The organism is Centipeda artemidis DSM 19719, assembly GCF_000426665.1.
Classification (GTDB): domain Bacteria; phylum Bacillota; class Negativicutes; order Selenomonadales; family Selenomonadaceae; genus Centipeda; species Centipeda artemidis.
Genome location: NZ_AUFU01000012.1, coordinates 1 through 57,671 on the forward strand (window position 1 = coordinate 1; position 57,671 = coordinate 57,671).

The 57,671-nt window shown below is 57.8% G+C and carries 51 protein-coding genes and 1 pseudogene; 18 read left to right on the forward strand and 34 right to left on the reverse strand.

The window, feature by feature from the left end; all coding sequences use genetic code 11:
* Positions 1 to 678: 678 nt before the first annotated feature.
* Genes K341_RS0107730 through K341_RS0107740 form a run of 3 tightly spaced genes read right to left on the reverse strand, consistent with a single transcriptional unit; the run spans position 679 to position 2,820 of the window.
* Positions 679 to 1,662, reverse strand: a complete 984-nt coding sequence (locus K341_RS0107730) for a YeiH family protein (protein WP_026762398.1) — start codon at positions 1,660 to 1,662, stop codon at positions 679 to 681.
* 28 nt (positions 1,663 to 1,690) lie between these two features.
* Positions 1,691 to 2,053, reverse strand: a complete 363-nt coding sequence (locus tag K341_RS0107735; RefSeq protein ID WP_026762399.1) for an arsenate reductase family protein — start codon at positions 2,051 to 2,053, stop codon at positions 1,691 to 1,693.
* 20 nt (positions 2,054 to 2,073) lie between these two features.
* Positions 2,074 to 2,820: a DUF6630 family protein gene (locus K341_RS0107740; protein ID WP_248676888.1), complete on the reverse strand. Its 747-nt coding sequence runs from the start codon at positions 2,818 to 2,820 to the stop codon at positions 2,074 to 2,076.
* Between the two features lie 312 nt (positions 2,821 to 3,132).
* Between K341_RS0107740 and K341_RS0107745 the strand changes: the two genes are divergently transcribed.
* The gene (locus K341_RS0107745; protein WP_026762401.1) at positions 3,133 to 3,591 is read left to right on the forward strand and encodes an Hsp20/alpha crystallin family protein; all 459 of its coding nucleotides are present in this window, start codon (positions 3,133 to 3,135) and stop codon (positions 3,589 to 3,591) included.
* Between the two features lie 171 nt (positions 3,592 to 3,762).
* Here K341_RS0107745 and K341_RS0107750 read toward each other — a convergent pair whose 3' ends face one another.
* Positions 3,763 to 4,410: a class II aldolase/adducin family protein gene (locus tag K341_RS0107750; protein WP_026762402.1), complete on the reverse strand. Its 648-nt coding sequence runs from the start codon at positions 4,408 to 4,410 to the stop codon at positions 3,763 to 3,765.
* 174 nt (positions 4,411 to 4,584) lie between these two features.
* Positions 4,585 to 5,475 carry a LysR family transcriptional regulator gene (locus K341_RS0107755; protein ID WP_026762403.1) on the reverse strand — a complete coding sequence of 297 codons (891 nt, stop codon included), beginning with the start codon at positions 5,473 to 5,475 and terminating at the stop codon, positions 4,585 to 4,587.
* A gap of 150 nt (positions 5,476 to 5,625) precedes the next feature.
* Here K341_RS0107755 and K341_RS0107760 point away from each other — a divergent pair, with 150 nt between their 5' ends.
* The 6 genes from K341_RS0107760 to K341_RS0107785 all read left to right on the forward strand — a co-directional run bounded on the left by K341_RS0107760 (position 5,626) and on the right by K341_RS0107785 (position 13,173).
* Complete coding sequence (locus K341_RS0107760) at positions 5,626 to 7,017, forward strand: alanine/glycine:cation symporter family protein (protein WP_026762404.1); 1,392 nt, start codon at positions 5,626 to 5,628, stop codon at positions 7,015 to 7,017.
* Positions 7,018 to 7,038: 21 nt separating this feature from the next.
* Positions 7,039 to 7,965, forward strand: a complete 927-nt coding sequence (locus K341_RS0107765; RefSeq protein WP_026762405.1) for a carbon-nitrogen hydrolase family protein — start codon at positions 7,039 to 7,041, stop codon at positions 7,963 to 7,965.
* A 48-nt stretch (positions 7,966 to 8,013) separates the two neighbouring features.
* Positions 8,014 to 9,402 carry an aspartate ammonia-lyase gene (locus K341_RS0107770; protein WP_026762406.1) on the forward strand — a complete coding sequence of 463 codons (1,389 nt, stop codon included), beginning with the start codon at positions 8,014 to 8,016 and terminating at the stop codon, positions 9,400 to 9,402.
* A gap of 149 nt (positions 9,403 to 9,551) precedes the next feature.
* The gene (gene dcuC, locus K341_RS0107775; RefSeq protein ID WP_026762407.1) at positions 9,552 to 10,826 is read left to right on the forward strand and encodes a C4-dicarboxylate transporter DcuC; all 1,275 of its coding nucleotides are present in this window, start codon (positions 9,552 to 9,554) and stop codon (positions 10,824 to 10,826) included.
* A gap of 16 nt (positions 10,827 to 10,842) precedes the next feature.
* Entirely contained in the window at positions 10,843 to 11,970 is a 1,128-nt protein-coding gene (locus K341_RS0107780; protein ID WP_026762408.1) for a M20/M25/M40 family metallo-hydrolase, read from the forward strand.
* A 144-nt stretch (positions 11,971 to 12,114) separates the two neighbouring features.
* Positions 12,115 to 13,173 (forward strand): tyrosine-type recombinase/integrase, encoded by a 1,059-nt coding sequence (locus K341_RS0107785; RefSeq protein WP_026762409.1) that lies wholly within the window; start codon positions 12,115 to 12,117, stop codon positions 13,171 to 13,173.
* 183 nt (positions 13,174 to 13,356) lie between these two features.
* On the opposite strand, the gene K341_RS0107790 is transcribed toward K341_RS0107785, so the two are convergent.
* The 16 genes from K341_RS0107790 to K341_RS0107860 all read right to left on the reverse strand — a co-directional run bounded on the left by K341_RS0107790 (position 13,357) and on the right by K341_RS0107860 (position 29,416).
* Positions 13,357 to 14,544: a glycosyltransferase gene (locus tag K341_RS0107790; protein ID WP_026762410.1), complete on the reverse strand. Its 1,188-nt coding sequence runs from the start codon at positions 14,542 to 14,544 to the stop codon at positions 13,357 to 13,359.
* A 9-nt stretch (positions 14,545 to 14,553) separates the two neighbouring features.
* Positions 14,554 to 15,453: a VirK/YbjX family protein gene (locus K341_RS0107795; RefSeq protein WP_026762411.1), complete on the reverse strand. Its 900-nt coding sequence runs from the start codon at positions 15,451 to 15,453 to the stop codon at positions 14,554 to 14,556.
* A gap of 12 nt (positions 15,454 to 15,465) precedes the next feature.
* Positions 15,466 to 16,632, reverse strand: coding sequence for a glycosyltransferase (locus K341_RS0107800; protein WP_026762412.1), 1,167 nt, complete (start codon positions 16,630 to 16,632; stop codon positions 15,466 to 15,468).
* A gap of 63 nt (positions 16,633 to 16,695) precedes the next feature.
* Entirely contained in the window at positions 16,696 to 17,907 is a 1,212-nt protein-coding gene (locus K341_RS0107805) for an O-antigen ligase family protein (protein WP_026762413.1), read from the reverse strand.
* 17 nt (positions 17,908 to 17,924) lie between these two features.
* Complete coding sequence (locus tag K341_RS0107810) at positions 17,925 to 18,431, reverse strand: D-glycero-alpha-D-manno-heptose-1,7-bisphosphate 7-phosphatase (RefSeq protein ID WP_026762414.1); 507 nt, start codon at positions 18,429 to 18,431, stop codon at positions 17,925 to 17,927.
* Positions 18,418 to 19,392, reverse strand: coding sequence for an ADP-glyceromanno-heptose 6-epimerase (gene rfaD, locus K341_RS0107815; RefSeq protein ID WP_026762415.1), 975 nt, complete (start codon positions 19,390 to 19,392; stop codon positions 18,418 to 18,420). The genes K341_RS0107810 and rfaD overlap by 14 nt, the downstream gene beginning before the upstream one ends.
* On the reverse strand, positions 19,389 to 20,387 hold the full coding sequence (gene rfaE1, locus K341_RS0107820) for a D-glycero-beta-D-manno-heptose-7-phosphate kinase (protein WP_009752665.1): 999 nt from the start codon (positions 20,385 to 20,387) through the stop codon (positions 19,389 to 19,391). The genes rfaD and rfaE1 overlap by 4 nt, the downstream gene beginning before the upstream one ends.
* Before the next feature lie 81 nt (positions 20,388 to 20,468).
* The gene (locus tag K341_RS12830) at positions 20,469 to 20,627 is read right to left on the reverse strand and encodes a hypothetical protein (protein ID WP_156024923.1); all 159 of its coding nucleotides are present in this window, start codon (positions 20,625 to 20,627) and stop codon (positions 20,469 to 20,471) included.
* Positions 20,628 to 20,646: 19 nt separating this feature from the next.
* Complete coding sequence (locus K341_RS0107825) at positions 20,647 to 22,380, reverse strand: RNA-binding domain-containing protein (protein ID WP_026762416.1); 1,734 nt, start codon at positions 22,378 to 22,380, stop codon at positions 20,647 to 20,649.
* Positions 22,381 to 22,435: 55 nt separating this feature from the next.
* Positions 22,436 to 22,888 carry a GNAT family N-acetyltransferase gene (locus K341_RS0107830; protein ID WP_026762417.1) on the reverse strand — a complete coding sequence of 151 codons (453 nt, stop codon included), beginning with the start codon at positions 22,886 to 22,888 and terminating at the stop codon, positions 22,436 to 22,438.
* A 125-nt stretch (positions 22,889 to 23,013) separates the two neighbouring features.
* The gene (locus K341_RS0107835; RefSeq protein ID WP_026762418.1) at positions 23,014 to 24,309 is read right to left on the reverse strand and encodes an aspartate aminotransferase family protein; all 1,296 of its coding nucleotides are present in this window, start codon (positions 24,307 to 24,309) and stop codon (positions 23,014 to 23,016) included.
* Positions 24,310 to 24,384: 75 nt separating this feature from the next.
* Positions 24,385 to 25,566 (reverse strand): glycosyltransferase family 9 protein, encoded by a 1,182-nt coding sequence (locus K341_RS0107840; protein WP_026762419.1) that lies wholly within the window; start codon positions 25,564 to 25,566, stop codon positions 24,385 to 24,387.
* A gap of 6 nt (positions 25,567 to 25,572) precedes the next feature.
* Complete coding sequence (locus K341_RS0107845; protein ID WP_026762420.1) at positions 25,573 to 26,316, reverse strand: glycosyltransferase family 2 protein; 744 nt, start codon at positions 26,314 to 26,316, stop codon at positions 25,573 to 25,575.
* Between the two features lie 22 nt (positions 26,317 to 26,338).
* Positions 26,339 to 27,364, reverse strand: a complete 1,026-nt coding sequence (waaC, locus tag K341_RS0107850; protein ID WP_026762421.1) for a lipopolysaccharide heptosyltransferase I — start codon at positions 27,362 to 27,364, stop codon at positions 26,339 to 26,341.
* Positions 27,361 to 27,825 carry a D-glycero-beta-D-manno-heptose 1-phosphate adenylyltransferase gene (gene rfaE2 / locus K341_RS0107855; protein WP_081657290.1) on the reverse strand — a complete coding sequence of 155 codons (465 nt, stop codon included), beginning with the start codon at positions 27,823 to 27,825 and terminating at the stop codon, positions 27,361 to 27,363. Before rfaE2 ends, waaC begins: the two co-directional genes overlap by 4 nt.
* Positions 27,826 to 27,889: 64 nt before the next feature.
* Positions 27,890 to 29,416, reverse strand: coding sequence for an LPS-assembly protein LptD (locus K341_RS0107860; RefSeq protein WP_026762423.1), 1,527 nt, complete (start codon positions 29,414 to 29,416; stop codon positions 27,890 to 27,892).
* Between the two features lie 198 nt (positions 29,417 to 29,614).
* On the opposite strand from K341_RS0107860, the gene K341_RS0107865 reads away from it, so the two are divergent.
* Both K341_RS0107865 and K341_RS0107870 read left to right on the forward strand, forming a co-directional pair.
* Entirely contained in the window at positions 29,615 to 30,031 is a 417-nt protein-coding gene (locus K341_RS0107865) for a hypothetical protein (RefSeq protein ID WP_081657291.1), read from the forward strand.
* 15 nt (positions 30,032 to 30,046) lie between these two features.
* Positions 30,047 to 31,066: a hypothetical protein gene (locus tag K341_RS0107870; protein ID WP_026762425.1), complete on the forward strand. Its 1,020-nt coding sequence runs from the start codon at positions 30,047 to 30,049 to the stop codon at positions 31,064 to 31,066.
* Between the two features lie 261 nt (positions 31,067 to 31,327).
* Here the strand turns inward: K341_RS0107870 and K341_RS0107875 are convergent, their stop codons facing one another.
* Positions 31,328 to 31,804, reverse strand: a complete 477-nt coding sequence (locus tag K341_RS0107875) for a DUF3887 domain-containing protein (RefSeq protein ID WP_037349521.1) — start codon at positions 31,802 to 31,804, stop codon at positions 31,328 to 31,330.
* 25 nt (positions 31,805 to 31,829) lie between these two features.
* Positions 31,830 to 32,525 (reverse strand): class I SAM-dependent methyltransferase, encoded by a 696-nt coding sequence (locus K341_RS0107880; RefSeq protein WP_026762427.1) that lies wholly within the window; start codon positions 32,523 to 32,525, stop codon positions 31,830 to 31,832.
* Between the two features lie 183 nt (positions 32,526 to 32,708).
* Here K341_RS0107880 and K341_RS0107885 point away from each other — a divergent pair, with 183 nt between their 5' ends.
* Together K341_RS0107885 and K341_RS0107890 are read left to right on the forward strand one after the other, a co-directional pair.
* Complete coding sequence (locus tag K341_RS0107885) at positions 32,709 to 33,761, forward strand: efflux RND transporter periplasmic adaptor subunit (RefSeq protein WP_026762428.1); 1,053 nt, start codon at positions 32,709 to 32,711, stop codon at positions 33,759 to 33,761.
* Entirely contained in the window at positions 33,758 to 36,784 is a 3,027-nt protein-coding gene (locus K341_RS0107890; RefSeq protein ID WP_026762429.1) for an efflux RND transporter permease subunit, read from the forward strand. Before K341_RS0107885 ends, K341_RS0107890 begins: the two co-directional genes overlap by 4 nt.
* A gap of 551 nt (positions 36,785 to 37,335) precedes the next feature.
* Here K341_RS0107890 and K341_RS0107895 read toward each other — a convergent pair.
* Positions 37,336 to 37,968 carry a DUF421 domain-containing protein gene (locus tag K341_RS0107895; protein ID WP_026762430.1) on the reverse strand — a complete coding sequence of 211 codons (633 nt, stop codon included), beginning with the start codon at positions 37,966 to 37,968 and terminating at the stop codon, positions 37,336 to 37,338.
* 1 nt (position 37,969) lies between these two features.
* Positions 37,970 to 38,421: pseudogene (locus K341_RS11695) on the reverse strand (DUF3290 domain-containing protein).
* Positions 38,422 to 38,672: 251 nt separating this feature from the next.
* On the opposite strand from K341_RS11695, the gene K341_RS0107905 reads away from it, so the two are divergent.
* The 4 genes from K341_RS0107905 to K341_RS0107920 are packed head-to-tail and all read left to right on the forward strand — an operon-like array spanning position 38,673 to position 41,422.
* On the forward strand, positions 38,673 to 38,873 hold the full coding sequence (locus K341_RS0107905) for a 4Fe-4S binding protein (protein WP_009658625.1): 201 nt from the start codon (positions 38,673 to 38,675) through the stop codon (positions 38,871 to 38,873).
* Positions 38,870 to 40,030: a 2-oxoacid:acceptor oxidoreductase subunit alpha gene (locus K341_RS0107910; protein WP_026762431.1), complete on the forward strand. Its 1,161-nt coding sequence runs from the start codon at positions 38,870 to 38,872 to the stop codon at positions 40,028 to 40,030. Before K341_RS0107905 ends, K341_RS0107910 begins: the two co-directional genes overlap by 4 nt.
* Entirely contained in the window at positions 40,027 to 40,881 is an 855-nt protein-coding gene (locus K341_RS0107915; protein ID WP_026762432.1) for a thiamine pyrophosphate-dependent enzyme, read from the forward strand. The genes K341_RS0107910 and K341_RS0107915 overlap by 4 nt, the downstream gene beginning before the upstream one ends.
* A 1-nt stretch (position 40,882) precedes the next feature.
* The gene (locus K341_RS0107920; protein ID WP_026762433.1) at positions 40,883 to 41,422 is read left to right on the forward strand and encodes a 2-oxoacid:acceptor oxidoreductase family protein; all 540 of its coding nucleotides are present in this window, start codon (positions 40,883 to 40,885) and stop codon (positions 41,420 to 41,422) included.
* A 68-nt stretch (positions 41,423 to 41,490) separates the two neighbouring features.
* Here the strand turns inward: K341_RS0107920 and K341_RS0107925 are convergent, their stop codons facing one another.
* From K341_RS0107925 to mqnE (K341_RS0107935), 3 genes are read right to left on the reverse strand one after another with little or no spacing between them, the layout of a single operon-like run.
* On the reverse strand, positions 41,491 to 42,366 hold the full coding sequence (locus K341_RS0107925; RefSeq protein WP_051217782.1) for an MTAP family purine nucleoside phosphorylase: 876 nt from the start codon (positions 42,364 to 42,366) through the stop codon (positions 41,491 to 41,493).
* A 1-nt stretch (position 42,367) separates the two neighbouring features.
* The gene (gene mqnC / locus K341_RS0107930; protein ID WP_026762435.1) at positions 42,368 to 43,393 is read right to left on the reverse strand and encodes a cyclic dehypoxanthinyl futalosine synthase; all 1,026 of its coding nucleotides are present in this window, start codon (positions 43,391 to 43,393) and stop codon (positions 42,368 to 42,370) included.
* The gene (gene mqnE / locus K341_RS0107935) at positions 43,390 to 44,496 is read right to left on the reverse strand and encodes an aminofutalosine synthase MqnE (RefSeq protein ID WP_026762436.1); all 1,107 of its coding nucleotides are present in this window, start codon (positions 44,494 to 44,496) and stop codon (positions 43,390 to 43,392) included. Before mqnE (K341_RS0107935) ends, mqnC begins: the two co-directional genes overlap by 4 nt.
* A gap of 142 nt (positions 44,497 to 44,638) precedes the next feature.
* On the opposite strand from mqnE (K341_RS0107935), the gene K341_RS0107940 reads away from it, so the two are divergent.
* The 3 genes from K341_RS0107940 (at position 44,639) to K341_RS0107950 (ending at position 50,839) form a co-directional block, all read left to right on the forward strand.
* The gene (locus K341_RS0107940; RefSeq protein WP_026762437.1) at positions 44,639 to 45,967 is read left to right on the forward strand and encodes an MATE family efflux transporter; all 1,329 of its coding nucleotides are present in this window, start codon (positions 44,639 to 44,641) and stop codon (positions 45,965 to 45,967) included.
* 375 nt (positions 45,968 to 46,342) lie between these two features.
* On the forward strand, positions 46,343 to 48,310 hold the full coding sequence (locus tag K341_RS0107945; protein WP_026762438.1) for a suppressor of fused domain protein: 1,968 nt from the start codon (positions 46,343 to 46,345) through the stop codon (positions 48,308 to 48,310).
* Between the two features lie 9 nt (positions 48,311 to 48,319).
* Positions 48,320 to 50,839, forward strand: a complete 2,520-nt coding sequence (locus K341_RS0107950) for a tetratricopeptide repeat protein (RefSeq protein ID WP_026762439.1) — start codon at positions 48,320 to 48,322, stop codon at positions 50,837 to 50,839.
* A gap of 51 nt (positions 50,840 to 50,890) precedes the next feature.
* Here the strand turns inward: K341_RS0107950 and K341_RS0107955 are convergent, their stop codons facing one another.
* The 6 genes from K341_RS0107955 to K341_RS0107980 all read right to left on the reverse strand — a co-directional run bounded on the left by K341_RS0107955 (position 50,891) and on the right by K341_RS0107980 (position 56,916).
* Positions 50,891 to 51,526 (reverse strand): LUD domain-containing protein, encoded by a 636-nt coding sequence (locus K341_RS0107955; RefSeq protein ID WP_026762440.1) that lies wholly within the window; start codon positions 51,524 to 51,526, stop codon positions 50,891 to 50,893.
* Between the two features lie 68 nt (positions 51,527 to 51,594).
* Positions 51,595 to 52,689 carry an aminofutalosine synthase MqnE gene (gene mqnE, locus K341_RS0107960; RefSeq protein ID WP_026762441.1) on the reverse strand — a complete coding sequence of 365 codons (1,095 nt, stop codon included), beginning with the start codon at positions 52,687 to 52,689 and terminating at the stop codon, positions 51,595 to 51,597.
* A 67-nt stretch (positions 52,690 to 52,756) separates the two neighbouring features.
* Positions 52,757 to 53,377: a hypothetical protein gene (locus K341_RS0107965; protein ID WP_026762442.1), complete on the reverse strand. Its 621-nt coding sequence runs from the start codon at positions 53,375 to 53,377 to the stop codon at positions 52,757 to 52,759.
* A gap of 34 nt (positions 53,378 to 53,411) precedes the next feature.
* Positions 53,412 to 54,086, reverse strand: a complete 675-nt coding sequence (locus K341_RS0107970; protein WP_156024924.1) for an RloB domain-containing protein — start codon at positions 54,084 to 54,086, stop codon at positions 53,412 to 53,414.
* Positions 54,064 to 55,233, reverse strand: a complete 1,170-nt coding sequence (locus K341_RS0107975) for an AAA family ATPase (RefSeq protein WP_009349448.1) — start codon at positions 55,231 to 55,233, stop codon at positions 54,064 to 54,066. The genes K341_RS0107970 and K341_RS0107975 overlap by 23 nt, the downstream gene beginning before the upstream one ends.
* A 177-nt stretch (positions 55,234 to 55,410) precedes the next feature.
* On the reverse strand, positions 55,411 to 56,916 hold the full coding sequence (locus K341_RS0107980) for an aldehyde dehydrogenase family protein (protein WP_009349446.1): 1,506 nt from the start codon (positions 56,914 to 56,916) through the stop codon (positions 55,411 to 55,413).
* Positions 56,917 to 57,671: the final 755 nt, after the last annotated feature.

Sequence of the window (57,671 nt, forward strand, 5' to 3'; positions counted from 1 at the left end):
GAACCATTATAGCACGGGATGTCACTATGGATTTTGTTTTTGTTTAGCTGTTCAACTTCATTTTACAACGAACCTCCAAAATACAATACAGTATTGCATACAATACAAACGTTCGCTATAATATCATTGGAACGTTCCCCGGACTTTGGCGGTGTCTTTCCCCCGAAAGGGGGTGATGACAATGACCATAGCGGACGCAGTAGTACTACTCGTTGCAGCAACAGGTTACTTGCTCGTCATTCTAAAGAAATAACCGCCCATCCGGACAATGAGCGGTTAAATAAAAATAACCCGTAATTCTGGAAAGATGCCGCCCGAGGGGCGTTCTTTCTATGGCTATTATAACAGCTTGTTCATCATCTCGCAAGTCCAAAATACCGTATTGCATCCAATACAGATGTTCGCTATAATATCATAGGAACGTTCCTCGGACTTGGCGGTATCTTTCCCCCGAAAGGGGGTGGTAGGTATGACCATAGCGGATGCGATTGTATTGCTCATCGCAGCGACCGGTTACCTACTAGTTCTTACAAAGAAATAACCGCCCATCTCCACAATGTGCGGTTAATATAAAATAAACGCTTAATTTTGGAAAGATGCCGCCCGAGGGGCGTTCTTTCTGTTCTCATTATAACAGCTTACACGTCTCCTGACAAGCACAAAAATACGCTGCTCATATTAGAGCAGTCCGAGCGCGCGCTGTACGATGATGGACGTTCCCGCGACGGCGATCCAGCAGACGAGCCCGAGGGCGAGCGGCCGCAGCCCGTTCTTTACGAGCGATGCGAGGTCGGTGTTCAGCCCGATGGCGCTCATCGCCATGACGATGGCGAACTTTCCCAGTGCGCCGAGCCCGTGCGATACCTCCGCCGGCAGAACGCCCGTCGTATTCACGATGCAGGCGAGGACGAAATAGAGCACGAACATCGGGAAGATGCGCCGCAGGGAAAAGCCCGCGCCCGTCTCCTTCGCACGGCGTGAAACGAGTAGCGCAAAGAAGAGACAGACGGGCACGATCATCAGTGTGCGCGTGAGCTTCACGATGGTCGCGTACGCCCCCGCCTCGTGACTGTACGCGTAGCCCGCCGCAACAACGGACGAGGTGTCGTTGATGGCGGTGCCCGCCCACATGCCGAAGCCCGCGTCCGTCATGCCGTAGCTGTGCCCGATGGCGGGGAAAATAAAGACCGCGAGCACATTAAAGAGGAAAATCGTCGCAATCGAAATCACGACGTCCCGATCCTTCGCCCCGATGACGGGCGCAACGGCGGCAATCGCAGAGCCGCCGCAGATGGCGGTGCCCGCCCCGACGAGCGACGTCATATCGCGGTCGAGTCCGAGCGCTTTCCCCATGAGAAACGCCGCGCCGAACGCCGCGATCAATGTGAATATCATGACGTAGAGCGACTGCGCCCCCACCTCGGCGACGTGAAAGAGATTCATCTCAAAGCCAAGCAGGATGATGGCATACTGCAAAATCTTCTTGCCCGTAAAGCGAATGCCGCTCTCCACCGACTTCGGACGGCGGCGCCGCGCAAACAGCATCCCGATGAGGATGCCGAACACAGGACCGCCGACGATGGGGAAATAGCCACCGAGCACATAGGCGGCAATCGCAAAAATGAGCGTGTAGAGGATGCCCTTCAGATCTTCCCGTTTCATCCAAAATCCTTTCTATCGAGGAACACCGTCACGAAAGCAGCTCCGCCCACTCCTTCTCGCGAAATCCCGTGAGAATCCCCTTCGGCGTGATGATCAGGGGACGCTTGACGAGCATCCCGTCCGTGGCGAGCAGTGCGTACTGCTCCTCCTCCGTCATCGCGGGCAGCTTGTCCTTCAGCCCGAGTTCTTTATATTTCAGTCCGCTCGTGTTGAAAAACCGCTTGAGCGGCAGACCGCTGCGCTCATGCCACGCGCGCAGTTCGTCCGCCGTCGGCGGCTGTGCCTTGATGTCGCGCATCGGCGCGCCGCAGCCGTGCGCCCGCAGGAACTTCTCCGCCTTTTGGCAGGTCGAGCACTTCGGGTAGCCGATGAATAAAATTTCCTTTGTCATATGATGTTCCTCCCTCATACTTACATATCTTCAGCACGGGCAATATGATGCGAAATTGTTCTCGCAAGTTCCTTCGCCCTAGCAAAATCTTCTTCCGTGAGCACGATCAATACATAGTTGTCACTGCCGACATCCTGCGCCGCAAGCACATAGCCGCGCCACGCGTCATTCAGGGCTTTGCACCACTGCTCTATATTTTCGGTCTCACCAAGCATATCTTCATGGATTGCGACCGGCAGACCTGCGGTCAATTGCTTTACGGCAGAGAGAAAATCGGCTTTTTCACTTTTGGCGTCAAGCGCAGTCGCCCTTCCTCTTCGCAGCAGCTCTTCAGAAAGCCGCATCCATGCGGTTTCGATCTCCTCCGGGTCTGCCTTCCCAATGAATTGCTTGGCATACCCCGCATCGCCCGTCAGCAGCTCCGCTAAGGCGGCAAAGGACGCCGCGCGTTTTTCCGCATCGTCCTCCGGGACTTCAACGTATGTGCCGGATTCGGGAAGCCGGCGATCCTTCACGAAATTTCGCATCATCCGCACGGCATCTTCATAGTGCAAGTCGGTGATCCGATATTTTTTATTCCGGACGTCCAGATATAAATCCACACACTCTTGACGTGCCCCGACAACCGCTTGCATCAGCGTGCAGCCGCCGATCTCATGCGGCGGGCGTATCTCCGTATACATGATATGTCCGTCCCGCATCGCGCGGAGCGAATTATCGATGCCCGTGATATGGAAGCCGCTGCGATCATATATCGGGCTTTTCATGTGCCAGTCTTCATAGGTGTGAAATACTTTTTCCTGAATCAGGTGATAGAAATTCATCGTAACCACACTGCCCTTTACGCGCGCTCATCGGCAATTGAAATATATCGCCGCTTCCACTTCATTATACAAGCACGGAAAAATTTTTCAACTTTTTTCTTTTTGACCTATTGACTTTTTGACTTTTCGTTGTATAATAACAATCAGAAGGCGGGCGATGAAGAAAGCCCCCCCTTCCAAAACAGACAGTGAACGGCGCGCGGCTCTCCAAACGGTACGCGCACCGGAATAAAGCACAACGAGGAGTTGATCATCATGTTTGGATTGGTACCTTTTGCCGGGCGGCGCGGACTCAGCCGCAACGATAACGCGAATCCCTTCGCTCTCTTTGACGCGATGCGCGATTCCTTCTTCCACGATGGGTTTCCTGCCGCAAACTGGGGCGCGGGCTCGTTCAAGGTGGACGTGAAGGATGCGGACGATCACTATGAGCTGACCGCCGATCTGCCGGGCATGGCAAAGGAGGACATTAACCTCAACTACGAGAACGGCTATCTGACGATCGCCGCCACCCGCAGCGAGTCGAAGGACGAGAAGGACGACGCGGGCAACTACATCCGCCGCGAGCGTCATACGGGTGAGGTGAGCCGTTCGTTCTACATCGACGGCATCGACGACGCGAACATTCACGCGGAGTTCAAGGACGGCGTGCTGCAGGTCAAACTGCCCAAAGCCGCCGGCGACGCGCCGCGCAAGCAGATCGAGATTAACTGACCCGCAGCGTTGTTCCCTGCGAGCGGACGCGTTATCTCCCATAAACTCCCATAGCGAAAGACAGACGATTACCTGCCGTTTGGCAGGTGTCTCGTCTGTCTTTTTTATATGCAGTTTTCTGTCGGACGGCAAGGATACGCGGCGACAGCTTTGCAGGTATTTTCTGTTGCGTCATGCCTTCCTATGCCGGTTCCGTACGCTCCCCGGGTGTTCTTCGCACATGCGCTCCCAATCTGCCGGCGGGATGTCGCTGACTTCTCCCGCGGCACGCGCGAGCGCATAGATTTTCATAACTTCTTCGCCCGCTTCGATCAGCGCGACAGCCTCTTCCAGCGTCGCACCCACGGCAATACAGCCGTGATTTGCAAGGAGCAGCAGATCGCGGTGCGCGATCGCCTCCTCGATGCCGTCCGCAATTGCGGGCGTGCCCGGTTGTCCGTAGGGCAGACAGGGAATATCCTCAAAGAGAAGCCCAAAGGTGGTGGAGCAGCGCAGACGGATTGACCGACTGCAGAAGGCATAGGCTGTGAGATACGGTGCGTGGACGTGCACGGCGGCACTGCAGTCCGGCCGCGCGTCGAGCGCCGCCCGATGGAGCAAATATTCGCTTGACCGCCTGCAGCTGCCGCCGACCTGTTCATCGCCGCGCATGACGGCGATCATATCGGGCGTAACCAGGGATTTTCTCTTGCCGGAGGGCGTAATGTAGAGTTTCCCCTCCGTCCGATCCAGCACGGAAATATTCCCTTCCAGGGAGTTTACCAAGCCCTTCTCATCCAGCAGCTTGGCGTAGAACACAACCTCTTCCGCTTTTGTCATGCGCTGTCACCCCACAATATTTCCATACATCCGGCGTATCCACTTCTTTATTTCGCGATCGCCGCAGAATTTCCTTCTGCGCGCCTGCACCGGAGTCTCGCGTCAGTCGAACTTTATCCCTGCCCGTAGTACGCATTCTTTCCGTGCTTATTCATTGCCAATCGGCACCCGTGGTTAGCCTTTCTCCGCAAAAGCAGCGGCAACCATCTCGGCCAGAAGCATCAGCGGCTGCGGCAGCCACCGGTCTTTCACCGCGAGGATCTGCAGCTCCATGTTCATTTCATAATCCACAACATCAAGGGGGACGACACGATGATCACAAATCGCATTGGCAACCGTGACGGCAGGTAAGATGGATATCCCCAACCCTGCCGCGACAAAGTCGATGATGGTCTTGCTCGTGCCGATTTCGAGACGATCATATAAAAAAAGCCGGCGCGCTGCCAGATCATCTTCCAGCTGCTTGCGGTAGTTTGTCCCCCGCTCAGTCAGGATCCACGCGGTCTTCGTCAACTCCTCCAAACGAACAGGACGGTGCGCAAAGGAATTGTCCGGAGCTGCAATAAATTGTATGGGAGACGGCACATGATACAGGAGGCGTATGTTCGGCATTTCGCTGAACCGATCGAGGAGGATCGCCATATCGATGCCGCCCCGCAGGAGTTCCTGCCGGAGCTGCGGCGCCGTGCTCACATGCACTTGCAGCCGAACATGCGGATACCGCTGCAGGAACGCACCGATGCTGTTCATATAATGCGATGTGGCAATCGTTTCAATAACACCGATGAAAAAGATTCCTTCCGGCTCTGCCGCCCCGCGGAACTGTGCCAGGGTCTCTTGTTCCAAGGCAATCATGCGATTTGCATGCCACAAGAAGGCACGCCCGGCACTCGAAAGCGCCACACGGCGTCCCATACGAATAAACAACTCTGTACCAAGTTCTTCCTCCAACAGGCGAATCTGCTGTGTTACCGTTGACTGCGCATAGTTCTGCCGCTGCGCCGCCTCGGTAAAGCTTCCCGTCTCAGCCGCATAAACGAAGGTCTTAATGTTCCGCAGCTCCATAAATCTCCCCTCCTTTCCATCATTTTTTTCGATAAAGAAATTTACTATTCTCAATTTTACTTAAGTGTTTCTTTTATGATACCATAAATATAGAAAGACGCAACCGTTATTCTGCCGCTATATTTCCTGTTTGGAGAAAGGAGCTTTGCCGTGGAAATCATCAAAGCCGTCAACGGCATCTTTTGGGGCTGGCTGATTGCCGGTCTCCTGCTTTCATGCGGTATTTTCTACACGATCCGCCTCGGCGTGCCGCAGGTAAGGTACTTCACCCAGCTTGTGCCAAACCTCTGGAAGGCCAGCCGCGACGCGACAGGCGTCAGTGCATTCGGTGCGCTCTGCTCGGCCATCGGCAGCGAAGTCGGTGCGGGCAGTCTCGTCGGCGTTGCAACGGCGCTCGCCTCGGGCGGTCCCGGCGCGATCTTTTGGATGTGGGTAACGGCCATCCTCGGTATGCCCATCATGTTCGGCGAGGCGGTACTCGCGCAGATGTTCCGTGTGCGAAACGAAGACGGAACGACGTTTCGCGGAGGTCCCGCATACTACATGAGACGAGGGCTGAACGCCCGCGTACTCCCCATCCTCTTTTCTGTCTCGGTCATTCTCGGCAACGGCGTCGTTTACTGTATGGTACAGAGCAACTCCATCGCGGGGTCGTTCAGCGGTCAAGCCGCGCTCCCGCCGCTCGGTGTCGGGGCAGTGCTCGTGATCCTTACGGCGCTCGTTATCTTCGGCGGCATCAAACGACTGTCCACCGTCGCGTCCTACGTCGTTCCCTTCATGGCATTCGCCTATATCATCCTTGCGCTCATCGTGCTCGTGACGCACGCTGAGTGGATTGCCGATATGCTCCGCCTTATCTTCGACTCCGCATTCGGTATTCAACAGGCGGCGGGCGGGGCGCTCGGCTACACGGTGCAGGAGGCGTTCCGCTATGGTGTCGCACGCGGGCTGTTCAGCAATGATGCAGGCGCCGGAACGACTCCGTCCATGCACGCGGCGGCAAATGTCAAGCATCCTGTGAACCAAGGGCTTTCCGGAATGCTCGGTGTTTTCGTGACAACGATCATCGTCTGCAGCTGCACGGCATTCTGTATCCTGCTCTCGGGCGCTCTGAACGGTGATCTAAAAGGGATCCAGCTGACACAGGCCGCATTCTCCGCTTCGTTCGGCGACCTTGGCTACTGGCTTGTCGCCGCCGCGATGTTCCTGTTCGGCTATACAACGCTGCTTGCCAATATGTATTACGGTGAGGTGAATACGCGCTACCTCTTCCCGGACAAGGAACACGCCGTAACCGCATATCGGATCTTCGCACTTGCGCTGATCCTTTTCGGCTCTATCGTCCCCGTCACTTCTATGTGGGAGTTCTCCGATCTATTCGGTGCTCTCATGGTGCTTTTCAACGTTATCGCATTGTTCCGTCTGTCCAAATACGTAGTCTTTGCGCTCAAAGACTACCGGCAGAAGAAGAAAACGACCGATACGCCGCTATGGGACTATGACGCGGACGTCGTCGAACTCTATCGCAGCCGCAGCAACTGAACGTGTTAAAGGAGCTATATTATGAAGGATTTCAAGGAAACCTGCCGTCTTGGTCTGATTCAGGCAGCCCCCGTCATGTTTGACAAAGCAGCGTCTCTCAAAAAAACACTCGAATGGATTGAAAAGGCTGCTGAGAAAGACGCCGAGCTCATCGTATTCCCCGAGCTGTTCCTCCCCGGATACCCCTTCGGCATGACCTTCGGGTTCACCGTTGGCAGCCGCAGCGAGGACGGACGCAAGGATTGGAAACTCTACTATGACAACTCCGTTGTTTGCCCGGGGGCAGAAACGGCCGCCATCGGCGCCGCGGCAAAGAAGCACCATGCCTATATCAGCATCGGCGTCTCTGAACGTGACGATACGACGGGTACACTCTACAATACAAATCTGATGTTCACACCCGACGGTGCGCTTGCCTCCGTCCACCGCAAGCTCAAGCCGACCGGCGCGGAGCGCTTTGTCTGGGGCGACGCGAACCGCGGCTACTTCCCGACGATCGACAGTCCATGGGGGCCGTTGGGAAGCCTCATCTGCTGGGAGAACTATATGCCGCTCGCGCGCGCGGCACTCTACGACCGCGGCGTGAACATCCTCATCGCGCCGAACACGAACGACGTTCCCTCGTGGATCAACACGGTACAGCACATCGGGCTTGAAGGCCGCTGCTACTTCATCAACGCGGACATGGTCTTCACGCGGGACGACTATCCCCGCGCCCGGCTGCACTGCTCCGAGGAGATTGATCGGCTGCCTGAGATTGTCTGCCGGGGCGGCAGCTGCGTGATCGATCCATTCGGCAATTTCTATACCGAGCCCGTCTGGGACAAAGAGGAGCTCATCGTCACGACGCTCGACCTCGGCAAGGCTGCGTCGGCCAAAATGGAGTTTGATCCCTGTGGTCACTACGCACGCCCCGACGTACTCGAACTCAAAATCAACGACAAATAAACTCTGCAGGCGCCACATTCTGCACAAACGGATGAGGAGAGCAGTATCATGAGAACAGAACACGATTTCTTGGGCAGTCTTGAGGTACCCGACGATGTGTACTACGGCGTTCAAACGATGCGCGCCATCGAGAATTTCCGCATTACAGGGCAAAAACTTGACCCTGATTTCATCGTGGCGCTCGCGCAGGTAAAAAAAGCCGCGGCGCTTGCAAACATGGACACGGGGCGTCTCCCGCATGAGATTGGTGATGTTCTCGTACGCGCCGCCGACGAGGTCATTGCGGGCGAAATGTTCGACCAGTTCCCCATCGATCCGATTCAGGGCGGCGCGGGGACATCCATCAATATGAACATGAACGAGGTGCTCTGCAACCGTGCGCTCGAGCTGCGCGGCGAGGAAAAGGGACGCTATGACATCATTTCGCCGAACAATCACGCGAATATGGCGCAGTCGACGAACGACGCGTTCCCGACGGGCATCAAGGTGTGTCTCTCGGCGAAGGGGACGCGCTTTGTCTTATCGCTCGACCGGCTTGCCGCAGAACTCGAGCGCAAGGCGACGGCATACCGCGGCATCCTCAAGATGGGGCGCACGCATTTGCAGGATGCCGTCCCCATCACGCTCGGGCAGGAGATGGGCTCGTACGCGTCCGCGGTGCGCCGTTCGATTCGGCGTATCCGCTACGTTCTGCGGCATATCCATACGATCAATATGGGCGGCACCGCCGTCGGCACGGGACTCAACGCGGAGCCGGCGTACATCAAGGCGGTCGCAAAGCGTCTCTCGGAGGTCACAGGCGAGCAGTACCGCACGTCGCAGAACATCATCGACGCAACGAACAACACCGATGCGTTCGCCGACGTCTCGTCCGCGCTGAAGAATGCGGCGCTCGTCCTCATCAAGCTTGCCAACGATTTCCGACTTATGGCATCGGGACCGCGCTGCGGGCTGAACGAGCTGCATTTGCCGATGCGTCAGCCGGGCTCGTCCATCATGCCGGGCAAGGTGAACCCCGTCATCGCGGAGGTACTCGATCAGGCATGCTATCAGGTGATCGCCGGCGATCTCGCCGTCACGCTCGCCGTGGAGAACGGACAATTCGAGTTGAACGTGATGGAGCCGGTGATGGCGTTCAACATGTTCAACTCGCTGAATTACCTCACGCGCGCCGTCAACACCTTTGTCGAGAAACTGCTCGTCGACCTTGTGCCAAACGTCGATCAGTGTCAAAAGTGGCTTGACAACAGCGTCGGCATCGTCACGGCGCTCCTGCCGCACATCGGGTATGAGAAATCCGCCGAGCTCGCACGCGAGGCCTATACAACAGGAAAGCCCATCCGCGAGATCGTTCTGGACTGCGGCCTCCTCTCGAAAAAAGAGCTCGATCACATCCTCTCCCCGCGTCAGATGACACGCCCGGGCATCGCCGAATAAGTTTTCTCTGCCGATACACGACATGATTTTGCTGTGTATCGGCTTATTTTATTGAAATTTTTCCGGTGCATTGGAAAGGATTTCGCCCGTATCTGCCGAAAATAATTCGAATAAGGTAATTTTCTGTATTTTTTAAGGAGGTCGTTTCATTGGCTATCACCGGAGGAATTATTGTTATCCTCGCCTTTGTTGCCATCATCAAAAAGTACGAGACACGCATGGTGCTCATTGCCGCAGGTTTTTTAATGTGCTTCATCGGCGGCGTAGGCGGCAATGCCGTCGCAGCATTCAGCAAGACGATGGTGCACGGCTCACTCGTGCCGGTCATCTGTACGGTCATGGGCTTTTCGTATGTCATGAAAATCACGACGTGCGACCGTCACCTCGTCGAATCGATCTCGGGCGTCATTACGCGGAGCAAATTCATCCTCATTCCGCTGGCAACGCTCCTCACATGGTGGATCAACATCGCCATCCCAAGCGCTGCCGGCTGTTCGGCGGCGGTCGGCAGCATCCTCATCCCCACGCTCATGGCTGCGGGCGTCCATCCCGCGATGGCGGCGGCGGCGGTGCTCGCAGGCACATGGGGCAGCGCGATCAGTCCGGGACAGGCGCACAACATCTTCGTCGCCGACCTCGCACAGACCGACCTCATGACCGTCATCATGGCGCAGGTGCCCGCCGCGATCATTGCCTCCATCGTCGCGGTGATTACCCTCACCGTCATCGCAGCCATACGCAAAGAGGGGCCGGATGCCGCGCGCAGTGCGGCATATCTTGCAGAACTCGAGAAGGAGGAGGGCGGCAAGAACTTTAAGGTCAATGCCCTTTACGCGCTCGTTCCCCTCGTCCCGCTCATTCTGCTCGTGCTTGGCAGCAAGCAGATTGCGTTCCTCCCGCTCGTCGATGTGCCGACCGCGATGATCGTCGGCACAGTGCTCGCGATCATTGTCACACGCCAAGATCCCCAGGAGATTACAAAAAAATTCTTCAACGGTATGGGCAGTGCCTACGGTGATGTCATCGGACTCATCATCGCCGCAGCAGTCTTTACCACGGGTATGGCGGCAATGGGGCTCACGGACAGCCTGATCGAAGCGATGAAGGGATCAGAATCCGTTGCCAAGCTCGCGGGCGCATTCGGTCCCTTCCTCATCGCTGTCATCTCCGGCTCGGGCGACGCGGCGGCGCTTGCCTTCAACGGGGCGATTACCCCGCAGGCAGCTTCGTTCGGCATGAGCATCATCGACCTCGGCTCGCTCGCACAGATGGCAGGTTCCATCGGACGCTCCATGTCGCCGGTCGCAGGCGCAGCACTCGTCTGCGCAGGGCTTGCAAAGGTCAGCCCCATGGAGCTCACCAAACGCAACGCTCTCCCGATGCTGCTCGCGACCGTCACGTTCATGATTGTGCTCTTCCTCTAATAGAAAGCGTAACGCCATGATCAACAAGAAAAGAGTTTTGGACGAGTTCTTCGCGCTCGTCTCCATCCGCTGCTCCACCCTCGACGAACGGGAAATGGGCAATCTGCTCACCGCTCGGCTGCGGGAACTCGGCGCCGCGGAGATTCATGAGGACAATGCCGGGGAAATCCTCGGCGGCAACTGCGGCAACATCGTCGCGAATTTCAAGGGATCGGTTTCCGGTGTTCCGACCGTCATGCTGACGGCACATATGGACTGTGTAGAGCCGTGCGCGGGTATTCGCCCACAGCTCGTGGACGGCGTGATCCGCTCGGACGGTACAACCATTCTCGGAGCGGATGACAAGGCGGGCGTCGTCGCCATCCTCGAGACGCTGCGCTGCCTGCGCGAGCAGCACATCCCGCACGGCGATCTGCAGATCGTCTTTACCGTCGCCGAGGAGGGCGGCGTGAACGGCTCGCAGAACATCGACCAATCGCTCTTGCACGCCGACGTCGGCTTTACACTCGACACGCACGGTCACCCGGGCATGGCGGCGTTCAAGGCGCCGGGCAAGAATCAGATCGAGGTCGCCGTGCGCGGCAAGGCGTCCCACGCGGGCGTTGACCCCGACACAGGACGCAACGCCATCATCGCCGCAGGCAAAATCCTCGCCGCCATGCCGCAGGGGCGCATCGACGAGGAGACCACCTGCAACGCGGGACGCATCACGGGCGGCACGGCGACCAACGTCGTCGCAGAATTTTGCACGATCAATTTCGAATCGCGCAGCCGCGACAAGGCAAAACTCGACGCCCTCACCGCGCGCATGGTTGAGATCGCCGAGCGCACGGCAAAAGAAGCGTCCTGCACCGCGACCGTCACCGTCAAGAAGGACTACGATCCCTACGAACTCCCGCAGGACGCGCTCGCGATCCGGTATCTGCACCGTGCCGCAGGCGCGCTCGGATTCCCCGTCATCCTCGAGGAGGAGGGCGGCGGCTCCGACGCGAACTTCTTCAACGCCTACGGCATCCCGACCACCGTCCTCGGCGTCGGCATGACCGACTGCCACACGAAGGAAGAATCCCTCCTCGAAGAGGATCTCTACAATGCCGCCGAACTCGCCCTCGAGATCGTACGGCAGGCGGCGCTCAAATCCTAAAAAATCTCCCATGACAGCAAAAGAGCTGTGCACTTGCGCACAGCTCTTTTGCTGTACATAACGCATCTATTTTAACACCTGTTGCTAACCCCTTTCCCACGTGATATAATCACTTCAACGATCAACGAAGGAGGAGGCGGGACAATGAAAAAAGGAAATACAGATCAAGACGCAGATGCGCGCGTCCCCGCGCTCATCCCTCACCCTGCATCCGTCGGAAGCGTGCGCCCCATGGACGCCCCCGCGCTGAGCGTTCGGCAGGATGCCATCACGCCCGAGTATTTCATCACGCATTTCTATGAGTATCTGCCGCGCTATATCGCGGGCGGCGCCCCGACCGAGGACACGCGCGACACCTACGAGCTTGCGATCCGCCTGTTCCTCCGCTGGTGCGTAGAACAGGGACTGCACCCGCTGAATGACGTCCGCGACTATCAGATCCGCGTCTACATGGAGGAGATGCGCCGCAGCAATTACAGCGCTGCGACCCTCATGATCAAGGGCGCCGCCATCCGCGCCTTTTATAAAGTCGCCCAGCGGCTTTCCTTTATCGCGGAAAATCCCTGCGCCGACCTCCAACTGCGCAACCCGCAGCACCTTGACGAGGACTATAAATATCTCACCGTCGACCAGATCGGCGAGATCTGTGCCTATCTCAAAGAGGACAAAGACGCCCTCAAACGCCTCCGCAATCTCCTCATCGTCTACCTCATGGGCGTCGAGGGACTGCGCGTCGTCGAAGTCATGCGTCTCTCCGACGAGGACATCGACTGGCAACGCGGGCGCATCGAGGTTCGCGGCAAAGGACACGCGGGGCTCATCTACCCCTGCGAAGAAACCCTAGAGCTCCTCAAGGCATACCTCGAGGAGCGCGGCGCAGTGCCGCAGGAAAATCGGCTCACGCCGACCATCATCTCCTGCTCCCCCAACAACGCACAGGGGCGTATCTCGCGCGTCGGCATCCGCTACGTCATCAACCGCGCGCTCACCGCAGCGGGACTCAAACAGCCCGGCTACGCCTGCCACCTCTTCCGCCACAGCTGCGGCACGAACCTCTACCAAGAGACCAAGGATCTGCGCGTCGTACAGGAAACCCTCCGCCAGCGCAGCCCCAAAGTCACCGCCAAATACGCCCACGTCCACGACCGCATGGAACGGCGCTATACACGCGGAATCACCCCGGGCGTGAAGGTGGATGAGTAAACATAATGCCGTTAGATAACCGCCGTTTTTCCGACATAAAGGCGTATACATAAAACCGTGTAGGTCCATAGGACACACACGGTTTTTATATTTTATATTCTGATTTCTGTTCTTTTATCCATTGCCCGATATGACCGAAACCGATCTAATCGCCGTAATATTTTCAATTCCTTTTCTAACCGATCACTCCCGTCTTGCTCGACCGGCTACCGCCTCGTTGATCAAATTCTCCCATGCAGACCATATTCGATCAGGCGCATATTGCCGCATAGATTCGCGTGCCGCTCCCCCCATCTGTACGCGCAGAGCACGGTCTGACATCAATTTTTTCATTGCCGCCGCCAGAGGTTCAACCCCATCCTCGCATAGCAGCCCCGTTACACCGTCACGAACCAATTCGTTTACAGCCGCGCAGCTGCGATAGGCAATCACGGGCAGCCCTTTGCTCATTGCTTCTGCCGGCGCAAGACCAAATCCCTCGTATGCGCTCGGAAATACAAAGAGATCACCTGCCGATAAAACCTCTTCCACATGCGTCGTCACGCCTTTCAAAAACACACGCTCTGCTAATCCGTATCGTCGAATGAGTTTCTCAAGCTCCCGCGTATATTCTCTGCGGCTCTCTCCTCCCCAAATCTCAACTTGCCACGCGGGAAACTGTTTTGCAACACGCGCAAAAGCCTCGATCAGAAGATGCGGCTGCTTATGATTTTTTACCAAACGGCCGACAAATATAATCTTATATACGGGCTTCTCCACAGCAAGATTTGCCGATTCCCCATACTGGTCGACAACATTACCGATCACAACCGTTTTCATGTCCGGAAACCGTCGTGTAATCGCCTCGGCAAACGACGGCATCAGAACTTGACAGGCAGCGCTCTTGCCGAGCGCCGGAATCTCCTCTGTCGCATATGTGTGAAAATAATCCTCAGGATCCCCGTGCGACATCGTAATCACAGGAATATGTGTCCCTATATCGGACAGTAATAATTTACTCGAGGCAGGCTGAAACGCAACAATGACATCCGGTTGAAATTTTTGTAAAACTGCGCGCGCCTGATCCTGCAATCGTCCATAGAACGTATCATTTACCCCACGCGCACGCCGAATATCGAATGGGCGAAGCAATTCGCGTTTGAGTCTTAAACACAGCGGATACTTGATATGCTTCCCGCCATAGTGCTGTAAATTATAGCACTGCACAGAACTGCCAAGCGGGAAAAAAGGCGCCCCCTCTTTGTCGTCACAATGAAACATCGCCACCGTATGCCCGCGGCGGCTCATTTCATTAGCAAAGAGACAGTTCACCTTCTCCATTCCTCCGGTCGCCCCCACAAGGCCGGCCGTATTCGCAGTCAGGATGCGCATCAATGCCCCCTATCGCAGGATTTTCTGCATTTGCTTTTCAATTTCTTCGTCAATCTCATCAAGCATCTGAAACCTTCTTCGATAGACAGCGCGTTTTCGTGCGGGGACTTCCTCGATGGCTTTGCAATGGAGTGTGAGAGGAAGTTCATAAAATCGATGATCCTCCGTCAAATGCCCGCCGACTTCCTCCCAAAAAGCGCCGAAGTCCGTTTTCAATTTGCGATCGCGCCGCACATGGTTATTGGCATAGTATCCTGCATTGGACACGGCAAAAATTCGCCGCACGCCAAGCGCACGAGCCACTGCCTGTGTCATAAAGAGGATGAGATTCTTCGTACGGAACCGATGCGCGCGTTTGGTCATCTCACGAACAAAATTCTGTGCATCATCGGTATTTGGTCCCTGCATCGCTCCGATCACCAGTGCCGGGTTTCCCTCCCGATGATCAATCCAAAAGATAATTTGGTACAGATGCACACCGTCCACATCCATGATCACGGAAAGCAAGCCTTCTTTGCGCTGTCCCGGCTCGAATTTAAGATAGGCACGCCATTCTATATCATTTTCGGGCGATCTCCAAATCTCATGGATACCGTCAAGACCGAGACTAATAAACTGCTCTGCGCTCAATTTCTCTTCTAAGAATGCATAATGTGCTTGAATCAGGCGAATACGCCTACTTACCGTAGAGCCCGCATAAAAAAAGGCGCGCGTCGCCTGTTCTATCATATAGGGATTTCTTGCATAGAGTTCCGTGCGAACCCCATTCTCATGAAAAAATTGATATAGTTCACGAAGTTCATTCCAATGCAGCGCTGCACGCAACATAAAAATAGCGGCACGCCGCCCCTCCCGTAAATGATTGAACCGATAGGCACGACGTGCAACATCATAAATCTCTGCAAGCATAAAACAATTCCTCTAAACCGTCACACTCGTCCCACTATACTTAGGATCAGAAATAAGTTCCATAAGCTGCACAGCAAGTTTCTTCGGCGCGTATCGCTCTGCAGCACGAGCAAGCTCCGCATGATATTGGGGCTCGTTAACATCATAATTATTGATGAACTGCTCCATCGTACGCCCGAGAGCCTCCATATCACCGCTTGGGAACGTCTCTCCAATGTGAAAGGATTCAAATACTTCGGGGTTCATCTCATCGCTGACAACAACAGTTTTTCCAAACCCGATCGCCGTAAACAGCATCGCACTGCATTGATAACGATATCGCTCCGCAGCATATGGCATAAGCATCGTATCGACATCAGCGATCATACGCTGCCAATCCGCACCGATCAATCCTTTATGCAAGAACTCGATATTCTTCCGACCTTCATATTTTCGTATGATGCGGTCAAAGTCCGCCGCATCCTCCGGTCGTGTGGTTGCACCTTGCACAATAAGTTTCACAGGGCGCGTATAAGCACGGCTCATGAACACTGCAAGAAAATCTTCCAGTTTTTTCTCGCGCCGATATTGTCCAAAAAACCCCATCGTGAGTGTTTCTTTTTTTGTGTTTTCGGGAGGCGCATCTATATCGCGCGGAATATACGCCGGTGGGACAATGGCGTAGATATTCTTGAGCCGCTTGCCAAAAACATTCTGCGTCAGCGTCAGAGCGACCAGTTTAATATTAGGATATGGTAAAAGCTTCTCAGCTTCACGCAAAATCGTCGGTGCATCGTCCGGTCTAATCCCATGCAAAATAAGAACGATAGGAACGGGTGAGTTTTTCAAGATATTTTTTCGAAGTGCACGTAAATAGCGATAAGAGGCAGTAGGAATAATAATTGCGTCAATATTCCCTTCCGTCGCCTCTTGATAAAGCTGCTTATACCAATTCTGCCGCCGACATTCTCTCCGTACTGCCGCACATATTTTCTTTATCCCATGCAACCCCGTATATGTAACAACTTCACCTTTTAGCCTATGCACAGGCACATGGTAATCCATGCCAAATTGGAATCCTTCCGGAACATAAAACGAGATCTCATGTCCCAGAGCACGCAGTTCCTCAACGAGAATGCGATCAAAATCGACCTCATGCCCGCCGGGGGTCATGATATTCTCAAAGATGGCAATTTTCACGGTGATCCTCCATGTTTTAGTTAGCTGATTCTTACATGAAAAGTCGATGCGTTTTACTCTATTCTATCGTATCCGCTTGATTCCATCCAATCGCCCCCACTGCAGGCACAGCCCGAGCAGCAGCCAGTGCAGTTTCATGACGGCAGAGTTGCCCATGTTGTACTCTGTCAGCCCTTGCAGAATCAGCCCCATTACCACCGCCGCGGCAATAAGCGCCGCGATCTCATGCGTTGTGCTCCATATGCGAACACTTTGGAGAATCCATGTGCCCCAAAAGAAGAGCAGCGCCAAAAGCCCGACAGCCCCACACTCTGCAAGCATATGCATCACATTGCTGTGCGCATGTGTAAGTTCACGTTCCTTTGCTTCGGGAAGAATATAGCCGCCTTGATATTCCGATTTGAACTGCGCAAAGCCTACCCCAAGAGCAGGGTGATCCTCAAACATATGATAGGCGCTCGTCCATAGACGAATCCGCTCTGCGTTGCTCTGCAGATTCATATCACCAATACTTTCAAACCGCGAGGAAAGTATCGGCACAGATGCAAAGATTCCCCCGAAAAGGATGCAGACAAGGACGGCGGCCGCAACGAATCGCTTCTTCTGCTTCATCAAAAGCCCGCAGCATAAAAACGTCACGATCGGTACTGCAAGCCACGCTCCGCGTGTTCCATTATAAAGAAGTGCGATGCACCCGAGAAGGAGCAGTATACGCGCCGGAATACGATATTTTTCATCCATTTGCCCGCTCAGCAGCAGCAATACAAGGGACGGAAGGAGCATCGATAGAAATCCGCCCACCGACATGTAGATGGAGAATCCGGACGCTCTAAAATTTCCTTGGAATATGCCTTGATATATCACGGCCAAATCATTGACCGCAAATGATATGGCGACACACACAGCAATGATTGCGAGCTGCCTTTTCTCTCGAATCATGAGAAGGACGGCATAGAGCCCCAACATGCGATAGCCATAGTAGTCGCCAAACGTCCTCAGACTCTTCGATATATCGCTCGAAAAAAGTGATGATAAGATAATCGCGCCCATGAGAATGAGCAGCGATACTCTCATCCGGCCGTCAGGCAGCGCCGTCTGCCAATCATCGTGTTTGATCCATAGCCGCAAGAGCAACACAGCGACGAGTGTACCAAGGAATATATTGGCACCTGCAATTGAGATATTACTGCATAATCCAAAGCCACAAAGCAAATAAAACGCCCATTGATGAACACGTCTCACAGACAGATTCAGAGACAACCCTCTCACTCTCATTTCAGCTCTCTATGAATTCAAGTATTGATCGCCCCCCGCACCGCCTCGCATAAATCCCCGCCCGTATAGAGCACGCCGCGGACACCTGCCTGCTGCGCGCAGGAAATATCGCGCAGGGCGTCGCCGATCATGAGGGAGGCGGCGGGATCGATGTTGTGCTCGCGCAGGGCGCGCAGGAGAAGCCCCGGCGCAGGTTTGCGGCAGTCACAGTCCTGCCGGTAGGCGGGAATCTTTGCCTCCGGATGATGCGGGCAGTAGTAGAACGCGTCGATGTGTGCGCCGCACTTTTGCAGCTCCGCATTCATCCAGTCGTGCAGGCGCGTGACGTCGCGCTCGGGGAAATAGCCGCGCGCGACGCCGCTCTGGTTCGTGACGACGATCGCGAGATAGCCGTGCGCATTCGCCCAGCGCACTGCATCGATCGCCCCCTCCGTCCACACGAACGCCAGAGGGTCGTGGAGGTAGTCGACATCGACGTTGAGCGTGCCGTCACGGTCGAAAAAGATCGCCTTATTCTTCGGCATAGGAGAAATATCCGCCCCCGTCGAGGAACGCGCAATACTCCCGCACCGCCGTCTCCATGGGGGTAAATCCGCCGTCATAGCCTGCGGTGAGGAGCGCGGTCGTGTCCGCCTGCGTGTAGTTCTGATATTTGCCGCGCAGCACCTCGGGGAAGTCGCGATAGGCGATCTTGCCCGTGCCGAGTGCGTCGATGACGGCACGCGCCGCTTCGTTGTAGGTGTGTGCAGTCCCTGTGCCGCAGTTGTAGACGCCGCTCTCGCCGCCGTTTTCCCAGAACCACAGGTTGACGCGCACGACGTCCTTCACATAGACGAAGTCGCGCCGCTGCGCACCGTCCGCGAGGCCGTCCGTCCCGCGGAAAAGGCGCGTCTCGCCCGTTTCCTTGATCTGATTGTAGAGCTGGTAGAAGATCGACGCCATCTTCCCTTTGTGGTGCTCCTGCGGTCCGTAGACGTTGAAGTATTTCAGCCCGACGATCTGACTGCGCGCCTCGGGGATCACCTGCCGCACATAGCGGTCAAACGCGAGTTTTGAATACGCATAGGGATTGAGCGCATCCTCGCACACGTCCCCCTCGGTGAATCCGTGCTTTCCCCCGCCGTAAGTCGAGGCTGAGGAGGCGTAAAGGAACGGGATGCGTGCCGCCATGGCAAAGTGGAGGAGCGCCTTAGAGTACGCGTAGTTGACCTTCATCATGTAGTTGACGTCGTACTCCATCGTGTCCGAGCACGCGCCCTCGTGGAAGATGGCGTCGATGTCCGTCCCGTCGAACTCACCGTCCTCAATGAGCCGGAGGAAGTCGTCCTTGTGCCGATAGTCGATGAAATGCAGTCCGCGCAGGTTCTTGTAGTTCTCGCCGTCCTTCAGGTCGTCCACGATGAGGATGTCCGTATGTCCGCGCCGATTGAGCTCGTGGACCAGATTGCTGCCGATGAATCCGGCACCGCCGGTAACGATGATCATGCCGTCACTCCTTCCTCACGGTCGAGCACAGCGAGGAGCTCTTCTCTGCTGACCGCATACGTTCCGACCTTCGAAACGACGACGCTCGCCGCGAGATTCGCGAGATATGCGCCGTCCGCGGGCTTGAGTCCGCCCGCAAGCGCGAGTCCAAAGACCGCAATCACGGTATCGCCCGCGCCCGATACGTCGAACACCTCCTGCGCGTGCGTCGGGATGTGGGCAACCTCGTCGCCGTGGACAATGGAAAGTCCTTTCTCCGATCGCGTGAGGATGAGGTTGCGAATGCTGAATTTGCGCATGACGTAACGCGCCGCTTTTTCCACGTCAAAGTCCTCGTTCGCAATGGGTTCGAGGAGCACCTCGTTGATTTCCTTCAGATTTGGCGTGATGTAGTCGGCATCCTTATATTTCGCCCACTGCGTCCCCTTCGGATCGATGATGACGGGAACGCCGTGATCGTGTGCGGCACGGATGATATGCTGCGCCGCAAATTCGGTGCACGAGCCTTTGCCGTAGTCCGAGATGATCACGCAGTCCATGCTCTCGTTCAGCTTGCCGTCGATATAGGAAAGGTACTGCTTCATGTAGTCGCCGTCCACTGCGCTGGCATCCTCGAAATCAAGGCGCAGCATCTGCTGATGTCCGCCGATGACGCGAATCTTCGTCGTCGTCGGGCGGTTCGTCCGGACAAGCCCTGTGTAGTCGATGCCGCGCGCGGTGAATTTCTCGAGCAGCGTCCTGCAGTGCACATCGTCGCCGACAAAGCCCGCGATGCTGACGTGCGCGCCGAGAAGCGCGATGTTGTGCGCCACGTTTGCCGCGCCGCCGAGCGTCTCGCGCGTCCCCGTCACATGCGTGATCGGCACGGGCGCCTCGGGCGAGATGCGCGTGACCTCGCCGGAATAATATTTATCCAGCATGACATCGCCGACAACGAGAATGTTGCTGCGCACGCTCTTTTCCGCAACGACAGCACGAATTTTGGTCATGTCCATGAAACCGCTCCTATCTCCACTGATTCGGGTGTTCGTCCTATTGTTGTATATTGTACCGAAACTTTCGCCGGACTGCAAGCCTCACGCAATGTGCAACTGCCTACAAAGTGCCGATACCCCAACTTTTTCGCTCAATACCCCAACTTTTTCGCTCAACACCCCAACTTTTTCGCCCAATACCCCAACTTTTTCGCCCAACACACCAACTTTTTCGCTCAATATCCTAACTTTTTTGCCCAACACCCTAACTTTTGGACTCTTACTTCTTGCGTCGATAGTACACAAACCGCCCTCTGCGCATCTTTTCAATCAAATCCTTTTTCATCAATCTTAACACCGCGGTCCGAGCGCCTTCATCGGATTTGATTCTAGTAATCTCTTTGATCTGTTTTTTCGTGATAAGCTCATTCTCACACAGATACTCATAGATCAGCCGATCTGTGGGATTGAGTCCAAGCGCTTCGGACACGGTAATTTCAGGTTCCGGCATTGTCTCCGTGCGTTGGTACTCTCTGTTCAGACGATAGGTTGTCCAACGCCCCTTATGATTCATGAGCAGCAAGCTGCGCTTGGTCAGTCCATACAACACCTTCCCGATGTCGGTCGGGTGGAGATCGAGCAGTGATTGCAGCTGCGTGTTACTGACCTCATCCTCCAAATAGGCTGTCACCAGGATAATCTGCTCATGCGCTGAAAGCCGTCCATATGCCGCCCCAAAAAGTTGGTACAAATAGTCCGTACACTCCTGCGGCATCGCTGAGATCGTCCAAAGCTTCAGCTCCACAATATGAACGTCAAGATTATCGCTGAGATCCGGTTTGCGCCAGTTCTCCTCGCCCCATGCCGATAGAATTGTGGGAAAGCCCGAACCGATATTATCCCCGAGGCCGATCATCCGAAGCATCGTCTGCATCCGCGGGTTTCGCGTTGCTGAATGCCCGCCGCCATAAATCATATCGATCGGGAGTTTCAGATTTCCAGGGTTCGAAAAATAAAAGCCCCGATCTCTCTTGATAATTTTGAGTACCCCGGAGATCAAATAATCGCTGTGGATGATCAGATTGACAAACGCCTCACGGACGGCACGATGTACCGCCGTATCGTCAATGCGGACAATCCCCTCCATGCGGAAGGGACGTTTGATGTCCTCAATCAGTTTTGGAATAACCCGCTTGAGAAAATTATACAGATTATTTTCCCATGTGCCGTCATACGTCAGGCGATCGCTCCACCGGCTTCCCGGGAGTCGGTTTGTCTCGTCGATATAGTCCATGCGGATATGATCAAACCGCTCGCGGATCGGCAGACCTTTTCCAAACATAAGAAGCCCCGCCGTCGTCAGCCCCTCACGCCCGGAAGGGCGCTCCACCGTATAGCCGCCAAGATTCATTAAAAAATCACGATGGGATAAGGGGCTCCAAACATGCCCCGGATTGCGTATATCAAACTCCATACGATACGCAGTCAGCGTATCAAGGTCGATGTCATCCATCGTATAACCGACTAAGAGTGTACCGTCATTCCCTGCATCACTCGCATCGCGGAGCATCGCCTTGATTTCTTCCTCGGTGCAGTGATAGTCACCCTCGTACCCGCGCTTAAAGGTATTTTTGAGTACATTCTCATTGAGGTACACGGGGCGCTGCAGATACGTCGCCTGTGGGACGTCAATGCAGACGAGTGTTTTCCCGTCGACCACCTGTGTCGTCACATCCGCATCGACAAGGATATTGACACTGACCTTATTGCTGTTGATCGTATTCCAAAAATCGCCAATCAGCTTGTCCGGATTCTGCACGCCGCAAATGTGATATGTGCGTTCTCCGATTGGTGCGTCAAGCTGTTCCTCTACGCCGAGCACAATTGTCCCGCCGCGCGTATTGGCAAACGCCGAATAGGTCTCCCATATAGACCGAGGAAGACCGCGCTCCGCTTTTTTATACTCGAGTGTCAAGCTTTCTCCATAGCGCAGGAGATCTTCCACATTCCGCATGTACCGTTCACCTCAATTTTTCTCGGCTCTCGTGACTTTGCCCCGCATGAACGCATCAGAGCTGCTTCGTATACCGATAGGACTCGTATTCCTCCATGCACTGATAGCCGAGGCGTTCGAATGTGCGGCGCGACGCTTCGTTCTTCTTTTCCACATAGGCGACGAGGACGCTGCGCGGGTGGCGCGTGCGCATATGCTCTTCGAGCAGTGCGACCATGCGCGCGCCGTAGCCGTGCCGGCGGTATTCGGCGGCGATGCTGCACGAGATGACGAATCCCTCGTCCCTTTGGTTGACGCGGATGCGCCCGATGGGGGTCTCCCCCCGCATGAGGATGAACAGCTCCGCGCCCGGATCGCGCAGCGTCTCCTCCACCCACAGCAAGTGTGTCGACGCATCGAGCTTTTTGCTGTGAATTTCCCGTGACGTTCCATCGTTACGCCATTGAAACAAGAGCGCGGCATCCGCCATGGTTGCCTCCCGCAAAAAAAGTGTATCGATCGTCTTCACCGCCCTTCGCTATTGGAGCATTCGATTTCGTATAAACTTTGCAAATCGTCTTTTTATTATACCACAAAAGCGCAGCTCGTTATATAGCTGCGCTCTTTTCAGGTGTATTTATTGACGAAAAATTTTTAGCCGAGGACGATCTTGAGCGGCGTCCCCTCCATGTAGGTCTCGGGATGCCCGCTCTTCAGCGCCGTGCGGTAGACCTTCATCGCGTCTTCGAACACGTTGAGCGAGAAATCCAGATCCTCCCGGGTATGCGTGTAGCACGGGAACACGTTCCATCCGAGCAGCACGCCGCGCTTGACGCTCTCCTGCATAAATATGGAGTTATAGAGCCAGTCGCGCCGCCCCTCGTAGTCCGTGTAGTCAAAATTCATGCGGCACGGGTAGCCGATGAGGTCGATCGGCACGCCGATGTCCTTGGCGAGTTTGCGGAAATTATCTTGGAGGTACTTCCCCTTCGCCCAAATCGCCTTCGTCACCTCGCCGGACTCGAGTTCCTTCATCACGGCGATGCCCGCCGCGAGGGAGAGACACTCGCCGCCGAACGTCGTCGAGATGAACACCTTCGGATCGACGTCCTCCATGATGTCTTTGCGTCCTGCGACCATCGCGAGCGGCATCCCGTTCGCCATCGCCTTGCCAAATGTGGAGAGATCGGGCGTCACGCTGAAATACGCCTGCGCGCCGCCAATGCCGAAGTGGAAGCCGTTCACGATCTCGTCAAAGATGAGCAGCGCGCCGTGTTCATGGCAGAGCGTTTTCAAATCTTCGAGATAATGCTCCTGCGGCGCCTCGTGTTCGACGGCTTCGGTGATGACCGCGGCAATGTCGTCCGGATATGCTTTGAAATAGTCCCGCACCTGTTCGAGGTCGTTGTAGTCAAATTTATGGATATAGCTGTGCGACTCCGGGAGGACGCCGCCCTGCCGGTCGTGCTCCGCCGCCGTCGTCCATTCGTGCCAGCCGTGGTATTTGCCGCGCAGGACGTGCCGCCGCCCGGTGTAGGCGCGCGCAATGCGCACCGCCGCCTCCGTCGCGCCGGAACCTGTCTTGAGGAAGCGTACCTTGCCCGCGCTCGGGATATGCTTTACGCACAGTTTTGCGTATTCGACCTCCTCGGGCGCGACGAGCGAGTAGCCCATGCCGCGGCGCAGCTGCGCGACGACCGCATCGTCGACAGCCTTGTATTGATAGCCGAGCAGGACGGGACCCATGCCCATGTCGTAATCGATGTATTCCGTGCCGTCCACGTCCCAGACGTGCGCGTCCTTGCCGCGATCGATATAGATCGGCGAGACGCCCTTGATGTGCGTCTCCGTCCCCTTGCTGTAGAGCTGGCAGCCCGAGAGAATCGTGTCCTGCGCCTCTGCCCAAAGCTCGTTGGATCGGTCAAGTTTGCGGTTTAGAATTGCGCTCATATATTGTAGTGACTCCTTTGTTTTGCTTCATCTTTTCCGAGGCTTTTTGAAAAGCCTTCTTTATCTAGGCAACGGTTATCTGCTCTGCGGCAGGGATGATGTTACGACGCGTCCCGCGGCGCCCGGCGGGGAGAGTGCGAAATGCCCGTCCGCCTGCATCTCGGCGACGCGCGTTTCAAACTGTGTGGGGCGTGGAAGTTCATAGGCGGGACGTCCGCCGGTCTCGGCGAGGAGCTTGTCGGCGTAGGTTAAAATCAGCTCGGGCGGCATCCGCTTCATGCACATCATGTGCTCGTCGCCTGTGAGCGGGCATTCGTGGATGCGGCAGGGGTGGCACGGGACGGGGGCGCGCACGGAGATGCTCTTTGCATCGTAGGGATAGAAGCCCGGGATGGGGGATGCGCCGAACATGCACAGGACGGGGACGTTCATCGCGACACCGACGTGCATAGGGCCCGAGTCCGTCGTGATAAAGAGGGCGCACCGCCGCAGAAGCCCCGCGAGCGTGCCGAGCTTTACTTTCCCGGTAAAGAGATGCAGATGCGGATGCGCCCGCTCCTGCATCTGCGCAACACAGGCGTCTACAATCTCGACGTCCATGGGGCCGCCCATCACGGCGACATGATAGCCGCGTGTGAGATAGCTGTCGGCGACGGCAGCGAAATAACCGGACTCCCAGCGTTTCGTCCGCCAGCTCGCACCGATATTGAGCGCGACGACTTGATCCTCCGGGGCGAACTCCGCCGCCCACAGGCGCGCAGCCTCTTCCTCCGCTGCGGGCGGCACCCACATCTCGAGCCCTGCGTCGTCGATCGTGCCGATGACGCCCGCATCGCGCAGCGCTGCATAGTGAGAGTGGATCTCGTGCATGATCTTATTTTGATCGGGGCTTACGGTGTCAAATGCGAGGGCAAAGCCCGGCTTTGCATATCCGACGATGCGCCGCCCACCCGAGAGTGCGGCGAGCGCCGAGGCGCGTTCGTTGCGGTGGAGATTGACGACGAGATCGTATTTTTCTTTCCGCAGCTTCATCGCAAAGCGGAGGATGCCGAGGAAGCTGTCGTCCTTCCCTTTTTTATCGATGAAGAGACAGCGATCGATATGCCGGTTCTCGCGCACGATGTCGGCGAGCAGAAGGTCGGCGAGGAGGGTGATGCGCGCGGCGGGGTAATTGTGCCGGAGCGTGCGCAGGACGGGCGTCATGAGCATGAGGTCGCCGAGGTGCATGAGGTTGATGACGAGGATGTTTTCGTACATGCGCCCTCAGTCCTTTGCCTGCATATAATACAGCTTCACATATTTTGCCATCGTGTAAAACGCGTGGAACGCGGCAAGGACAAAACCGAGCCGCCCTTCGAAGATGCCGCCCTGCAGGATGTAAAACCGAAAGAACGCAAACGGCGGATCGAGCAGCACTTTTGCAAACGAGCAGGTCTTGCCCGCCGCATGTTGACGCTGTGCCATCAGCATCGTGTATTGGTTGAATTTTTGAAAATAGCGATCCCAGCTCGTATATGTGTAGTGGTAAAGCTCGCCTGCAAGCCGCCGCACGGGCAGCTCCGTACGGGCACGCTCATGGACAAGCCCCTCCCAGCGAACGGCATCGCGCGGGAAAAACCGCAGGCATAGATCGGGACGATGCCCGCCGTAACGCATTTTCTGCCCAAAGGCGATATTGACACGCTTGATCTCATAGGCAGCCTTGGGGTTCTCCTCCGCGATGCGGCGCATCGTCTCCCCCGCCGCAGGACTGACGCGCTCGTCCGCATCCAAATAGAGCACCCAATCCGCCATCGTCTGCGTGAGTGCAAAATTGCGCTGTGCGGCAAAGTCCCCCGCGAGCAGGTGAGAAATAACGCGCGCTCCCGCCTCTGCCGCGATCTCGCGCGTCAGATCCTCGCTCTCATCATCAATCACGAGGATCTCATCGGCGAACGCCGCACTCCGGATGCACGCGCCGATATGGGCTTCCTCATTGTGCGTGAGAATAATCACCGCGATTTTCACAAAATCCTCCTTGCCGGTTCGGTCATGCATCGCCGGAAATGAGCGGCATCGCCCGCGCCATCACCTGCTCCGGCGTAATCACATCAAGGCAGTCGAGCCCGAGCGGGCAAACGCGCTTCATGCAGTGCCGACAGGGGCGGTCGATCTCGATGACGTTCTCTCTCTGCCGGTAGAGCCCGTTGCGCGCGGGCGGCCACGAACCCATGAGCATGAGCGTCGGCGCACCGACCGCATCCGAGAGGTGCGTGGGCCCCGTATCGCCGCCGACCACAACGCACGCGCCGCGCAGGAGCGCGGCAAGCTCGGGGAACGTCGTCCGCCCGACGAGCGACGGCGGGGCTTCCTCCGAGAGTGCCGCGATCTCGTCGGCACGCCGCTCGTCTGCCGCGCCGCTCCCCACGAGGAGCGGCGTGATTCCCGCCGTGCAGAGCAGTCCCGCCAGACGCGCAAAATGTGCCGCCCGCCATATCTTATTCGCCCGGCTTGCCCCGACGATCAGGACAGCATAGGGACGATCACCGCCGCAGACCGCCGCGCGCTTTTCCGCCGCAGCGCGTGCGGCATCCTCCGGGATCTGCAGGGGGAAGCGAATCTCGCGCACGGCACAGCCAAGGGCGCGCGCGACGTCGAGATTCTGATCGACGATGTGCCCGCCGCTATGCGCCCCCCGCACGGGGCGCGAGACGAGCCACGCCCCCTCGCGCATAAAGCCTGTGCCGATCTTTTTATCTGCACGCACAAAAAAAGCGATCGCCGCCGACTTAAACAGCCCCTGCAGATCGAGTGCCGCATCGTACCTCCGCACCCGAAGAAGCCGGCGAAATGCCGGAAAGCCGCGCCGAAAGCCCACCCAAGTCCGCAACTCCTTTTTCGGAAAGACGAGCACCTCGTCCACCGAGGGACACATGCGGACGATGTCATATGCGGGCGGCTCGACGACCCACGTGATGTGCGCCGCGGGATACGTTTCCTTGATCGCGTATGCCGCGGGGAGCGCATGAACGACGTCTCCGATCGCGCTGAGTTTGACGATGAGGACGCTGTTCACGATTCCTGCATCCGCCGGATGATATTCGTCGTGGACTTCCCTGCCACGAGCGGGATGAACGCGACCTCGCCGCCATAACCTTCGACGATGCGCGCCTCGGGCAGTGTCTCGCGCGTATAGTCCCCGCCCTTGACATAGACGTCGGGGCGCACCTCGGCGATGAGTTCCTCCGCCGTATCCTCGCCAAAGATCACAACTGTGTCCACGGATTTCAGCGCGCCGACGACCTCCGCGCGGTCATGCTCATCGTTGACAGGGCGCGTCTCCCCCTTCAGCCGGCGCACGGACGCGTCACTGTTGAGTCCAAGGATCAGATAGTCGCCGCACGCCCGCGCCGCCGCGAGGTAGCGCACATGCCCCGCGTGGAGGATGTCAAAACAGCCGTTGGTAAAGACAACGCGCTGCCCCGCCGCGCGCAGCGCCGCGGCATATGCACGCACCTCGTCCCGCGGCATCAGCATGGCAACCTCTCCTCTCTGCGCGCGGCAGTGCACGACGCTGCGGCACATAGTCCCGCAGCGTCTTTTACCACGGCGTGAACTCCCATTTAATTTTAAGCGAATTCTGCTTCGACCGCCAACGCAGAATGATCTGCGAACAGTGCAGGTCATGGAACCAGTAGTAATCGACATCCGTCCACGTCCGCGGCTCCTGTGCATATTTACCGCCGATGGCAATGCGGTTACGCTTATCAATCCGCAGGCTCATGCCGACCTGCCAGACCTTTGAATAGTCCTCTTGACCGTAGGCAAAAAGCGCATTCTGCTTTGTGTTCTTGGTATAAAGATAGCCGACATACGCAGCGAGGCGATCGTTAAACTCCTTTGTAAGGAACGCGCTCGCGTTCATGCCCTGCACACGCGAATGATCGTAGCTTTCGCGCGTGATGGAATATCCCGCCGCAAGATCAAGCTCAAATCCGTGAAAGGGTATCGTATCGTGCGCAACGGAGATGCCGTAGACCCAGTGATTGCTGTGGATGCCGCTGCCGTACCAGCGCCCGTACTCGGAACTGAGGCTGTAGTGAATCGGTGACTTCCCGATGCGCTGTCCATAACCAAGAATGAGCGAAGGTTCCTTTTTGATCCACTCGCTGTCACTATCCTCATAGTTGCCGTAGGTCAGGAGTGCACGCGCCCCCCCATTCTCCCAGCCGAGATCGTAGTGCGTGCGCCACCCTCGATTCGTCGTCACGTGGAGGTTCACCGCCGCCGTCACGCGCGGCGCAACGGTCTGTTCAAAGGTCTGTTCCACCCACGCCCCGTCGTCGCTGTCATAACCCGCGCGTGGGAAATTTCTCTGTATGGGATGCGAAACGTCCACCTCATGGCGTTTCTTTGTGAAGATCACTTTATTCTTCAGCCAAAACTTCACATTTGTGAGCACGAGCCGTTCCCCCGGATACAGCTCTGCCACGTCCGCACTCAAATGATAGTCGGGATGCTGGGCGCTGCACTTCGTCTGTGTGCCGTCGTAGACTACAATTTTATCGGGGTAAAACTCAAACCGCTTCCCGGTCATATAGTAGGCGCCGACCTTGCCCGCCGCCTCGTCCATCGTCCCCGTGCGCTTTTGATAATTGTAGTTGATGTGATAGCCGTCGAGCGTAACGCGCGCCGCGCCCTCGGTGAGCTGGAGCAGATGTGCGCGGTCGGGAATAGAGACGTCTCCGGAGGTTGTATTCCCCTCCACATAGTCCCCTTGGAACCGCCGCGCCGCGAGCTGCACAATATCGACATGCCCCTTCGCCGTGAACGCGCCCGTACTCTGATCGTAGGTGAGATCGTCGCCCTCAAAGGCGATCGGCGAAGGCTGCGCAGCATCCACAGGATGCCTCAGATATTTCCGCATCGCCTCGACATCCGCGAGCAGTTTCTCCTGCTCCGGCGTGAGTGCGTTCGCACGCGCTTCGCGGCGGCGGTTCTCGATGAAGTCCAAATGCTGCATCCCCGTCTCGCCGTCCGCACTGTACGCCGCCTCGACCGCCTGCGGAAATAATGTACAGGCGGCGGTGAGCGCGAGTAAGATACGCTTTTGCAAGGCTGTGGTCATGGGCGCATTCTCCTGTCTTTTCAAAAATAATTGCACGTCTATACTACATCATAAACGGAATTTTCGCAACCAAAAAGGGGGATGCAGTGCGGCGCCATACACAGATAAGATAAATTTGACGCGCTATGCGATTTCCTCTATAATGGAACGGATATGAAAGCGAATGTGGGATCGGGGATCCCCCCAAAGGAGGCGTTGATGCGGATGCGGCGATACAGTGTGCGTGGACTCCTGCTCGCCGCTCTCGTGTTCCTCATGGGACTCGGTCACTGCGCGGCGGCAGAGGATATGCAGTTCGTCGATGCGGACGGTGACACGGGCTACTATGTGGATACACTCTCCATCGTGCGCGTGTCGGAGGCGGAGCGCGACGCCGTCGTTGCTGTCGTGAAGGCGGCGGAGAATCGGCGCTATCTCTATCGGATGCGTTTTGACCGCGCGCAGAGCACCTACCGCATTTTTTCCACGCAGGTGGAAATTTACGACACGAAGGAAGTCCTGCGCACCGTCCCCGGCATAGACGCGCCGCAGCACTATACGCCCGGCTCGCCCATGCGGAGCATTGTAGACTTCATCGAGGAATTTCTGACGGCAGAAAAACAAACGGCAAAGTAGGAGGATGATCTATCCATGCGAGAAAAAATCTGCGCACTCATGCTGACCTTTGTGCTCGTACTCACGTCTGTGGGCACGGCATTTGCAGCGGAACCGCCGAACGCGGTACAGTCCAAACTGGCGCTCATCGAGCAGGATACCTACGGCAAGGAACAAACGGGCGCACTCATCGACCGCATCAACCGGCTTGAGCGCGACTACGACGGCAAACACCGCTCGGGCAGCCTGATGGCGCGCATCGACGCGCTCTACGAGGAAATCTATACGACCGGCACCGTACCGTCCGTGCTGATGGATCTCAACGCGATCGAGTGGAACATCAGCCACGAGACGAGTATGCGCTCCGTGCAGGAACGCATCGGCGAGATGGAGATGTCACTCCTCGGAAAAACGGAGGACGGCACATTCAAGAAGCGCATCTCTGCACTCAGCACCGCTTCGTTCGGCACGAAGGATATTCCTGTCGTCCCCGTGACCGTCCCGGCGAATACGCTCATCAAGGTTGCGCTCGTCACGCCCGTCAACGCAAAAAACCTCAAGGTGGGCGACACGATTGAGTACCAGGTCGCGGACGACGTATTCGTCAACGATACACTCGTCTTTACGAAAGGTTCGCGCGGCGAGGGCACGGTGACGAAGGTACGCCAGTCACGCAATTTCGGGCGCAACGCACAGGTCGAGATTGACTTTAACAACACAAAGGCGCTCGACGGCACCTATGTGACAACCTACATCGGCGAAGAGGCGAAAAAGGAAATGCAGCATCTGGCGATGGCGGCAGGCGCATCGCTCGCGGGCATGGCTGTGCTCGGTCCCATCGGAATCGTTGCGGGCGCTTTTGTCCGCGGCAAAAACGTCGACCTCCCCGCAGGAACAGAATTCTACATCCAGACAAAGGGCGAGACGACGCTCTACGGTGTACAGACCACCTATGACAGCGCCGCCTCGTTCCAGCCTCCTGCATCAACGCAGTCGGGTACGTCGGCAGATGATACGGCGGGGTATGACGACAGTGTCTATGATGACGCGACATAAGGTGCATCATAGGATTTTCATCCGCAGCGTCCATCTTCTTAGCCCTTGAACACGCTGTCCCACTGCAACGAGTTCAAGAGTAAGGCATCGCCGCCCCTATCGAGGCGGCACAACACACAAATCTCCATAAAAAACGGGACTGCTGCCCAGAATGCAGCAGTCCCGTTTTACTGTATCTGATTGATTATTTATAGCGGACACAGCGTCCACGCCCTCGCTTATGACACTTGATTATCCACCAGTGCGCACACCGTTCGGCAATTACTTCACAAAGAATCCCGCGAGCTTCATATTCCGGTCATAAGTGAGACGATAGACGACCGCCGTCGCCTTGTACCCGACTGCGATCTCACCGATTGCAATAACCTCGTCCCCTTGACGCAGCGCAACCATATACGGCTTGCCGAACGCCACACGCGCCCCCCATTTCGGCGCGAACTCCGCTTTTGCTTCATTCACGAGCTGCTCCGTGAGTCCCGAACGCATCTGGTCGGTTGCGCTCGCCTGCAGCGCCGCAATGTCGCCCTTTTCAAAGAGGTCAATTGTCGCCTTCATCTGTTCCTCGAGCTTCGCCACGGTAAAGACACCGCTCTCCTCGATGGACATCTGCACAACCTCGGGTGCAGCCTGCTGCTGTTCCGCCGGCGCTTCTTCGGCGAACGCCGCAGGTGCGGCAACGGTACCGCCGAGCATCAGCCCCATGCAGAGCGCACATACGATACGACGAAATTTCATCATCATCTACTCCTTTGAACCAAACATTTTACTTCACACAAGAAAAACATGCCAGCGACTCCACACACTCCACGGAGACCTCGCGGTAGAGCTTTTGCAGACGCATCGTAAGACTCTCCTCCGTGTCATACGGCGGCGTGAAAAATCCCATGCGCTGATAGAGCTGCGTGACGACAAACGTCGTCCGCGGGTTCTTCCCCAGGATGAACACCGAGCCTGTCAGCCGCCCGCCCGGACGCAGTACGCGGTGCACCTCCGCCCATGCGCTCTCCTTGTCCGGGAACGCGTGAAAGCCGTTGATGGATACCACCGCGTCGAAGAAATCATCCTCGAACGTCAGCTGTCCGACATCCCCCTCGACGAAAGCGACGTTGCGCACGCCGAGTGCATCCGCCCGCGCCCGCGCCGCCGCGAGCATCGCGGGCGAGTAGTCGAGGCAAGTGATGTCGGCGTCCGGGAGTTCCGCGTAAACGGGAAGCGAGAGACAGCCCGTCCCGACCGGCACCTCGAGCAGCCGCCCCGCAAATCCCTCGTACGCCGCGCGCAGCGCGAGCCCCACATAGCGCGCAACACCCGCGCGATCGAGCCCCCACACGAGCCGTGAGACGAATTTCCCCGACCATGTACTGTACGTCATCATGCCGTCGTACAGATTCGCAAGCCGCCCAACCGATCGGTACGCCCCGCGGATCTTTTCGTACCGCCGCTGTTCCTCGTCCATCATGAAATCCTTTCTCCTATCGATTTCGTTATTGTACCATAAATATGGCGGCTGTTCAAATCTTCACGATATGGACAGCGTTCTGATTCGGTGGTAGAATTCGCATATACTCTATTTTCTCCGTACAGCCTCGAACCCGATGGACATGTGATGAACCGCTTGACAGATCGATGAAGGGAGACGAATATGCAACAGCACTTCTATACGGTACTTATTCTCGCAGCAGCGATTGCCGCGGCGGGCTGCGGCACGACTGCTGAAAAGGAAATGCCGCCTCCCCTCGTGCGAACGGTCACGGTCGGCGATGCCTCTTCTACAGGCGACACGGGCTATGCCGGCACGGTGCGCGGACGATACGAGACAAAGCTCGCCTTTCAGGTCGGCGGACAGATTCTCTCGCGCAACGTGAACGTCGGGACGCGTGTCCGCGCGGGCGATGTGCTCATGGTCATCGACGCGCGCGACGTACAGCAAAAGGCGAACGCCGCGGATGCGGGCGTTGCCTCGGCGCGCGCACAGATGCAGCTCGCGCGCACGAATCTCGCGCGCTATGAGGAGCTCTACGCCGCACAGGCGATCTCGGCGGCAGCGCTCGATCAGTACCGCGCACAGGCGGACGCCGCCGAAGCTGCCTATCGTCAGGCGGCGGCGCAGAGCACAGAGGCGAGCAACGCGCTCGGCTACACACACCTCGTTGCAGGTGCGGACGGTGTCATATCGAATATCACGGTCGAGGAGGGTCAAGTCGTCGCCGCGGGGCAGACGGTCATGACGCTCACGCAGGAGGGCGCGCGCGAGATCGAGATCGCCGTTCCGGAGAGCCGACTATCGGATGTCTCGGTCGGTATGCCCGCCGCCGTGACGCTCTGGGCAGACGATATTGCCTATACGGGCACCGTGCGCGAGATCGCCCCCGTCGCCGATGCCGCGACGGGCACCTATACTGCACGCATCGCGCTCACGAATGCTCCCGCGGAGCTGCCGCTCGGCATGACGGCGCATGTACGTCTCGCCGCGGCGGATGCGGCGGGCGCAGTGATCCCGCTCTCCGCGCTCTATCAGACGGGCAATACGACAGGCGTTTACATCGTCGCGGACGGCGCGGTGCATCTCCAAACGGTCACGGTCACGGCATTTCATGATAACGACGTCGTCGTCACGGGACTCCCCGCAGGCGCCGTCGTCGTGACGGCGGGCGTCCACCAACTGCACGAGGGAGAGGCGGTGCGCACACAATGAGGAATCTCACTGAGCTCTCGCTGCGCCATCGTTCCCTCGTTTGGTATTTCATCATCGTCTTCGCCGTCGGCGGCGTCTTCGCCTACCGGTCGCTCGGGCGCATGGAGGATCCCGCGTTCACCATCCGCCAGATGGTCGTCTCCGCCGCATGGCCGGGCGCAACGGCAGAGGAGATGCAGGAGCAGGTCACGGACAAGCTCGAGCGCCGGTTCCAAGACGTCCCGGGGATGAAGCAGATCAAGAGCGAGACGCGCCCCGGGCAGACCGTCATCTATCTGGAGCTGCGCCCCGAGGTGGACAAGGCACAGATTCGCCCGACGTGGCGCGACGTGCATAACTTCGGCGAGGACGTAAAGCGCGATTTGCCGGACGGCGTGCTCGGTCCCTACTACAATGACCGCTTCGACGACGTCTACGGCTCGATCTACGCCGTCACGGGCGCGGACTACTCCTATGAGGAGCTGCGCGCGATGGCGGAGGATGCCCGCCGCCGCATCCTCGCCGTGCCGAGCGTGCAAAAGGTCGTCCTCATCGGCGTCCAGCACGAGCGCGTCTACGTCGAGATCGCGCTCGACCGCCTCGCGCAGCTCGGCATCAGCCCGCAGGTCATCACGGACGCTCTGGCGGGACAGGATGCGATGATGACGGCGGGGCGCATCGAGACGGAGACAGACAACGTCTACCTGCGCGCCTCGGGCGTCTTTGAAAACGTCGAGGATATCCGCGCGCTGCCCATCGCCGCGAACGGGCGCGTCTTTCGTCTCGGCGACATCGCAAAAGTCGAACGGCGCGACATTGATCCCGCCGATCCGAAGATGTTCTACAACGGTGCCCCCGCCATCGGCATCGCCGTCTCCATGGCGGACGGCGGCAATATCCTCGAACTCGGGCAAAATCTCTCGGCACTCACCGCAGAGATCCGTGCAAACCTGCCGCTCGGTGCACAGCTCAGCGAGGTCTCAAACCAGCCCGCCGTCGTGCAGAACTCCATTGACGATTTCGTCGAGACGCTGCTGCTCGCCGTCGTCATCGTGCTCGCCGTCAGCTTCCTCTCGCTCGGACTGCGCACGGGGCTCGTCGTCGCGTGCTGCATCCCGCTCGTGCTCGCGGGCACGTTCGTCGCGATGTATATCCTCGGCATCGACCTGCACAAGGTCTCCCTCGGCGCGCTCATCATCGCGCTCGGTCTCCTCGTAGACGATGCGATCATCGCCGTCGAGATGATGAGCGTACAGCTTGAGCGCGGCATGGATCGCTTCGACGCCGCGTGCTACGCCTTTACCCAAACGGCAAAACCGATGCTCACGGGCACGCTCATCACCTGCGCGGGATTCATCCCCGTCGCCTTTGCAAAGGGGCTCGCGAGCGAGTTCTGCGCCGCGCTCTTCCCCGTCATCGGCATCGCGCTCGTCCTCAGCTGGATCGTCTCCGTCATGGTCGCGCCGCTGCTCGGGTACTACCTCATCCGTGTGAAAAAAGAAGCGGCCGCGCACGATCCGTATGCGAGCCGCTTCTACCGCCTATTTCGCCGCGTACTGACCGCATTCCTCGCGCATCGCGGCATTGTGCTCGCGGGGACGGCGCTCGTATTCGCGGCATCCCTCGCGGCGTTTCCGCACATCAAGCAGACCTTTTTCCCACCGTCCCTGCGCCCCGAACTGCTCGTCCGGCTAACCCTGCCCGCAGGCGCGTCCATGCAGGCGACGCAGACAGAGTCGGATCGGCTTGCGGCGATCCTCGACGCGCATATGGACAAAATCGAAAACTACGCGTACTACGTCGGCAGGTCTACGCCGCGGTTCGTCCTCACCGTCGATCCGAAGGCGGACGCCGACAACACGGCGCAGTTCGTCATCACGGCGAAGGGCACGGCGGAACGCGAGCAGCTTGCCGCGCTGATCGGAGACGCACGCCGTGACGAGCTCTCGGGCGCACGCGTCACGACGCAATACATCCAGACGGGGCCGCCTGCCAACTTCCCCGTCATGCTGCGCGTCTCCGCCCCCACCGCGGACGAAGCACGGCGCGTTGCCGAGGAGGTCGCTGCGATCGCGAGCAGCGACTCCGCGACCGCGAACGTACACCTCGACTGGACGGAGAAAACGAAAGCTGTCCGCATCGATTTTGACAAGGAAAAACTGAAACGTCTCGGCATCACTGCCAAGGCTGTCAAGCAGATGCTCTACACCGAGCTCTCGGGCGCTCAGGCAGCGGAGTTCTACACGGGCGACCGCACGATCGGCATCGCTCTGCGGCTTGCAGAGCCAGATCGGACGAATATCGAGCGGCTCGGGGAGCTCCCCGTCGCCACGTCCGGCGGATACATCCCGCTCGCGCAGATTGCGCATATTTCCTACGAGGCGGAAGATGGATTCATCAAGCGCCTCAACCTGCGCCCGTCCATCCTCGTACAGGCGGAGGTCACGCAGGGCGAGGGCAACGACGCCGCACGCCGCATTTTCGCCGCGACGAAGGAGCTGCGCGATGCTCTCCCCGCGGGAACGACGATCGAGACGGCGGGCGCGCTGGCGGACTCCGCGGACTCCATGAGCTACCTCGTAAAGCCCGTGCCCGCCATGATTTTCATCATCATGACGCTCCTCATGATACAGGTCGGCAGCATGGGCAAGATGACGCTGACCATCCTCACCGCACCGCTCGGGCTCATCGGCGTCGTGCTCGCGATGCTGCTCACGGACTCCGCCGTTGGATTCGTCGCGTATCTCGGCATCCTCGCGCTCTTTGGCATGATCATCCGCAACTCCGTCATCCTCATCGATCAGATCAAAAAGCATGAGGACGCGGGCGAGCGACCCATGGACGCCATCATCGACTCCGCCGTCCTGCGGTTCCGCCCCATCATGCTCACCGCAGCCGCCGCCATCCTCGGAATGCTGCCCCTCATGCGCAGCATCTTCTGGGGTCCCATGGCGGTCGCCATCGCGGGCGGACTCATCGTCGCCACCGTGCTGACACTGCTGGTACTCCCCGTGATGTATGCCGCCGCGTATCGCGTGAAGTGAAGAGAAATCAAAAAGCTATCGCATAGAAAATTCATGCGATAGCTTTTTAATTTCTATTCGCGGCTCAGTGTATCTTTCTCGCTGCTGCGCAAACGACGCGGCAGTGCGGTGTCATTATCTAGTGCGTTCCGCCGCACAGTCCTGCGGACTGCAAAGCGGCAGTCTCACACCCTCCTTTTTAGCTCCTCAATGTGCCGCGCCGCCCTTCAGGTTTTATGCTTCGCAGCGTCGATAAGACACCCGTTCGCTGCACCTCACAAAACGGTGGTACACGCCACATCAAACTGTACCGTAGTGACGCGGAAGTTTCGATGCATAGCTAGGCATGAGGAGAACGCGAAGGAGTCGTAGTTAAAAACCTACGTCGACTGAAGCGTTCGACGATATAACGACGGTGGGCGCAAAAATCCCGCATCATAACCGCACCCTAAGTGACGCGGAAGTTTGGATGCAGAGCAAGGAACTAGAAAAATCCAAGGAAAGGCGTAGACAGAGCCTACGTCGACCGCAGGATTTTTCGCAGTGACACAGCTATGCGCCAAAATCCCGCGTTACATTTCGTAAGGGTAGAAGACTAGTTCCCCCTCTTTATACTCTCCAATATAAATATCCTTCAGCTCATATCCCGCCTCGCACAGTGCGCCCTTTAACCACACGCGGTCTTTATCGATGAGTTCGAGGGCGTCGTCGTCGATCTGCCCGTCAAGGATGAGCGGATAGCGCGCATTTTGCTCGCCGTACTGGATGACGGTGAGCTGCCCGTTCGGCTCGAGCACGGCGCGCTTCACATCCTTAACGAAGTAGACGCCCGCCATGCGCAGTTTCAGATGAATGTCGTGCGCAAGCAGACCGTGCCGCATGCACTCCTCCACCTTGAGTTTGCCGCGCTCGATGAGGACGGCGGGGCGTCCGTCCACGAATGCCTTGAGCGTGCTGCTTGTGGACTTTAGATATTTCAGAATCAGGACGAGCAGCGTCCACGCGATGAGCTCGAGGACGAATTCGAGCACCGAGATGTCGTTGTTGTAGATCACGCCGCCGATGATGCCGCCAAGCACATAGTTCTGCACCTGATCCGTCGCCGAGCTCGGCGCGAGGTTCCCCTTGCCGAGCAGATTGATCTGCAGAATGAGACACAGGAGTCCGAGCGCGAGCTTCACGAGTACGAGCGAATAGACGATCATGTCAGTCCTCCTTATCCACGATCTGCACATCCCGACTCATCAGATGCGTCCGATCATAGCGAAACGAGGTAAAATCCGCATTGAACGTCACGGTGTAGTATGTCCCGTGCACGCTGACGATCATCCTCTGTTTCAGATTGGTCGAGTTCGTCCGCACCTCATTCACCGTGACGCCGAGATCATCCGCGATGCGGTGCAGGAACAGCGCCATGCGCGATGTCTGCTCCCGATCGCTCCTCGTCTGCGTATAGCCCTGTACTGAACGCCGCCGAGAAATAAAACGGTGAGCAGCAGAATAACGATGAGATCACGGTAGCGCGAGACGAACCGGCTGCACAGATATTTGAAAATCACAAAGAGCAGCGCCGCCAGCGCGAGAAACGAAAGCGCATACTGCACGGCATCGCTGATCTGACTGCGCTGCACGATATAGGCATAGGTATAGAACTGCAAGTGTTACCTCCCGATATTTCTGCAAAAGTTCAATGATCGTATAGATTACTACGCCGCCGCCCATGCATCAATAGCCCCGTATACACAGACCGAAATACGACATGTATTCATGCATTTTATTTCTTTTCTTCTGTATTTTCTGTTATAATAGGACTATCATCCAAAGAAGAAACGGCAGCATAGCCGGCGGGATGAAGATGTGTTCTGTGTATTGTGGGATGTGTTCCGCATCCCGGCGGGAGTTGAACGCCATGAAGGGTGAGCTGTTTATCAAAGAAAAAAGGTGCAAAGGCTGCGGTATCTGCGCAGCATTCTGCCCGAAAAAGGTGCTCGAGGTGAGCCTCCTCGGCAAGATCACGCCCGTCCGTCCCGACGATTGTATCGCGTGCGGGCAGTGCGAGATGCGCTGTCCCGACTTTGCGATATTCGTGGAGCGGAGGGCAGTCGTATGAGCAAAATAAAATCCGCTGCCCGGCTGATGCAGGGCAACGAGGCGGTCGCCGAGGGCGCGGTCGCGGCGGGGGTGACCTTCTTCGCGGGCTACCCCATCACGCCGTCGACGGAGATCGCGGAGCAGATGGCGCTCTTGCTGCCGAAAATCGGCGGCACGTTCCTCCAAATGGAGGATGAGATCGGCGCGATGGGCGCGATCCTCGGCGCGTCGCTCGCAGGGGCTAAGGTGATGGACGCGACGAGCGGCCCGGGCTTTTCGCTGAAACAGGAGCTGATCGGCTACGCCGCGTGCGCGGAGATTCCCTGCGTCCTCGTCAACGTCCAGCGCGTCGGTCCCTCCACGGGACAGCCGACCGCGCCCGCGCAGGGCGACGTGATGCAGACGCGCTGGGGCACGCACGGGGATCACCCGATCATCGTGCTCTCGCCGTGGAGCGTCCGCGAGTCGTTCGACATGGCGGTCATGGCGGTGAACTACGCGGAGCGGTTCCGCTCGCCCGTCATTCTGCTGACGGACGAGATCGTCGGGCATCTGCGCGAGAACGTCACCCTGCCCGCGCCTGAGGAGCTAGACATCTACCCGCGCCGCCTGCCGACCAAGACACGCGCCGAAGGCTACCAGCCGTACGCCGTGGGCGAAGACCTCGTCCCCAACGTCGCACGGTTCGGCGACGGCTATCGCATCCATGTGACGGGGCTTCTCCATGACGAGACAGGCTTCCCCTCGGGCAGTCCCGCCGTGACCGAGACCATGCTGCGCCGCCTGCATGAGAAAATCGACCGCGTGGGCGAGGAGATCATCCATGTGGAAGAACATTTTATGGAGGGCGCGGACTTTGCCGTCGTCAGCTACGGCGGCACGGCACGCACCGCCTACGAGGCTGTCCGCGCGGCACGTGCGGAGGGTCTTCCCGTCGGTTTCCTGCGTCTCCAAACGATTTGGCCCTTTGCAAATGCCGCGATCGGCAGACTTGCCGACCGCGTGAAGAAAATCCTCGTTGCAGAGCTGAACTACGGTCAGCTCGTGCATGAGGTCACGCGCGCGGCGCACGGCACACCCGTCCGACCCTGCCTCAAATATAATATGCTGGACTTCACCCCGCAGGAGATTCTTGCGGAGATTCGGCGCATGTGTGAGGAGGGACGGGCATCATGACGGATACGCATACAAATCTGCACGCGGACATCGACCGCGGCTACGAGCAGTTTTTCCGGCAAAACCGTCTGCCGCACCTCTGGTGTCCCGGCTGCGGCAACGGTACGGCGCTCAAATGCATCGCCGAGGCGATCGAGGGCGCGGACGGCATCACGCAGGACAACACGGTCATCGTCTCCGGCATCGGCTGTTCCTCGCGCGGGTCGGGCTACATGGACTTTGACACGGTGCATACGGCGCACGGGCGCGCCATTCCCTTTGCCACGGGCATCAAGCTCGCGCGCCCCGAGCTGAATGTCATTGTCATTACAGGAGACGGCGATTGTACTGCCATCGGCGGCAATCATTTCCTGCACGGCTGTCGGCGCAACGTCGATCTGACGGTCGTCCTTTTCAACAACAATATCTACGGCATGACGGGCGGGCAGACCTCGCCGACGACGCCCACGGGCATGTCCACGACGACCGCGCCCTACGGCACGGTTGACCGCGTGCTCGACGCCTGCCGCATTGCCGAGGCTGCGGGAGCGACCTATGTCGCGCGCTCGACGGCGTTCCACGTCAAACACCTCACGCAGATGATTGCGGGCGGTCTCGGGAGTCACGGGTTCTCTCTCATTGAGGCGATCGTCCAATGCCCCACCGCCTACGGACGCCGGAACAAGATGGGTACGCCCGCCGCGATGCTCTCGTGGATGCGCGACCACGCCGTCATGAAGAGCGCGTGGGACAAACTTCCACCCGAAAAACGCACGCCGGACAAATTCCCCATCGGTCTCCTTTATTCGTGCGAAGGCGCGGAATACGGCGCGGCAAATACCGAGATCATGCGCCGCGCGGGAGGGCTTTGACATGCAGAAAGAACTTCGTCTCTCCGGCTCGGGCGGACAGGGCGTCATCACCGCCGCCATCATCTTTGCGGAGGCGGCAACCGCGTGCGGTATGAACGTCGCGCAGTCGCAGTCCTACGGTCCCGAGGCACGCGGCGGCGCGTCCCGCTCCGAGGTCATTGTAAGCGATGCCGCCATCTACCACCCGCACGTGGAGCACCCCGACATCGTGCTCGCCATGACGCAGGCGGCGGCGGATAAATACGCGGGCGACCTCGACGACGCGGACGGTATCCTGATTGTGGACAGCGAGCTCGTCCCTCATGTGCCGCACGCCGCGCACATCGTCTCCGTCCCCATCACCACGCTCGCTATCGAAAAACTTGGCAAAGCCCTCTTCGCGAACATCGTCGCCCTCGGCGCCATCACGCGTGTCGCGGATCTCGTCCCCCTCTCCGCCGTCGAAGCCGCCGTGAAAAACCGCGTCCCGCCGCATACCGTGGAGCAGAATATGCAGGCGCTCATACTCGGCTACGAGGCAGCGGTAGAAAGTAAGGCCTGACCGTTAAAAGGGCTCCTCCACATTGCACTATAAGCAGCAATGTGGGGGAGCCCTTTGTTTTGTTGCCTTTATCCTTTATCAGATTCCTTATTGTAAACATCCTTAAGCAGTGTCTCTTTCCGCAGGGCGCGGCATTCGCAGGTATGCGCGTCGTCGGGGACGCTGCGGATCGTTGAGAGGAGGATGTCGCCGATCATGGGCGCATCGTCATAGAAAATCTGTGAGAGTGTATCGTGCGACCACGGGCGGATGCCCTCGCCGTAATTGACGACGAAATACAGCCCCGCATAGCACGCGCCGATCTCACGCGCGAGGTAGACTTCGGGCGCAAGGCTCTGTCCGACGATGTCGGCATGCCCGCGCAGCATGGCGATCTCGGCGGGGCTCTCGAAATGCCGCCCGTCCGTGACGGCGTAGATGCCGCGGTCAAAGATGCGCCCCGTGTAGCGTTTGCGCGTCTCCGCGACAAGCGTCTCGCGCATCTCGCGGCAGAGCGCGTCGCGCATGACGAGGAGATACCGCCCGTCGAGCATGACGTCCTTGCGCATGGAGAGGTCGATGTAGTCGTCGGGGATGAGGAAATCGCGCGGGTCGAGCAGGGGGTTGACCGTGCCGACGCCGCCCTCGGAGAGGATGCGCCGCACGCCCGCCGCGCGCAGTACCCAAAATACTTGGCGCGACGCGTCCGCGCGCGTGACGCCGCTGCGCCAGCCGTGCATCCGACAGGTCAGTACGCGCCGCCCCGCCACGGAAAAAAGGCGGACCGCGGGGCTCTCCCCGTACGGCGTTGCGAAAACAAGCCCGTCCGCGATGATCTCCACATCCGCCGCCCCGGATGCGCGCGGAAAATCGCTCGAGAGCGTCCCCGACCCGCCGATCACGGCATACCCCGCCTGCGGCACATCCTCTGCGGGCAGTATCTCCCGCTCCGTCTCTGCGCTCATCTCAAAACCTCCGTATCACGCGGTAGCGCGTGTCGCGCTGTGCGGGTTCGCGCCCCGCGCCGCGGATCATCTCGATCATCTTGCGGATCGACATATTATACGCCGTGCCCGCCGCGCGCACGACGTTCTCCTCGAGCATGATACTCCCGAGGTCGTCCGCGCCGAATGCGAGCGTGAGCTGTCCGATGCGCTCCCCCTGCGTCACCCACGATCCCTGTATATGCGCCACATTGTCCATGTAGAGCCGCGTGACGGCAAGTGTCCGCATGTAATCCCAGCTCGATGTCTTTTCCCCGCCGAGCGCGGTGTTGCCGGGCTGGAACGTCCATGTAATGAACGCGCGGAATCCGCCCGTCTCCTCCTGGAGCCGCCGAATGTGCTCCATGTGCTCCACGCGTTCCTCCGGGGTCTCGCCGAAACCGATGACCATGGTCGCGGTTGACTCCATGCCGATCTTATGCGCCGTGCGCATGACGCGCAGCCAGTCCTCGGTCATGATCTTCTTCGGAGCGATGAGCCGCCGCACGCGGTCGACGAGGATCTCCGCGCCGCCGCCGGGGAGCGACGCGAGCCCCGCATCTTGGAGCCGCCGCAGCGTCTCCTCGACGGAGATGCCCTCCTTCTCGGCAAAATACAGAATCTCCGTCGCCGTGAAGGAGTGAATGACGATGGAGGGGTATGCGTCCCGTATCGCCCGCAGCATGTTCTCGTAATACGAGAGCGGCAGATCGGGGTGAATCCCGCCCTGTATCATCACCTGCGTGCCGCCCGACGCCGCCGTCTCGCCGACCTTTTCGAGGATCTCCTCCATGGGGAGGAGGTAGCCGTCCGCCGCGCCGGGCTTCGTGTAGAACGCGCAGAAGCGGCATTCGTTCACACAGATATTCGTGTAGTTGATGTTGCGGTCGACGATGAACGTCACCGTGTCGCCGAACCGCCGCGCGCGCTCCGCATCCGCCGCGCGTCCGAGCGCGATGAGATCGCCGTGCGCGAGCAGCTCCGCTGCTTCCTCTGAGGAAAGTCTCATGCCTCACCGACCTCCTCCGCCGCCGCAATCGGGCGATAGAACGTGTCGCGCTCCACGGGTTCATAGCCCGCCTCGCGGATCATCGCGTCGAGCTCACGGCGCGTGATGCCGGTCTGCGTCTGCGCGCCCGCCGCGTGGATGATCTTCTCCTCGCCGATCGTGCCGTCGAGGTCGTCCGCGCCGAATGCGAGCGCGAGCTGCGCGATCGGCTGCGTCAGCATGACCCAGAACGCCTTGACATGCGCGATGTTGTCGAGCACGAGTCGCGAAAGCGCGAGCATCTTCATATCCTCCCACGAGCCGACACGCCGCAGTTTGCGCTCCGCGCCGAGGGCGGTGTTCTCGGGGTGAAAGGGAAAGAGCATGAAAGCCTGAAAGCCGCCCGTCTCATCTTGAAGCTCGCGCAGGGCGATGAGATGGTCGATGCGCTCCTCGACGGTCTCGATGTGTCCGTACATCATGGAGGCATTCGTCCGTATGCCCAGCGTATGGGCGATGCGCATACAATCAATCCACTCCGCGCGCGTCGCCTTGTTCGGGCAAATGATCTCCCGCACACGGTCGGAGAGAATCTCCGCGCCGCCGCCCGGCAGAGACGAGAGCCCCGCCGCCTGCAAGTCGGTGAGGATCTCGCGCACGCTCCGCCCCTCCGTCTTTGCAAAGTTCACGATCTCGACGGGCGTGAACGCCTTGATGTCCGCGTCGGGGAGCGCCGCGCGCACCTGCCGCACGACGCTCTCGTAGTAGGAAAAGGGACGGTCGGGGTGCAGTGCGCTGACGATATGAATCTCAGTGAGACGCGGCGTTTTTCGTGCCGTCTCCAAAATCCGCGCCACGTCATCCGTCTCCATGATATAGCCGCGCGCGTCGCCGCGTTCCACCTGAAACGCGCAGAGCGGACAGTTCGCACTGCATATATTTGTCAAATTGATATGGCGGTTGACGGTATAGTAGACGTCCCTGCCGCTCGCACGCTCCTTCGCCGCGCGCGCCCATGCCCCGAGCGCGAGGAGGTCGTTGTCCTCGTAGAGCGCGAGCGCATCCTCCCGCGTGAGGCGCGCCCCGCGCTCCGCGGCGGCACGCGCAGATCTTTTATCCCTCATCAGCTTGCTTATCTCCTTATCACACTCCCGTCAGTTTAGCAGAGCATGCGGTATTTTGCAAATTGTACGCGCGCTCCATCCTTGCTTTTTTCGCCGCCCCGTGCTAGCATAGGCACATTATCTATGGGGAGGGGAATTTACTTTGCCGCAGCTTTCTCAGCCGATCACCTACCGTACGCTGCTTTCGTTCGCCGTGCCGATGATGATTTCGCAGGTCTTTATGAATATCAATTTCATCGTGGACGGCATCTTTGTCGCGCACGCGGTCGGGACGGACGGGCTGTCGGCGATCAATATTGTCCTGCCGTCGCTCCTCCTGACGATCGTCTGCGCGACGATGTTCGGCACGGGCGGCAGCGCTCTTGTCGCGGCGCAGCTCGGCGCGGGCGAGCGGCTGCACGCGCGGCAGAACTTCTCTCTGCTCGTCGCGGTCGCCGTGCTCCTCAGCACGGGATTTTCCGTCCTCGGGCTCGTCTTCCTGCGCCCTCTGCTCTATGTGCTCGGTGCGGACGACGCGCTCTATCCGCTCTGCGCAACGTACGCCGTCCCGCTCTTCATCTCGACGCCGCTCACGATGGCGGGGCTCGTCCTCGACATCTTCCTCATCGCGGCGGGACAGCCGCGGCTTGCGATGCTCTCCTCCTTCGTCGCGGGACTGACGAATATCTTTCTCGACTACACGTTCCTCTTTGTCCTCGATCTCGGGCTCGTCGGCGCGGCGCTCGCAACGGGCATCGGCTACTCCGTCTCCGCGTTCGTCGGATTTTACTACTTCGGCATACGGCGGCGCGGCACGCTGCGGCTCGTGCGCCCCGCGTGGCGGCTGCGCGCGGTGCGGAACGCCATGGGCAACGGCGCGAGCGAGATGGTGACGCAGCTCTCCATGGGCATCTTCATGATCGTGATGAACAATACGATGATGCGCCTCGCCGGCTCGGACGGGGTCGCCGCCGCCTCCATCGTGGACTATATTTCGCAGCTTCTCGCCGCGGTCTATCTCGGATATGCCGAGGGCGTCGCGCCGCTGACGAGCTTCAACTACGGGCGCAAAGACAGCACCGCGCTCCGCGGGATTCTCCGGCGCAACCTCATTCTCATCGGTGGGTTTTCGCTCACAATCGCAGCGGTTAGCCTCATCATCGCGGCGCCGATCACGCAGATCTTCGTCCCTGCGGACTCGCATGTCTACGACCTCGCCGTGACGGGATTCCGCCTCTATGCAATCGGCTTCCTCTTCGCAGGGTTCAGCACCTACGGATCGTCCTTTTTCACCGCGCTCGGCGACGGACGCACCTCCGCCCTGCTCTCGTTCTGCCACACGATGCTCTTCCTCCTCGGCTTCCTCCTCCTGCTCCCCCGATTCTTCGGCATCCACGGCGTCTTTATGGCGACACCCGCCGCCGATTTCCTCGGCGCATCGCTTACATTCCTCCTGCTCTGGCGGAAGCGAAAGAAATACGATTATCTGTAGAGAGAGACGGGGCGTTGCACGAAACTAAAAACTTCGTGCAACGCCCCTTCTTTGTACCCCTTCCACCGGCTGGCGCGGTCCCCCTTCCCCGTCAAACAGGGAAGGCTTAGGATAAAACGGTATATCAGCGTCCCCCGCAAACGGGGGAAGTGGCGAGCACAGCGAGCCGATAGGGGGCATGCAACAGTCCATTTTTGTTTCCCAAACTTTACCCGAAAGACCTATTGAAGCCGCCTTTTATCCATACTATCATAAAGTAGATAAATCGTCCCATAACATGGCGCACAGAAAGGAGCCGGTCATGACGCTTCCCCACCAATGCCCCGACTGCCGCATCGTCTCCATGCAGCATCAACAAACATAAGGAATTCCACGATGAAAAAAATTGGCAGAAATGACTCTGCATATAAAAAGAAAGCTCCGATGCCCACGGAACTCTACGCCGAAGAAGAGGTGGACGCCGTCGAGAATTACATCGAAGCAAACTTCGGCACATACGGGCACGTCTTTCATGAGGTCGTATCGCCGGACATCCATCTGGACATCTGCATCGTTGAGCCGACCGAGGAACGCAGCTACTATATGCTCGTCACCCTCGGGATGGGCGCGCACCGCATGAATGTGCCCGCGGAGCTCGCAGATCGCAAACTCGAACGTGCCGAGCTTGCGATTGCCCTGCCGCGCGACTGGAACATACACGAGAATGCAGAGGAGCATTACTGGCCGATCCGCCTGCTGAAGACTCTCGCACGTCTGCCAATCGAGGACAACACTTGGCTCGGCTGGGGACACACGATTGACGGCAGATCTCCCTACGCAAAAAATACTGCACTCTCCGCCGCACTGATCGTCAGCGGTCAGGTCAAAAAGGGCGGCAGCAACGTCTGCGTTCTCCCCGATGGAGATGAGGTCAACTTCTATCAGATTATCCCGCTCTACAAGGACGAACTCAAATACAAACTAGAACATGACGCAGATGCCCTGCTCGACCGTTTCGCCGAGCGTCACGTGCGCTTCGTCATTGATCCGCAGCGGCGCAGCGCACTTGCGCCCGAGGACTTCACCGATCTCGTGATGGACAATGCACAGTGGCACCTCGATACGCTGCGCGAAAAGAAGCTGCCCGTGGATGAGCTCACGGCATATAACCACCTCGCGATCTATCTGCGCTGGTGCATCAAACACGAACTGATGGCAGATTGGTTCGTCCGTCAGTACGCGGCGACCATCCGTGCCGTACAGGAGCATCCGGCAGATACCGACCTGCGCCCCTTTCTCCGGGACGAACTGCACGGGATTCTGATGCACGGCTTCTTTGGCGAGGAGGGCACGGCATTCGCAGAGTATTACTACGACGGTGATGCCCCCTCCTTCCCCTCGGACATCGACAATCATGCCTTAGCGTACTTCGGTGCGGAGCAGTACTTCTCGGAGGAGTTCGACGACGAGGCATATCTCTTCGTTCCGTTCGATGAGGACTACTATGCGGCAATGGCGGCGACCATCGCACAGCGGTGGGACGCTTGGAAGCGGAACAGCGCCGAGCGGAAAGAAAAAGAAGATGAGAGGCCAAACGACGTTGCTTTGGCGATCATGCAGTACCTGAATTGCGGCAGGGCAGACTGCACACTGACGTACTTCCCACCGATGGCGGACGACGATCCGATTATGGCAGCGTACAGCTATGCCGTACGCCGCAGTGTGCACGACGGCTATGTTCCTGTGCTCATCGTACCGAGCGATACGCTGTGGGAGATTCTGACGATGAACGCAGAGGCGGAAAAGGGCGTGTTCGAGGACTATGACTTCGATGCGGATGCCGTGGTGCAATACCGCGAAAAAATGCTTGCACAGTCCATCGGGAACGGCAAGGCAATACTGACGGAGCGCCTCCCCATGCGCTTTGGAGAACGCCGTGAGGAAGCGCCGGACGATGAAGATGCGGAGGAGTTCCGTGAGACTGACCACTTTATCAGCTATTGGGACTACGAGACGCAGAAAACCCAGCCGATGATTCTCGCCAAAATTCCCGTAAAGAATCCGTGGGAGGTGTTCGCCTATCTGCCGTTCGGCGGATGGAACGACTGCCCCGATACGACGGCACTCATGGCGGTATCGAAGTACTGGCACGAGCAGCACGGCGCCGTCCCCGCCGTCCTCACTTACGATACGCTCGAGTACAGCGTGCCCGCGCCTATCGCAGAGGAAAGTGCCCGTGAACTCGCGGCAGAACAGTACGCGTTCTGTGCCGACATCGTCGAGCAGGGCGCGCCCAGCATGACCGTCGGCAAACTTGCTGCCGACCTTAAGAGGTCAAATATCTGGTATTTCTGGTGGGATTGAGGAGTTTTTATGACCTTGCTCGAGCAGTGCCAACGCTGGCACGAAAACGAAGAGTATCAGAAAATCATCACAGAGATCGAGGCGCTGCCCGCCGCAGAGCGCACGCCGGAGCTCGACAGCGAGCTGGCGCGTGCCTACAACAATGCAGCGTGCGTCGATGACCGTGCGTATTTTGAGAAGGCAATTGCCCTCCTCACGCCGCACGCGGACTACTTCAAGGGCGATCACCTCTGGAACTTCCGCATGGGCTACTCCTACTACTACCTTGACCGCGAGGACTGCGCCCTCCCCTACTTCGAGGAGGCGCTTGCCGCGCTCCCCGGCGACGCGGACACGGAGCGCATGATCGAGAGCTGCCGCAAGATGCTCTCCCTGTCGCTCTTTCAGCGCCCGTTCCGCAGCCGCGTGCAGGAGGCATGGACAGCCTTCGCGCAGGCAGAGACGGATCTGCGTGCGCTGATGGACAGTGATGAGGACCGCGGCGAGGAGCTGATTGCACGTGTGGAGGACATTCTGCGCATCGCCTTTGATGACGCCTCATTCGAGCTTGGAAAGGGCGGCGCGAAATATGAGCTGATCCTCACGCCCGAGGGTATGCGCACCAAGCTTTTTTCGCTCGTCTATTTCGCACGCCTTGCCCCCGCCTCCGTGCGCGAGCACTGGGACATCCGCGTCGGGCGCACAGCCTCTCTTGGCTTTGCCCTGCGTACGAACGACTACAGCGTAGAGATGGAGGATGTCGCCGTCTGGTTCACACAGGAGGGAGAGGGGATCGCCCTCACACTCTACTGCGAAAAGTTCCTTCCTCTTCTGCGGGGGGACGAGGATCGCGCATGGTGGATGCTCTCCATGATCGTCGATCAGGCACTCGGCGAGATTGCCGCTATGCGTCTCATCCACGATTTTGAGATCATGGATACGCCGAAGGAAGAGCCTTCGATTACGCTGGCCTGCCTTCCAAAGGCTCTCTCGGAGGCGGGATTTTCCCTCGACAGCGACGCAGAGGACTATCTTGAACACTCCTATCTCGCCTACGAGCGCGACCCCGACACCTCTGCTGAAGCGGACTTGCGGCTCGATGTCTATACGGGCAGTACACGTCTGCCCGCTCTGCTCAGCGCCTATATGGAAAACGACGCGACACTTGTGAATATGTATCATGCGGACGGGATTGCGGCGGGCTTTCTCGCCTATCCGCTGCCGGAGGATCTGCGCGGGAAATCCGAGGAGATCCTTGATTTTCGCGACACGCTCATGGAGGCGATCACGGAGGCGGCAGGAGCAGATGCCGTGACCTTCCTCGGCGGTGCAACGGGCACGAGCTGCGGTTATCTGGACTTTATCGCATGGGACTTGCGGGCGGTGCTGGATGCGGCGGTTCACTTTCTCACGGAGACAACGCTGCCGTGGGCTCTGTTCCACTCGTTCCGGCGGGACGCGAATCCCATCTGCCTGCTCGACCGCACAGAGGAGGATCAAGAAAGCGACGCCCCTGCGGCATCCTCCCTGCTCTCCCCTGCTGCAGTCAAAAAGATGGAAGCGCTGGATGACGGTTCCACGGGATATTTCTACAAGATGCTCAAATATCTGGAACAGTATATCAAGAACGGTGTCATCAAGGGGAATTTCACACGCGAGGAGGCGCGTGCCGATCTGGACATCGCCCTCTGGTATGCGTATGCGTGCAACAACATCGATACCTACGAGTACTACTACCGCACGACGCAGTGGATGCCCGCCTCGGAGGTGAACGCACGCGGCTGCGGCACGTGGTACTACCGCTACGCCGTCGCGCTCATGTACTGCGGCCGTCTGGAGGACGCGCTCCGCTATGCCGAGCAGGGGGCATTGGAGGAGCCGGACTATCCGTGGACGTATCTGCAGTTCGGCAAGCTCCGCGCCCATTTTGGCGACCGTGACGGTGCTCTGTTGGCTGTGCAGTGGGGGCTTGCGCTCGTGCCGGACGACCACGAATTCCTGACACTGGAACGCGAGATCAAGGAGGGGGCAAGCATTGAACAGATGTCCTATCACTGGATTGATCCCACGTTTGACGAGGAGCTGCAAGGAGCGGCAACGACAGGCGAAATATTGGGGCTGCGCGATGGTGTGGATGCCGATGGAGAAATGTACGAGAAGCAGTGCGCCATCGCCTGCATGACGGTGAACGAGGCGGGGCTTGCGTACTTTCGCCAGCTCTTCCGCCCCGATCCGAAGAGCTACGAGAAGAATGCGCCCTATTGCAGCTTTTCCTATCCCGTAGGAGATACGTCCGTGCGCCTCGTCTTCCGCATGAATGAGGCAGGGCTGTCGAAGCGCAGTCCCGCATGGCTGCGCACGCAGAAGGAACGCCTCGACGACGGGCGCTGGCTGAGCCGCGTCGACGAGAAGGGCACGGGGGCACTGAGCGCAGTGCATTTTGAACTTGACAATCAGGTCACACTCGAGTACCAGTACCCATGGCGGGATAAAAACCTCTACATTCCATTGGATGAGGACGGAAATCCGAGGGATGATGGTGAGACGTAACCGTTCGCATATGAAAAAGGCGGCAAATGCCGCCTTTTTGTGTGTCCAAATTTACAACCCAAGTTCCTCCTCGATCAGTACCAGTTCCATCGGGCGGTAACTCATCTTCTTGTAGTGGATGGTCAGCGCATTGCAGATGCGCTCAAGTGCCGCGCAGTCATAGCAGCGCGTGCCGTCCTTCGCGCAGGGCGTTTTCTTGCCCTTGCGGTGCGCGTTGCGCGGGGCGGCGACGCGGTGAATGCGCTCGATCCCCGCCTCGATGTCGGGGACAAGCTTGTTGATGCCGACGACGAAGTAGGTCTTTTCATGTCCGAAAAGCGAACCCGCGACACGATTGCCCGCACCGTCCATGTTGAAGATCTGCCCCTGCTCGGTGATGGCGTTCGCCGAGAGCAGGAACACATCCGTCATCAGCGCCTCTCTCCCTGCCGCGAGAAATGCCTCGATACCGCCGACGTGCCCCGCGCGCGGCGGGTCGATTACCTCGTTATGCATGCTCAGACGCTCGTAGAGCGAAAGTGCCCGCAGCGTCTCGGAGTCGCCGAATCCTACGCGCTTGCCGCGAATCTCGTCGGCAAGATAGTCCGCCGCTGCTGTGCGCTCCGCGAACCGCGAGACATCGTAGCGATTTTTGAGAAACGCCTCCATCGTGCGCACAATGCGCTCCTCATAAGCTGTGTCGGACATTGTTCCCACCTCCTTCGTACCCCCATACCCCCTGATACCAATGTGTCACGAAGCGAACCCGCTCCCTCTCAATACGTCTCTATGATGTTAAAGTTCGAATCACATACCGCGGGCGTCCGCCCGATCTCACGGATGACACGAATAATGTGATCCTCGGAGAGGGCGCGCGGGCTCTTTGCGCCCGCATCGTGGAGAATGGTCTCCTTGTGCACCGTTCCGTCGATGTCGTTTGCGCCGAAGCAGAGGGCGACCTGCGCGACGGGAACGGTGAGCATGACCCAGTACGCCTTGATATTGCGGAAGTTATCGAGCATGAGCCGCGAGATCGCAATCGTCCGCAAATCGTCCCACATGGAGGTCTGCTTCACCTTCTGCCCCAGCTCGGTATTCGACGGGAGAAACGGGAACGGGATGAACGTCTGGAAGCCGCCCGTCTCGTCTTGGAGGTCGCGCAGGCGCAGCATATGCGTGACGCGCTCCTCGATCGTCTCGATGTGCCCGTAGAGCATGGACGCATTCGTCTTGATGCCGAGCTCATGTGCCGTGCGTGCGACCATGAGCCACTCGTCTGCCGTCGCCTTGTTCGGGCAGAGCTCGCCGCGTACGCGATCGGTGAGGATCTCCGCGCCGCCGCCCGCGATGGACTGAAGTCCCGCATCGCGCAAACGCAAGAGCACTTCTTTCACAGACAGCCCCGATGTCTTTGCAAAATGTGTGATCTCAACCCCCGTAAAGCCCTTGAGATAAAGCGACGGGAACGCCTTATGCAGGGCGGCGAGCCGCAGGAGATAGTCGTCGAACGTCCAGTCCGGATGCAGTCCGCTCACGACATGGAGTCCCGCCAGATGCGGATCGCGCATCGCGTCCGCGACATGGGCGACCGCCTCATCGACGCTCATCTCGTACGCGCCCTGATCCTCGGCATCACGCCCGAATGCGCAGAATTTGCAGTGTGCCGTGCAGATATTCGTCAGGTTGACATGGCAGTTCACGTTGTAGTACACAATATCGCCGCATTTCTCCTGGCGCACACGGTCGGCGAGCGCCCCGATCCGGGCGATGTCCGGACACGCGAAAAGACGCACGCCGTCCTCGTGCGTCAGTCGCTTCCCACGCTCAATTTTCTTCTCGATATCCAAAATATCCAAATCATCGCTGTGCAATCGATCCGTCTCCTAAAATATGCTGTGGAACAATTTCGCCGCCCCTCGTGAAAATTCCTGCCACACACTATTCCGCTTTGTCCGCCTGCACCCGAATCGACGTCAGCAACTCGTCGATCCGCGGCGCAACCGCGGTATTGTCCGCGCGGCGCGCAAGGGTAATATTCCACTGATTGAAGCCAATCGCCACGACGATGCTGTCGTCGATATAAGACGCGCCGTTCACCGTATATGAATACGAGAAGAGGTGCGCGGGCACCCCGCCGAGATCGATCCGCTCGTTTCGCATCATACGGTCGGGTTGATACGCCGCCGCGATCGCATCGCGCGCGCCCGCCACAGCCTCGTCGAGTGTCGGCGGCGCAGTGCCGTCGTCCGCGAATACGCTGTGCTGGACGAGCACGTCAAGCCCCGCCGCCTCGGCACGAGCAGTATATTTGCTGATAGAAAATCCTATCGCCGGAAAAGACTGCTCCTCTTTTTGAAACGCCGGAAGCTGCGGAAGCAGCATCGTCAGCGTCTCTCCGTGATCCGAGATCGTAACGGGAGCAAGTGCGATCGGCGCGGTCGTCTCCGTCTGTGCGGGTGATGATGCAGCTGCTTCCGCCGCCTGTGCGGTTGTCGCGCCAAGAGACGCGGCGCATATCCCCAGTGCGATAAAAGCGTATGCATATTTTCCTGCGGTCATATTGTACTCCTTTTTCACCGGTAAAAATACGGCGCTATGCCGACGGCCAATCAATCACGTCGAAAAGCTCGTCAAAATTACTTCCGCGCAGAGGCAGATCCGATTTGGAAAAAATAGTCTCTCTAATTTCGATGGAAACCGTCGCCCTCTTCACCGTGTATCGATGATAAAGCGGTTTTTGCCCGGACTTCAAACGCGCAATCATGTGCGCCCGGCAATATTCGTTCGCGTTCAGGAAGCCGTAAACATCTTCTTTTTTCTTAAAATCCGCAACACGTTCGAATCCCATCGTGTCGCAGATAAATTTTTCGGAGGATTGTCCTGTAAAGTCCTTCGCGTGAAGGCAGGCAACATATTCGAAATTCGGATTGTTAAGGATGATGAAACAAGGAATCCCCCTCTTTTTGTTCTGCTGCCTGCAATAGTCAACCAGCTCTTCAAAAGCATGTGCCTCTCCGACATTCGAGGTAATACGGTCTCCATCGACAATCATAAACCGTGCAACGCAGTTTACTTGTCCTTTCGTCTTAAGCTCATTAAGAAATGCCGCATAACCGCCGCCCTTCATATTAATCGGACAAAGTGCGATTTCGACACCTTGTCGTGTTCTCATCCCGTCAATGTAGTGATATTCGGTATCGCCTTCACAAAAGATCTCGAACCGTTTGCGCAGGAGCCGTTTGGGTCTACTCATCGGCAGTGCCTCCAAGGATTCCCTTCATATAAAATTCGTAGATTTTCGTTGTGCCGTAGCGAATCTCCGGAAAATCTGCCAGTGAGTAGATCTCAGAGTTCAGATTTTCTCGATTTTTCGTAATGAAATAAATCTGCTCTTTCATGTAGGTAGTGAGGTTGAGATGTAGGACGTTATGCGTTGTAAAAACGAACTGCCCGTGATGTTCTTTTCCGCTCATATAGGCAATGATACGGTCGGACAGCACGGGGTTCAGCACACGATCCATCTCATCCGCAAAGATTATTTTATCCTCGTAGATGACGCGGAAAATTTGTATTGCCCATGAAAAAAACTCTTTCACGCCGGAAGAATCCATATGAAGTTCTCTTTTGTAAGTACGATGTTCCTTGTCCTCGCGCACAATCATCGTCTTACCGTACGGATTCTCCTCATCAAGCTCGATGCGCAGAATGCTGTAATCGACCATCCGCAATATATCTATATACCGTGGATCCTGCAAAATCTCAATCTCCGATGCACGTCCGGCAGGGCTTTTCCGTTCGTCGTCCAACGATACAACCGATAGGCGGTGCGTCATCCAATCCAGCAAAATATTCGCCGATGCATCCCCCAACAAGGCTAATTTTGTAACAAACAGACCTGCTTTTTGTTTATTCCCCTGAAGAATTAACGGGTAATCGGCCGGCGCACTGCCTTGAAATAGTTCCATGTCACCGCGACGTAAATATTCTAGGATGATATGCTCGCGGGATTTACGCTTTTCACGTTGATAGAAGCCTTCCGAAACAATCCCCCTGCTGTCAAGAATTAATCGATACCGAAAAATCTGCGTGCCATTGGGTGTAAATTCCAACTCGAAAAATTGCTCCGCATTTTTTTCCTCTCGCAAGGCAGACACATTCACATAGGGGGACACCGTTTTGACGATCGTATTTTCAATAAAGAGCGACTGCAAAAACATGAGGCTGCGGATAAAGTTTGATTTTCCCCCCGCATTCTCGCCGACTATTACCGCCGTCTTGAGGGGATGTGTGCCGCATTCGGCAGTATTGTAATTGCCGGGGTAGCGCCGCAGCACCTTGCCGGAGGAAGCGTTCAACGAAAAGAACCCTTGCCCCTGAAAGGAGCAAAAGTTACTGAAGCTATAGTTTAAGAGCATGAGTGCACCTCATTATAATGAGAAAATCACATTTTTGCTTTAGAAGAATCTTTTCTCCTATTTTATACGCAAAAATGCAGAAAGTAAATCATTTTTTTGCATTACAAAAACGCCGCCCTGCCTCACGGAGATAGGACGGCGGTTTTCACGCGGGGTGATTGCTCCGCGCAGATGCGCTTAGTACAGTCCGAACGGGGCTTCGCTCAGGCTGATGTAGATGTTCTTCGACTGGGTATATGCGTCCATGATGACCTTGTGCGTCTCGCGCCCGATGCCGGATTTCTTGTAGCCGCCGAACGGTGCGTGCGCGGGGAGCTGATTGTAGGTGTTGACCCACATGCGCCCGGTCTCGACCGCCTGTGCGACGCGGAAGGCTCGATTGATGTCCTTCGTCCAGACAGCGCCGCCGAGTCCGTACTCGCTGTCGTTCGCCATCTTGACGACCTCCGCTTCGTCGTGGAACTTGATGAAGCAGACGACGGGTCCAAAGATCTCTTCGCGTGCGACGCGCATGTCGTTCGTGACGTCGGCGATGATGGTCGGCTGCATGAATGCGCCGCCTTCGAGCCCCGCACCCTCGGCGCGTGCGCCGCCGCAGACGATGCGTGCGCCCTCTTTCTTTGCGATGTCGATGTATTCGAGACTGTTCTTGAGCTGGTGCGTGTTGATCTGCGCGCCGATCTGCGTCGCATCCTCCCACGGGAGACCAACCTTCACCGCTTCGAATTTCTCCTTGACTGCCGCGAGGAATTTGTCATAAATCGTGTCCTGCACGAATACGCGCGATCCGGCACAGCAAACCTGCCCTTGGTTAAAGAGAATACCGAGGCAGACGCCCTCAACCGCCTTTTCCCACGGCGCATCCTCGAAGTAGATGTTCGCGGATTTGCCGCCGAGCTCGAGCGTCGCGGGGATCAGGCGATCCGCCGCCGCCTTTGCGACGTCGTAGCCGATCTCGGTGGAGCCGGTGAAGGCGAGTTTTTTCAGCCCTTCGTGCTCGAGGATGTAGTTGCCCGTCGTGGAGCCGCGCCCGGTGACGAGGTTGAACACGCCTGCGGGCAGGAGGTCTTTGATGATGTCCGCGAGGGCGAGCACGCTGAGCGAGGTCTCGCTCGAGGGCTTAAATACGATGCAGTTGCCCGCGGCAAGCGCGGGGGCGAGTTTCCACGCCGCCATGAGGAACGGGAAGTTCCACGGGACGATCTGTCCGACGACGCCAAGCGGTTCGCGCAGAACGATAGAGAGTGTATTCTCGTCGATCTGCGATGCGGTGCCCTCTTCGGCGCGGATGACGCCCGCGAAGTAGCGGAAGTGATCGCTCGCGAGGGGAACGTCGACGGCGCGCGTCTCGCGGACGGGCTTGCCGTTGTCAAGACTCTCGATGTAGGCGAGATCTTCGGCGTGCTCATCGATTCGGTCGGCGATCTTCAGCAGAATATCAGCGCGCTCGGCGGGGCTCGTCTTCTTCCACGCGGGGAACGCCTTCCAGCCCGCCTTGACCGCCTTATCGACGTCCGCCTTCGACGCCTCGGCGCAGACGCCGATGATCTTGCCCGTGGCGGGCGTCGTCACTTCGTACGATTTCTCGCCCTCGGCGGCGATCCATTCGCCGTCGATGAAGAGCCCCCAGCAGGCGCGATAGCTGCCGTTTTTGATTTCTTCTGCGATTTTGCTCAATATCATCACTCTTTCCTAAGAATACTTATCCAAATGTTCTTTTATTATAGTGCAACCGGGATTCCTTTTCAACACTAATTGAAAATATTTTTCATTTGTTACGATTTTCACAAACAAATTTGATTCAGGTAAAACTGTGTATTTAATTCTTCCTATTTTGAAAATCTCCTTTATTTTTCTTTCCGGCTATTGACAATTTTCTAAAATTTGATATACTGAAATCAGTAAAGGAGCCTGTAAAAGGAAGCCTGATTCAGGACAGGCAACCCGCCCGTATGAACCGTAAACATACGGTGCGCAGCTCCGGGATTTTCCCACAGTGTTGACCAACGATTCGTTGTGTGTGCGGGATTCAGTCGATGTCACGGTAAGAGCCGCGGGTGCGGCACACATCGGCTGCGTCCCCGACGGGCTGGGAGGAGATTCCAATGGGATATTGAGCAGCCGTACAACTCCCCGCAGCGGGGGTGCATGATCCTTCCGTGGAAGGGCGGATCGGATGTACCGGGCAACGCATAAGAGGCGGCAGGAGGACGCGGCAGTCCGCTGGGGCGGATGCAGCGGCGAACGGGTGCGCCGCGTGAGAACGTGTCACGCGCGGAGGAACCTGAGGGTCAAGCGCACAATGAGGTTCGCCACCGCGGTTTTACCGCGGTTCGTAAGGTTTTCGTGAGGAAAGTTCCCCGGCGCATGCTAGCGGCGATGAGGAACGAAGCAAAGGACGTTTGGATGCAAGAGAGTTTTCAATCACTTCCCGTATT

What these genes read in the sequence shown, in the direction of transcription:
- K341_RS0107730 (WP_026762398.1), bottom strand. Translation starts at nt 1,662, where the DNA reads ATGAAACGGGAAGATCTGAAGGGCATCCTCTACACGCTCATTTTTGCG.
- K341_RS0107735 (WP_026762399.1), bottom strand. Translation starts at nt 2,053, where the DNA reads ATGACAAAGGAAATTTTATTCATCGGCTACCCGAAGTGCTCGACCTGC.
- K341_RS0107740 (WP_248676888.1), bottom strand. Translation starts at nt 2,820, where the DNA reads ATGAAAAGCCCGATATATGATCGCAGCGGCTTCCATATCACGGGCATC.
- K341_RS0107745 (WP_026762401.1), top strand. Translation starts at nt 3,133, where the DNA reads ATGTTTGGATTGGTACCTTTTGCCGGGCGGCGCGGACTCAGCCGCAAC.
- K341_RS0107750 (WP_026762402.1), bottom strand. Translation starts at nt 4,410, where the DNA reads ATGACAAAAGCGGAAGAGGTTGTGTTCTACGCCAAGCTGCTGGATGAG.
- K341_RS0107755 (WP_026762403.1), bottom strand. Translation starts at nt 5,475, where the DNA reads ATGGAGCTGCGGAACATTAAGACCTTCGTTTATGCGGCTGAGACGGGA.
- K341_RS0107765 (WP_026762405.1), top strand. Translation starts at nt 7,039, where the DNA reads ATGAAGGATTTCAAGGAAACCTGCCGTCTTGGTCTGATTCAGGCAGCC.
- K341_RS0107770 (WP_026762406.1), top strand. Translation starts at nt 8,014, where the DNA reads ATGAGAACAGAACACGATTTCTTGGGCAGTCTTGAGGTACCCGACGAT.
- K341_RS0107780 (WP_026762408.1), top strand. Translation starts at nt 10,843, where the DNA reads ATGATCAACAAGAAAAGAGTTTTGGACGAGTTCTTCGCGCTCGTCTCC.
- K341_RS0107785 (WP_026762409.1), top strand. Translation starts at nt 12,115, where the DNA reads ATGAAAAAAGGAAATACAGATCAAGACGCAGATGCGCGCGTCCCCGCG.
- K341_RS0107790 (WP_026762410.1), bottom strand. Translation starts at nt 14,544, where the DNA reads ATGCGCATCCTGACTGCGAATACGGCCGGCCTTGTGGGGGCGACCGGA.
- K341_RS0107795 (WP_026762411.1), bottom strand. Translation starts at nt 15,453, where the DNA reads ATGCTTGCAGAGATTTATGATGTTGCACGTCGTGCCTATCGGTTCAAT.
- K341_RS0107805 (WP_026762413.1), bottom strand. Translation starts at nt 17,907, where the DNA reads ATGAGAGTGAGAGGGTTGTCTCTGAATCTGTCTGTGAGACGTGTTCAT.
- K341_RS0107810 (WP_026762414.1), bottom strand. Translation starts at nt 18,431, where the DNA reads ATGCCGAAGAATAAGGCGATCTTTTTCGACCGTGACGGCACGCTCAAC.
- rfaD (WP_026762415.1), bottom strand. Translation starts at nt 19,392, where the DNA reads ATGATCATCGTTACCGGCGGTGCCGGATTCATCGGCAGCAATCTGGTC.
- rfaE1 (WP_009752665.1), bottom strand. Translation starts at nt 20,387, where the DNA reads ATGGACATGACCAAAATTCGTGCTGTCGTTGCGGAAAAGAGCGTGCGC.
- K341_RS0107825 (WP_026762416.1), bottom strand. Translation starts at nt 22,380, where the DNA reads ATGCGGAATGTGGAAGATCTCCTGCGCTATGGAGAAAGCTTGACACTC.
- K341_RS0107835 (WP_026762418.1), bottom strand. Translation starts at nt 24,309, where the DNA reads ATGAGCGCAATTCTAAACCGCAAACTTGACCGATCCAACGAGCTTTGG.
- K341_RS0107840 (WP_026762419.1), bottom strand. Translation starts at nt 25,566, where the DNA reads ATGTACGAAAACATCCTCGTCATCAACCTCATGCACCTCGGCGACCTC.
- rfaE2 (WP_081657290.1), bottom strand. Translation starts at nt 27,825, where the DNA reads ATGCTGATGCCGCGGGACGAGGTGCGTGCATATGCCGCGGCGCTGCGC.
- K341_RS0107860 (WP_026762423.1), bottom strand. Translation starts at nt 29,416, where the DNA reads ATGACCACAGCCTTGCAAAAGCGTATCTTACTCGCGCTCACCGCCGCC.
- K341_RS0107865 (WP_081657291.1), top strand. Translation starts at nt 29,615, where the DNA reads ATGCGGATGCGGCGATACAGTGTGCGTGGACTCCTGCTCGCCGCTCTC.
- K341_RS0107870 (WP_026762425.1), top strand. Translation starts at nt 30,047, where the DNA reads ATGCGAGAAAAAATCTGCGCACTCATGCTGACCTTTGTGCTCGTACTC.
- K341_RS0107875 (WP_037349521.1), bottom strand. Translation starts at nt 31,804, where the DNA reads ATGATGAAATTTCGTCGTATCGTATGTGCGCTCTGCATGGGGCTGATG.
- K341_RS0107880 (WP_026762427.1), bottom strand. Translation starts at nt 32,525, where the DNA reads ATGATGGACGAGGAACAGCGGCGGTACGAAAAGATCCGCGGGGCGTAC.
- K341_RS0107885 (WP_026762428.1), top strand. Translation starts at nt 32,709, where the DNA reads ATGCAACAGCACTTCTATACGGTACTTATTCTCGCAGCAGCGATTGCC.
- K341_RS0107890 (WP_026762429.1), top strand. Translation starts at nt 33,758, where the DNA reads ATGAGGAATCTCACTGAGCTCTCGCTGCGCCATCGTTCCCTCGTTTGG.
- K341_RS0107895 (WP_026762430.1), bottom strand. Translation starts at nt 37,968, where the DNA reads ATGATCGTCTATTCGCTCGTACTCGTGAAGCTCGCGCTCGGACTCCTG.
- K341_RS0107905 (WP_009658625.1), top strand. Translation starts at nt 38,673, where the DNA reads ATGAAGGGTGAGCTGTTTATCAAAGAAAAAAGGTGCAAAGGCTGCGGT.
- K341_RS0107910 (WP_026762431.1), top strand. Translation starts at nt 38,870, where the DNA reads ATGAGCAAAATAAAATCCGCTGCCCGGCTGATGCAGGGCAACGAGGCG.
- K341_RS0107915 (WP_026762432.1), top strand. Translation starts at nt 40,027, where the DNA reads ATGACGGATACGCATACAAATCTGCACGCGGACATCGACCGCGGCTAC.
- K341_RS0107920 (WP_026762433.1), top strand. Translation starts at nt 40,883, where the DNA reads ATGCAGAAAGAACTTCGTCTCTCCGGCTCGGGCGGACAGGGCGTCATC.
- K341_RS0107925 (WP_051217782.1), bottom strand. Translation starts at nt 42,366, where the DNA reads ATGAGCGCAGAGACGGAGCGGGAGATACTGCCCGCAGAGGATGTGCCG.
- mqnC (WP_026762435.1), bottom strand. Translation starts at nt 43,393, where the DNA reads ATGAGACTTTCCTCAGAGGAAGCAGCGGAGCTGCTCGCGCACGGCGAT.
- mqnE (WP_026762436.1), bottom strand. Translation starts at nt 44,496, where the DNA reads ATGAGGGATAAAAGATCTGCGCGTGCCGCCGCGGAGCGCGGGGCGCGC.
- K341_RS0107945 (WP_026762438.1), top strand. Translation starts at nt 46,343, where the DNA reads ATGAAAAAAATTGGCAGAAATGACTCTGCATATAAAAAGAAAGCTCCG.
- K341_RS0107950 (WP_026762439.1), top strand. Translation starts at nt 48,320, where the DNA reads ATGACCTTGCTCGAGCAGTGCCAACGCTGGCACGAAAACGAAGAGTAT.
- K341_RS0107955 (WP_026762440.1), bottom strand. Translation starts at nt 51,526, where the DNA reads ATGTCCGACACAGCTTATGAGGAGCGCATTGTGCGCACGATGGAGGCG.
- K341_RS0107965 (WP_026762442.1), bottom strand. Translation starts at nt 53,377, where the DNA reads ATGACCGCAGGAAAATATGCATACGCTTTTATCGCACTGGGGATATGC.
- K341_RS0107975 (WP_009349448.1), bottom strand. Translation starts at nt 55,233, where the DNA reads ATGCTCTTAAACTATAGCTTCAGTAACTTTTGCTCCTTTCAGGGGCAA.
- K341_RS0107980 (WP_009349446.1), bottom strand. Translation starts at nt 56,916, where the DNA reads ATGATATTGAGCAAAATCGCAGAAGAAATCAAAAACGGCAGCTATCGC.